We start from the raw sequence: 56,804 nt of genomic DNA, 5'->3' as shown, positions 1-56,804 counted from the left end.
GATCGTGCCCTGGTCGACGTCGTCGATCGATCCGTCGGGAGCCTTGTTCCACGCGGTCGTGCCGTCGTTGATCGATCCCTCGGGGATGTCGATGCGGAAACGGTTCGGGTTCTGCACCATGCCCGCGAGAACGGCGGCCTGTCCGACGTTCAGCTGCGAGGCCGGGACGTTGAAGTAGCGCTTGGCCGCGGCGTCGATGCCGTAGGTGACGCCGCCGAAGTTGGCGATGTTGAGGTAGCCCAGAAGGATCTGGTCCTTCGTGTACTCCTTCTCGAGCTGCACGGCGTAACGCATCTCCTGGAGCTTGCGCTGGTAGCCCGCGGCGCCGTCGGACTGGATCGCTTCGAGGGCGCACTTCTGCAGAGCCTCGTCGCGCGTCATCGCCGGCTGGGTGTCGGTCGCCTCGACGGCCTTCGCGTCGCGCTCGCAACGCTGGACGAGCACGTTCTTCACGTACTGCTGGCTGATCGAGGAACCACCCTGGGTCTCGCCACCGGAGGCGTTGCTGAGCAGGGCTCGCGTCGTTCCGATGAGGTCGACGCCGCCGTGCTGGTAGTAGCGGGGGTCTTCCGACGACAGGATCGCGTCGTACATGACCGGGTTGACCTGGTCGAAGGTGACGGGGGAGCGGTTCTGGTCGAAGAACTTCGCCAGCACCTGGTCGCCCGCCATCAGCGTCGTCGGCTGCATGAGCTCGTCGGGCTTGAGGTAGCTCGGCATCTTGTCGAAGATCGTGATGGCGCTGGATGCAGCGGCGCCGGAGACGGCGATGGCCGGCGTCACGGCGGCGGTGACGAGGAGTCCGGCGACCGCGCTCAGGCCGACGAGGCCGACGATGCCGCCCAGGGCACCGCTAGCCGTTCGTTTGTTCTCGGGCATAGGGTTGATGCTAAGCGACGTTGCTGGGCGATGCCTCGAAGGCGTGCGCTCGCGCGCGCACGAAACCGTCCCCGCGCGTGAGATCACGCGCGCCGACCCACCGCCGGGAGCCTCGAAATGACCACGTGGGAATACCTCACCACGCCGCTGCTGATCCACAACACCGCCGCGATCCTGAACAACTGGGGCAAGCAGGGCTGGGAGCTCGTGCAGGTGGTGACCGGCCCCGAGGGTGGGCTCGTGGCCTACTTCAAGCGTCCCGTCGGCGGCGGGAGCGCCAACGCCGGTCTCGGTGCCGCGGAGGCGGCCGCGCGTCAGTTCGAGGGCCAGCAGTGAGCGTCAGCGAGCGGCTCGCCGCCCTTGGCGTCGAGGTTCCCGCGGTCGTCCCGCCGGTGGCGTCCTACATCCCCGCGAAGCGCCACGGCGACCTCGTCTACACCTCGGGTCAGCTGCCCATGGTGCAGGGTGCCCTTCCCGCGACCGGCAAGGTCGGGGAGTCCGCGGGTCTGGTGACCCCGATGGATGCCAAGGGCTACGCCCGCCAGTGCGCGCTGAACGCCATCGCTGCTGCGGCGGCGCTGGTCGGCGGTGTCGACAACCTGACCGGTGTCCTCAAGCTGACCGGGTTCGTGGCATCCGTCCCCGAATTCACCGGGCAGCCGGGGGTCATCAACGGAGCGAGCGAGTTCCTCGGTGAGGTGTTCGGCGAGACCGGCGCGCACGCGCGGTCGGCCGTCGGCGTGCCGGTGCTGCCGCTGGACAGCCCGGTCGAGGTGGAGGTCGTCTTCACCGTCGCCTGACGGAGCGATCGAGGAGGGGCCGTGGACGCAGACGCCGTCCGCGGCCCCTCGTCGTTCCCGCGGCCGTGCTGGTGGGGAACGACGGCGTCCGTCAGCGTGCGACTCGGCGGATTCTGAACGAGGGAGGAGGACGATCGGCCTCGTGACTCCTCCTCCTCCTCCCGTGCGGCCCGGCTCTTCACTGGTCGACCCTCCCGTGCACCTGCGGCGCTCAGTCGTGGTCGCCGTCGCGACCGTCGTCGGCCTCGTCATGGTCGGACTCCTGCTGCGTCTGACGGAGCTCGACGCGGCCGGATCCGCGGCCGTGCACCATCTCCGCGGAGGGCCGCTCGGCCCGGTGGCGGAGGTGCTCTACCTCGCCCTCAAGCCACTGCCCGCGACGCTCACGATGCTGGCGGCGACGGCGGCGGTCGCGGGCCTCACCCGGTCGTGGCGGCCCGCCGTCGTCTTCTCGGGGACGATCGCGGTGACCTGGGGGTCGGCCGAGGCGGTCAAGCTCGTCGTCGACCGTCCACGACCTGGACTCAGCGAGGCGGCGATGGCGACGATTGGGCGCGCCGCCGACGCCTCCTTCCCGAGCGGTCACGTCGCCTTCACCGCGGCTCTCGTCGCCGCGTGTGCGTGCCTGGCGTGGGGCACACGGTGGCGCTCGCTCGTGATCGTGCTGGGTGCTCTCCTCGTGGCGTGCATGGCCGCCGCCGTCGTGATCGAGGGAGTGCACTACCTCGGCGACGCGGCGGCATCCCTCGTCTGGGTGGCGGGGGTGTTCCCGGCGGTACGCGGGGGGGTGGGCGATGGCCGTCGCGAGGATGGATGCCACGCTGCGGCGCCGACGCTCGCACCGGGTCGTCTGACTCACGGCACGACGGATCTCACCCGCCACCGCCGCGCTGCCACGACGGCGGGAGCGGCCGGGGACGCGGCGTCCCCGGCCGGCGGACGTCACTTCACCTGGGCGCTGATGACGCTCATCACAGCGGTGTCGGCGAGCGTCGTTGTGTCTCCGACCTCGCGTCCTTCCGCGACGTCGCGGAGCAGGCGGCGCATGATCTTGCCCGAGCGGGTCTTCGGCAGCTCCCCGACGATGTAGACGTCGCGCGGGCGCGCGATGGGGCCGATCTGCTCGCCCACCCATCTGCGCAGCTCGTCGCCGAGTCCTTCGACGGGATTCTGCTTCAGGTAGCGGCTCTTGATGATCACGAAGGCGACGACGGCTTGGCCGGTGGTCTCATCGGATGCCCCGACCACGGCCGCCTCGGCGACACCGTCGTGCCCGACCAGGGCCGACTCGATCTCGGCGGTCGAGAGGCGGTGCCCGGAGACGTTCATGACGTCGTCGACGCGACCGAGCAGCCACACGTCGCCGTCGTCGTCCAGGCGGGCGCCGTCGCCGGCGAAGTAGTAGCCCTTGTCGGCGAACTTGTCCCAGTACGTTTCGCGGTAGCGGTCGGGGTCGCCCCAGATGCCGCGGAGCATGCTCGGCCAGGGTTCGGTCACCACGAGCAGACCGCCGCTGCCGTTGCCGACCGGTTCGCCGCCGTCGTCGACCACCGCGATCGAGATCCCGGGCACGGGCACCTGCGCCGAGCCCGGCTTGGTCTCGGTGACCCCCGGCAGGGCCGAGATCATGATCGCGCCCGTCTCGGTCTGCCACCACGTGTCGACGATGGGCGTCTCGTCGGCGCCGATGATCTCGCGGTACCAGACCCACGCCTCGGGGTTGATGGGCTCACCGACGGAGCCGAGCAGGCGCAGCGACGACAGGTCGAACTTCTGCGGCACGTCGCGTCCGATCTTCATGAAGGAGCGGATCGCCGTGGGCGCGGTGTAGAAGACCGTGACGCCGTGGTTCTGGATGAGCTCCCACCAGCGACCCGGGTGCGGGGTGTCCGGGGTGCCCTCGTAGAGGAGCTGCGTCGCGCCGTTGGCGAGCGGGCCGTAGGCGACGTAGGTGTGACCGGTGATCCAGCCGATGTCGGCCGTGCACCAGTAGACGTCGGTCTCGGGGTGCACGTCGTGCACGACGCGGTTCGTGAACGCCGCTTGCGTGAGGTAGCCCCCCGAGGTGTGCAGGATGCCCTTGGGCTTCCCGGTGGTCCCCGAGGTGTAGAGGATGAACAGCGGGTTCTCGGCGGGGAAGGCCTCGGCCTCGTGCTCGCTCGAGGCCTGCGGCACGACGTCGTGCCACCAGATGTCGCGGTCGGCGGTCCATTCCACCTCGTTCTCGCCGCGCTTGACGACCAGGACGTGCTCGACGGTCTCCTGGATGCCGGAGCCGTTGCGGTCGGCGAGGGCCTGGTCGACCGCGGGCTTGAGGGGGGACACCTTGCCCTTGCGCCAGCCGCCGTCTGCGGTGATGACGACCTTCGCTCCGGCGTCGTCGATGCGCGCGCGGAGGCTATCGGCCGAGAACCCGCCGAAGACGACGGAGTGCACGGCGCCGATGCGGGCGACGGCGAGCATCGAGGCGATGGCCTCGGGGATCATCGGCAGGTAGAGCGCGACACGGTCGCCGCGTTCAACGCCGAGGCCGAGGAGGACGTTGGAGAGGCGCTTGACCTCGTCGGTCAGCTCCGCGTAGGTGACGTTGCGCTGGTCGCCGGGCTCGCCTTCCCACCGCAGCGCGATGCGATCTCCGTTGCCGGCTTCGACGTGGCGGTCGAGGCAGTTGTAGGCCACGTTCAGCTCGCCGTCGGCGAACCACTCCGCGAACGGGGGGTTGGACCAATCCAGCACCTGGGTGAAGGGGGTGTGCCAGTGCAGTTCGCGGGCCTGGTCGGCCCAGAAGCCCTCGCGGTCGGCGGCTGCGCGCTCGTACAGACTCCGGTCTGCGACGGCGTTCTCGGCGAAAGCGGCCGACGGGGCGAACCGGCGGGTCTCGTTGAGGAGGTGGTCGATCTGGCTGCTCATCGCGGCGCTCCTTCGCGTTCACGTCACACCGCGTCGATGCGCGGAGTTCTACCCGGGTCACGCTAGCGACCGCTCATTCCGGGGGCCACCTCCGATAGTTGGCATCGCCGTCGCCCGGGAAACAGGTGATATATCGCAATGAATAGGTCGCGAGAGTTGGCCCGGCTCATTCGCGCGCGTACTCTTAGAACGCCCGAACATCGCTTCCGGCACTCGCGTCGGGGGGAGCCCCCCAATTTTCCTCCGGCGCGCGGCGGCATCCCTCGCCCCCCACTGTAGGGATGCCGCCCCCTTCTTTTTCCGGCCGCTCGCACCTTTCCTCCCCAGCGAGGCGAGCCGGCCCGTTGTCCACGGAAGCCCATCCGCGCCCCGCGACGGGGCCCTGCCGATGCCTACCGTCGTGGTCGTGGCATCCTTTCCTTCCCTCGCATCGACCGCCCCGGCCGCGTCCCGGCCGGCGGATCCGGGTCGCGCCGACGACGGGGCCGATGACGATGCCGCGCTGACATTCCTCCGGCCCTTCCTCGACGACCCTCTCGTCACCGACCTCTTCATCAACGGAGAGCACGGGCTCTTCGTCGACCGCGGCGCCGGGATCGAACGGGTGGCGTCCTGGCGGGCGAGTGAAACGGAGGTGCGGCGTCTGGCGGTGCGCCTGATCGCGCGGGGCGGTCGCCATCTCGACGACGCCTCCCCGTGCGTCGACGTGCGGTTGGAGCGGGGCGTGCGCGTGCACGCGGTGCTCGCGCCGGTCGCCACCCGCGGAACGACCATCTCGGTGCGCGTCCCCCGGTGGGACACTCCCGACCTCGCGCTGTTGGAGCGGACCGGGATGCTGTCCGAGGTTCAGCGCGAACGCCTCGAGGACTTCGTGGACCGACGGCAGAACCTGCTCATCACGGGGGCGACGGGTGCGGGTAAGACCACTCTTCTCTCCGCCCTCCTGGCCCGAGTCCCCACCACGCAACGCATCATCACCATCGAGGAGGTGGCCGAGCTGCGTCCCGCGCATCCCCATCACGTCGCGCTCGAGGCGCGCCAGGCGAACATCGAGGGAGCCGGCGGCATCACCCTCGCACGACTCCTCCGCGAGGCGTTGCGCATGCGCCCCGATCGCCTCGTGCTGGGGGAGTGCCGCGGCGAAGAGCTGCGCGAGCTCCTCATGGCGTTGAACACCGGACACGACGGGGGAGCCGGCACGCTCCACGCGAGCGGCCTCGCCGACGTCGCGACGCGCCTGGAGGCGCTGGGTGCGCTCTCCGGAATGGATGCCGTGACCACGGCGCGGCAGGTGGTGAGCGCGGTCGGCGCGGTGGTCCACGTCGACCGATCGGACGGGCCCCGGCGCGTGACCGCGTGGGGGAGGCCGGTCATCCGCAACGGCCGACTCGTCATCCAGCCGGAGGAGTGGTCGTGACGGCCCCGAGAACAGACCCTTACGCGACCGTGGTGCGTCTTGCCGTCCTGCTCGGGGGCGGAGCTTCGCCCGCTCTCGCGTGGCGGCACCTGGCGGAGGGAGGAGACCCCACCGCGGGAGCCGCGGCCCGGGCCGCTGACCGGGGTGAGGACGTCGGCGCCGTGCTGACCGCGGCGGGCGGGGCCTGGGTCGACATCGCGGCCGTCTACAGCGTCGCCGTCGAGACGGGGGCTCCCTTGGCGGAGACGCTCCGTTCCGTGGCGGGCGCTCTGCGCGACGCGGCCGAAGTGGCCTCCGAGGTGCGCGTCGCGCTGGCCGAGCCGCTCGCGACGGCGCGCCTGCTCGGTTGGCTTCCCGCGGCGGGTGTGCCCCTCGGCGCGCTTCTCGGAGCCGATCCCCTCGGCATGCTCCTCGGCGATCCCCTCGGGCGCGTGTGCTTGGTCGGCGGGGTCGCCCTGGTCGCCGGGGCACACGTGTGGTCGAGGAGGCTGGCGCGGTCGGCGCGTCCGTCCGCGAGGGTGCCGGGACTCGAGGCCGAGCTGTGGGCGGTCGCGCTCTCGGCGGGCGCGTCTCCCGAGCGTGCGCGCGCGGTGATCGCCCGCCGTGCGCGCAGCCCCGGCGACTCAGGGGCGCCCGCCATCCACGAGACGCTCGATCTGGCGCTGCGAGCCGGCGTCCCCGCCGCAGAGCTGCTTCGCGCCGACGCCTGGGCGTCCCGGCACCGGGCTCGCACCGAGGGGCGGGAGGCGGCGGCACGCCTGTCGACGCGTCTGCTCCTCCCGCTCGGAGCGTGCACCTTGCCCGCTTTCCTCCTGCTCGCCGTCGCACCGATCGTGCTCGGCCTGCTGCGCTCCGGCGTCCTCCCGTGACCGCTTCATCGATCCCGAACACCCCAACATGAAGGAGACCCCATGTCCGACCTCGATCCTCGCGCCCCGTTCGTCCACGACCCCTCGTCGTTCCCCCTGCTCACCGGCGCCCGCGCGCGCCGAGCGTTCCTCGACGAGCGCGGCGCCGCCACCGCGGAGTACGCCATCGCAACGATGGCGGCCGTGGCCTTCGCCGGGCTGCTGGTCGTCATCATGCGCAGCGACGAGGTGCGCGGCATCCTGACCGACCTCGTGCGCCGCGCGCTCACGGTGCAGTGACGCGGTGGTGTCGGTCGGGCGCCGTCGCGCGCTCGCGGCGGTGCCTTCGGAGAGTGGGTGCCGCCTCGCGCGCGCGGCTAGGCCTCCGGGCCGTTGGCGCGGCCTCGCACTCGCGGCTGGGCGAGTCGGCTGCCACGGCCGCCTCGCGCGTGCGGCTCGGCGACCGGGGCGCGGTCACGGCGGAGTTCGCCGTGACCCTCCCGGCCGTGCTGATCGTCCTGGCGCTGGGAGTGGGGGTGCTCGGCACCGCCGCGACCACGCTGCGTCTGCAGCACGCGGCGACCGAGGGCGCTCGGCTCCTCGGCCGTGGAGACGACGTCGGAGCGTCGGCAGCGCTCGCCGCAGCCGGCGGCTCGATGACCGTGACGCACGACGGTGGTCTCGTGTGCGTGTCGACGTCTGCGACCCGTTCGGTTCCGCTCGCCCTCCCCCTCCCGCCGGCCGCGGCGCGCGCCTGCGCGCTCGACGGTGGCCGCTGATGGCGGGCAGCGTGTCGACCGTCGGTGTGCTGACGGTCGTCGCCGGTATGGCGGTGGCGGTGGCAGCGGTCGGTGGGGCCGCGTTGACGGCGCGGCGGGTGGCCGGCACGGCGGATGCGGCTGCCCTCGCGGCGGCCGATACGGCCAGTGGCGCGGTGAGCGGCTACCCGTGCGACGCGGCGGCGCGGGTGACCGCCGCAGCCGGGTGGGAGCTGACGGAGTGCCATGTCGACGGCCTGATCGCCACGGTCACCGTCGCCGGGGCGTACGGTGGAGTGCCCCTCGATGCGCGCTCGCGAGCCGGACCTCCCGATGTCTCGAGCCCGTGAGACCTCCCGGAACCCGAACAGGGAGGCGTGTGTATGGTGTGCATCGAAGAAAGGACCCCAGTGGCAAACGGAAAGAAGCTCGTCATCGTCGAGTCCCCGACGAAGATGAAGTCGATCCAGGGATACCTCGGCGACGACTACGAGGTGCTCAGCTCGGTCGGTCACATTCGCGACCTCGCGTCGAAGAAGGAGATCCCGGCCGACAAGAAGGCGGCGTACGGCAAGTACTCCATCGACGTCGAGAACGACTTCGACCCCTTCTACGTGGTCAACGACCGCAAGACGAAGACGGTCGCCGAGCTCAAGCGCGCGCTGAAGACCGCCGACGAAGTCCTGCTCGCCACTGATGGTGACCGCGAAGGCGAAGCCATCGCGTGGCACCTGCTCGAGGTCCTCAAGCCCAAGGTCCCCGTCCGCCGCATGATCTTCCACGAGATCACCAAGGACGCCATCCGCGACGCCGCGGAGCACACGCGAGACCTCGATGTCTCGCTCGTCGACGCTCAGGAGACGCGCCGCGTCCTCGACCGTCTCTACGGATGGGACGTCTCGCCGGTGCTCTGGCGCAAGGTCGGTTCCGGACGCGAGGGAACGGCGCTCAGCGCCGGCCGCGTGCAGTCCGCCGCCACGCGCATGGTCGTCGAGCGTGAGCGCGAGCGCATGGCGTTCGTCTCGGCGTCGTACTGGGATGTCGAGGCACTCGCGTCGCAGTCGGGCTCGTCGTTCACCACGCGACTGAACCGTCTCGACGGAGCCCCCATCGCCCGCGGTGGAGACTACGACGACAACGGTCAGCTCAAGAAGGCCGTCGTCGTCCTCGACGAGTCTGCTGCTCGCTCGCTGGCCGACGCGATCACCGCCGCGGGGCGCGCCACGGTGTCGAAGGTCGAGGCGAAGCCGGGCACGCGCAGTCCTCGTGCTCCGTTCACGACCTCGACCATGCAGCAGGAAGCCGGCCGCAAGCTCTCGATGAGCGCGAAGCACGCCATGGGCGTCGCACAGCGTCTGTACGAGAAGGGCTTCATCACCTATATGCGTACCGACTCGGTCGCGCTGTCGGGGCAGGCGATCTCGGCCGCCCGCGCGCAGGCCGTGGCTCTGTACGGCGACAAGGCGGTTCCCGCGAACCCCCGCGTCTACAAGAGCAAGTCGAAGAACGCGCAGGAGGCGCACGAGGCCATCCGCCCCTCGGGCGAGACCTTCCGCACGCCCGCCTCGCTCGCGTCGTCGCTGGACCGCGACGAGCAGAAGCTCTACGACCTCATCTGGAAGCGCACCGTCGCCAGCCAGATGGCGGATGCCAAGTACGAGACGACGACCGTCACCCTCACGGTGCGGGCCGCGGCGCAGGTCGCCGAGTTCACGGCATCCGGAACCGTCTACACCTTCAAGGGCTTCCTCGAGGCGTACGAAGAGGGCGCAGACGAGAAGCGCAACGACGACGACGCCGACCAGTCGCTGCCCGCCGTCGCCGTGGGCGACGAACTGGCGATGAGCGATGTCGAGCCCAAGGGGCACAGCACCTCTCCCAAGCCGCGCTACACCGAGGCGAGCCTGGTGAAGGCGCTGGAGGAGAAGGGCATCGGTCGCCCGTCGACCTTCGCGAGCATCATCGGCGTCATCCTCGATCGCGGCTACGTCACCAAGCGGGGCCAGGCGCTCGTTCCGAGCTGGCTCGCCTTCAGCGTGGTGCGACTGCTCGAAGAGCACTTCGCCGACCTCGTCGACTACGACTTCACGGCGGCGCTCGAAGACGACCTCGACGCGATCGCCCGCGGGGAGCAGCGCCGGACCGAGTGGCTCAAGTCGTTCTACTTCGGTTCGGAGAAGCAGGTCGGCCTTCGCCACATCGTCGACAACCTCGGCGAGATCGACGCGCGCGAGCTCAACTCGACGCGTATCACCGACACGGCCGTGCTGCGGTTCGGCAAGTACGGTCCCTACCTCGAGGTCACCGATCCCGCGGCGGACGCCGATGCCAAGCCGCGGATCGTGAACATCCCCGAGGACCTCGCACCCGACGAGCTCACCCCCGACAAGGCGCGGGAGCTGATCGAGGCGCCGGTCGCCGGCGATCGCGTGCTGGGGGAGAACCCCGAGAACGGCAAGCTCGTCGTCGTCAAGGACGGTCGCTTCGGACCCTACGTGCAGGAGGTCGACGCCGAGGAACCCGAAGAGGTCGACCAGGCCACGGGCGAGGTCGTCGAGGCCCCGAAGAAGCGCGGCGCGAAGAAGGAAGCCGCCCCGAAGCCCCGTACGGCATCGCTCTTCCGGTCGATGTCGGTCGACACGATCGAACTCGACGCGGCTCTGCAGTTGCTCTCCCTCCCGCGCGTCATCGGTGCCGATCCGGCGACCGGCGACGAGATCACCGCTCAGAACGGGCGATTCGGCCCGTACCTGAAGAAGGGCACCGATTCGCGGTCGCTCGACAACGAGCAGCAGATCTTCGACATCACGCTCGAGGAGGCGCTCGCGAAGTACGCCGAGCCGAAGTACGGCGCGCGTCGCGCCTCGAGCGCGCTGAAGGAGTTCGACGCCGACCCGGTGAGCGGCAAGCCCATCAAGCTGAAGGACGGCCGATTCGGCCCCTACGTCACCGACGGCGAGACGAACGCCACCGTTCCCCGCGGTGAGAACGCCATGGAGATCACGTTCGAGCGCGCGGTCGAGCTGATCGCCGACAAGCGGGCCAAGGGCCCGGCGCCCAAGAAGACGACCACCGCGCGGAAGACGGCCACCACGAAGACGGCGGCGAAGACGACCGCCGCCAAGACGACGGCAGCCAAGACGACCGCCACGAAGACGGCGGCGACCAAGGCGACGGCGACGAAGACGGCGGCAGCCAAGACGACCGCCACGAAGACGGCGGCGACCAAGGCGACGGCGACGAAGACGGCGGCGGCCAAGGCGACGGCGACGAAGACGGCTGCGTCCAAGACCACCGCGACCAAGACGGCGACGACACGGACGACGGCCGCCAAGACCGCGGCAGCCAAGACCACCTCGACCACCCGCAAGGCCCCGGCGAAGAACTCGTGACCGGTCTCGAATCCCGGCCGCTGCACGCCCCACGGGCGGCACCGGCCGGGGGTCCGGGGCTCTTCGTCACCTTCGAAGGGGGAGACGGCGCCGGCAAGACCACCCAGGCGTCGATGCTGGAGGAGTGGCTCGCGGCCGACGGTCGCGACGTCGTTCGTACCCGCGAGCCGGGAGGCACCGAGGTGGGCGTGCGGATCCGGGAGATCGTCCTGCACCACCGCGGTCACATCGCCGCTCGCGCGGAAGCGCTGCTGTACGCCGCCGATCGCGCGCATCACGTGGAGACCGTCGTCCAGCCCGCCATCGCCCGTGGTGACGTCGTCATCCAGGATCGGTACCTCGATTCGTCGGTCGCCTACCAGGGAGCGGGCCGCGTACTCGACGCCGACGACGTGCGCGCGCTGTCGCTGTGGGCGACGGGGGGCCTGCTTCCCGACCTGACCGTGCTGCTCGACCTCGACCCGACGGCGGCCCGGCGACGGCTCGATGCCGCCGACAAGCCCTTCGACCGGCTCGAGGCGGAGAAGAGCGACTTCCACGCGCGGGTCCGCGCGGGCTTCCTGGCGCTCGCGCAACGCGAGCCCGAACGCTTCCTCGTGCTCGACGCGACCCAGGCGCCGGAGATCCTGGCCGCGCGGGTGCGGGAAGCGGTCGCCGAACGCCTGCGCTGAGCCGGACGTGCACCGACAGCCGATGCTCAGCGGCGGTGTCGGACCCCGGGATTAGGCTGGAACCCATGTCCGTCGCGCTCGAGCCGTCTCCGCGGGCCGCCGGCGCGGCCCCCTTCCCGTGGGACGCCGTGTGGGGTCAGGACGAGGCCGTCGCGAGCCTGCGCCACGCGGCATCCGACCCGTCCGCCCTCGCCCATGCGTGGCTCATCACCGGTCCGCCCGGTTCGGGGCGATCGACTCTCGCCTACGCGTTCGCGGCGGAGCTCATCGCCGATCCCGGCGACGAGCGGGCGCAGCATCAGGTGCTCGCGCGCACGCACCCCGATCTCACGGCTCTGCGGACGGAACAGGTCGTCATCCGTATCGACGAGGCACGCCGTCTCGTCGAGCGGGCCTCCTTCGCGCCCTCGCTCGGCCGACACCGCGTGATCGTCGTCGAAGACGCCGACCGCATGGCCGAGCGCACGTCGAACGTTCTGCTGAAGGCTCTCGAAGAGCCGCCCGAGAAGACCGTCTGGGTGCTCTGCGCGCCGAGCGACGCCGATCTCCTCCCCACCATCCGTTCGCGCGTCCGGGTCCTGCGGCTCCGCGAGCCTTCCGTGGCCGACGTCGCGGGTCTCATCGTCGAACGCACAGGGGTCACGCCCGACGTCGCCGAAGAATCGGCCCGTCACGCGCAGCGTCACATCGGCATGGCGCAGCGTCTCGCCACCGACGACGACGCCCGGGCGCGCCGCGCCGAGACACTGGCGGCGGTGCTGGCCGTGCGGGGGATCGGCGACGCGGTCGAGGTCGCCGGGCAGATCGTGCGTCTGGCGACCGACGACGCGAAGGCGCTCACCGCCACCCGCGACGAGGAGGAGCGACGGGCGCTGCTCCGCATGCTGGGCGTGGCAGAGGGGGCCGCGGTCCCCCCGTCGGTGCGCGGGCAGGTGAACGCCCTCGAAGACGATCAGAAGCGCCGGGCCACGCGGAGCCTGCGCGACGGGATCGATCGGGTGCTCACCGATCTGCAGTCGCTGTTCCGCGACGTCGTGATGGTGCAGTACGGCCGCGAAGCCGACCTGGTCAACGTCGAGCGCCTCGACGCTCTGCGCGCGCTGGCGACGCAATGGACCCCGGCACGCACCCTCGGGGTCCTCGATCGCATCTCCGTGACGCGCCGCAACCTCGAACAGAACGCGGCACCGCTCCTCGCCCTGGAGAGTCTCATGATCACCGTGGCGAACGGATCCGCGCCGTGAGCGTGCGACGGCGCCTGACCGCCCTGGTCGCGGGCCTCGCGGGCGTCGCGCTGGCGCTCACGGGCTGTCTGTACGCGCAGATACCGCCGATGGCCCCCGACGGAGGCCGCTCCCTCGCACCGCAGACCGAGGGCATCGATTCCGCCCTCCTGCCCTACTACGGGCAGACGCTGACCTGGACCGCATGCGGCAGCGCCGGCTTCGACTGCACCACCGTCACCGCTCCGCGCGATTACTCCGACCCGTCGGCGGGTGACCTGCAACTCGCCGTCATCCGGCATCGCGCGACCTCCGGCGAACCGCTCGGGTCGCTGCTGACCAACCCGGGCGGCCCGGGCGTGAGCGGCGTCGACACCGTCCGGGACTCGTTGTCGCTCGTCGCCGACGAGGCGCTCACGCGGTCCTTCGACGTGATCGGGTTCGACCCCCGGGGCGTCGGCCAGTCGACGGCGGTGTCGTGCTACGACTCCGCCGGGATGGATGCCTACCTGTACGACATCCCGCCGGGAAAGCGCGGCAGCGACGAACGCAACGCGGCCCTCGAGCAGCGGCAGGCGGACTTCGCGAAGGCCTGCGAGGCCGGGAGCGACGGCATCCTGCCCTACATCTCCACGGAGAACGCGGCGCGAGACATGGATCTGCTGCGGGCCGTGCTCGGTGACGAGAAGCTCAGCTATCTCGGTTTCTCGTACGGCTCCCTGCTCGGCGCGACGTATGCCGGGCTGTTCCCGGAACGCGTCGGGCGCATGGTGCTCGACGGAGGCATCGATCCGAGCCTGGCCGGCAGCGACAGCGGGATCGCGCAGGCGGTCGGCTTCGAGAACGCGCTGCGTGCGTTCATGGCCGATTGCCTCCGCGCCTCGGACTGTCCCTTCTCGGGATCGGTCGACGACGCGATGGATGACGTGGCGTCCATGCTCGCCCGCGCCGACTCGCGCCCTCTCAGGGGCGCCGACGGGCGCCTCCTCGGCGCCGACTCGCTGCTCACAGCCATCATCGCCGCGCTCTACAGCGACGAGAACTGGCCCTACCTGCGCGTGGCCCTCGCCGACGTGCAGAACGGCGACGCCTCCGTCGCCTTCCAGCTCGCCGACTTCTACAACGGCCGCGTCGACGGGCAGTACACCGACAACACCATGCAGGCCCTGCGCGCATACAACTGCGTCGACTACCCTCGCGAAGACGATGCCGACGAGGCGTCGCTGCAACAGGAGCTGGAGCAGAAGGCTCCGGTCGTCGCGCCCTACTGGGTCGGTCCCGACGCGTGCGCCTCGTGGCCGGCGCCGCCCACCGGAGAGCCCGGCGCCATCACCGCCCCGGGGTCGCCGCCCATCCTCGTGCTGGGCACCACGGGCGACCCCGCCACGCCCTACGCCGAGGCCCAGGCGCTGGCCGATCAGCTCTCGCAGGGAGTCCTGGTCACCTACGTCGGCGAGGGGCACCTGGCCTACAACAAGGGCAACGACTGCGTGAACGGAGCCGTCGACGACTACCTCATCGACGACACCGTGCCCGCCCCCGACCTGCGCTGCGAGTAGCGCCGCGGCGACGCCGTGCGCCTACTCTTGATCCGTCACATCCCGAGGAGACCCCTATGACCGCGCCCATCGCCGACCTGGCGAGCTACATCGACCACACCCTGCTCAAGCCCGAGGCCACGCGCGCCGACGTCGAGCGCATCATCGCCGAGGGCGCCGAGCTCGGCACCTACAGCGTGTGCCTCTCGCCGTCGTTCCTGCCGGTCGAGCTGCCCGACGGCCTCAAGCTGGCCGTCGTGTGCGGATTCCCCAGCGGAAAGCACCACGCCGAGGTCAAGGCCGCCGAGGCGGCGTTGTCGGTCGCCCAGGGCGCGCACGAGATCGACATGGTTATCGACATCGGCGCCGCCATCGAGGGGCGCTACGAGGTCGTGGAGGCCGAGATCCGCGCCGTCCGCACCGCGGCTCCCGCGCCCACCGTCCTGAAGGTGATCATCGAGTCCGCCGCGCTGTCCGATGAGGCCATCGTGGCCGTGTGCGAGGCTGCGGTCGAGGCGGGTGCCGATTTCGTCAAGACGTCGACGGGCTTCCACCCCGCGGGCGGCGCCACGGTCCACGCGGTGCAGCTGATGAAGCGCACGGTCGGGGACCGCGCCGAGGTGAAGGCGTCCGGGGGAGTGCGGACGCGCGCCGCGGCCGAAGAGATGATCGCCGCGGGGGCCTCTCGCCTCGGGCTGTCGTCGAGCCGCGACATCCTCGCCGATGGCTCCGCGACGGGCGACTACTGACCGCGTACCGCGAGGGCCGCTGAAGCATGTAAGATCGATGATCGTGCACGCGACAGCGCGCACATGCCGCCTTAGCTCAGACGGCAGAGCGATTCACTCGTAATGAATAGGTCAAGGGTTCGATTCCCTTAGGCGGCTCCGAAGGCCCCCACCCGCTTCCACCGGGTGGGGGTCTTTCTTCGTCATCGAGATCTCACCGGTCTGACGGTCATCGCACCGCGCGTCCTCGCTTCCGTCGCCACGCGGCGTCTGGAGGCCCCCAAGGGGCCGGGAAGCTCCCCGGGTGTCCCGATAGGCTGGAGAGCCGTTCCGCGTCCGCGTGACGCGTCGTCAGCCCGCAGGAGTACCCGTGTCGAACGCCCTCGATGCCCTCATCGAGATCTTCACGTGGGTCGGGCTGGGCGGCGGACTGCTCCTGGCCTTCGCGGCGGTGGTCCTGCTGCTGCTCGACGGCACGTGGGCACCGGCGCGGGCCGTCGTCGAATCGGTCGACGGAGGCCGCGTCGTCCGGTGGTTCGACGACCGGGGCGGCGTCAACGAGGCGCCCCTGTCGGCCCACGACGATGCGAAGATCGGCACGGCCGACATGGCCGACATCTTCTACCGCCGCGGGGTGCCGCATCGCATGCGTCTCACGCGGAACTCGCCCGTGGTGCGTTTCGTCTCCCTGCTCGCCGCCGGCGTCCTGGCGCTGGGGGCGGTGGCGTTCGTCGTCTCGATCGTGCTGCTGTTCGCTCGCGGGTGACCCCACTCGGCGCCTGAGCCCGGGCCGTGGTCGGCGCGGGTTGCGTCGCGCCCCCGACCCGCCTCGCGCCCGCCCCACCCGTCCCGACCCGCGTCGCGCTTGACCCGCGTCGCGCCCGACCCGCGCCAGCCCGACCCGCGCCCGCCCCACCCGCCCCGTACCACGCGCATCCGCCCCGGCTCCCGCCCGCCCCACCCGTCCCCGACCCGCGTCGCGCTTGACCCGCGTCGCGTCCGACCCGCGCCCGCCCCACCCGCCCCGCCCGTCCCCGACCCGCGTCGTGTCCGACCCGCGTCGCGCCCGACCCGCGCCCGCCCCACCCGCCCCGTACCACGCGCGCCCGCCCCACCCGCCCAGCACCACGCGCGCCCGCCCCGCCCGACGCGCGTAGGCTCGCCTCATGAGCCGCGCCCTGTTCATCGTCGACGTCCAGAACGACTTCACCGAGCGCGGGGCGCTGGGCGTGCAGGGTGGCGATGAGGTCGCCGCTCGCATCTCGGGCTATCTCGCGGCGCACGCCGACGACTACGCGCTGGTCGTGGCCTCGCGGGACTGGCACCACGGCGACGACGACAACGGCGGGCACTTCTCCTCCACCCCCGACTTCGTCGACACCTGGCCGGTGCATTGCGTCGGCGGCACGTACGGCGCCGACTACGACGAGGTCTTCGACACCACGCGCGTCACGCACCACCTGAAGAAGGGCCAGGGGAAGCCCGCCTACTCTCTCTTCGAGGGGGTCTCCGACGACGGCGAGACCGCCGCGCAGCTCCTCGAGTCCCACGGCATCCGCGACATCGACATCGTCGGCATCGCGACCGACTACTGCGTCCGCGCGTCGACCCTGGATGCGGTGGCGGCGGGCCGCGGTGTGCGCGTGCTCACCGACATGATCGCCGGGGTGCACCCCGATTCGAGCGCCGCAGCACTGCGCGAGATCGAGGCGGCCGGCGCGGTACTGATCCGCTCAGCCGACTGAGTCCTCGAGCGCGACGGGTTCGTCGTCGGAGCGGGGGATCGTCAGTGTCACCGTCGTGCCCTCGCCCGGGGCGCTGGTGATGCGGATCGACCCCCCGTGCTCGGAGACGACGCGCTGCACGCTCGACAGACCGATACCCCGGCCGCCGTCCGTCGCGACCGCGTAGCGCCCCCGGTGGCCCTCCTGCGTGATCGTCGCAAGATCATCGGGGTGGATGCCACGACCGTGGTCGCGCACGCGGACGGCGGCGCCCTCGTCGGTCTCGAACGTGTCGATCTCGATGACGTCGTCGGAGTACTTCGCCGCGTTCTCGAGGACGTTGGCGATCGCACGACGCAGTCCCAGCACGTCGGCGCGGACCGGGACGGCATCCATGATCCCGAACCGGACGCGGCCGAGTTCGCCCGGCAGCACGAGGGAGACGGCACCGCGGGCGACGAGGTCGAGGGTCGCCCGACGCCGACCGCGCTCGGAGGACGAGTCGACGTCGGCCATGAGCGCCTGGGCCATCGCCACGATGTGGTCGCTCGCCTCTCCGGCGAGGCGCAGCAGGCGGTGGTCCGGCGGCAGTTCCTCGCCGATGAGGTCGAGATAGCCGCGAAGTGCGGTGACGGGGGAGAGCAGGTCGTGCGCGAAGGTCCTCTGCAGGGCCGCCTGTTCGTCGGCGGCGCGCTTCTCGCTCGTGAGATCCCGCACGATCTTGACGAACCCGAGCACCTGGCCCTGGTCGCTGCGGATGGCCGAGATCGTCACGCGCGCCCAGAACTCGCTCCCGTCGCTGCGGACGCGCCAGCCCGTGTCCTCGACGTGGCCGTCGCGCTGGGCAGCGGCCAGCAGCTGGTCGGGGAGACCACGCTGCTGCGCCTCCTCGCGGTAGAAGCGCGAGAAGTGCGAGCCCAGGATCTCGTCTTCGCTGTAGCCCTTGATGCGCTCCGCGCCGAGGTTCCAGCCGCGCACGAAACCACCGCTGTCGAGCTTCACGATCGCGAAGAGATCGACCTGCTCGTCCCAGTCGCGGGGGACGGAGCGACGGATGCTCGTCAGAGGGTGGTCGCGCATCGCCCCCGGAGTCGCGGGGAGGGTGGGAGGCTCATCCGGCACGGAGGTCATGCGACGCTGTCGTGGGTCGGGATGCTTGCTGAAGGCATCTTCCGATCATGTCGCCCACCCGCCGTGATGAACAGCGATTGACATCATGACCCGCCCTCGATCTCGGTCACGAAACGGTCACGAGTGTGCGCTGCCATCCGCTCGACCCGTCGGGAGCGATCGGGGCCTGCTCCTGGATCTGCAGGTTGCCGTCCTTGTCGGTCGCGCGCACCGCGATGTAGTGGCTGCCGGCCTCGGCGGCCCACTCGAGACGCCACTGCACCCACGACTGATCGTTGATCGGCGTCGACAGCTGCGTCTCCTGCCAGTCGCCGTTGTCGATCTGGACCTCGACCTTCTGCACCCCGACGGGCTGCGCCCACGCCATTCCCGCGATGACCACGGTGCCGGCGGGCACCGGAGCGCCGATCTTGGGCGTGTCGACGCGCGACGAGAGCTTGATGGGAGCCTGCGCCGCGTAGCCGCGGGGAGTCCAGTACGCCTCGTCCTTGTCGAAACGCGTGACCGTCAGCTTCGTGACCCACTTGGTCGCCGAGACGTAGCCGTACAGGCCCGGCACCACCATGCGCACCGGGAAGCCGTGCTCGAACGGCAGGGGCTCGCCGTTCATGGCGACCGCGAAGATCGCATCGAGATTGTCGTCGGTCAGCGCGCTGAGGGGAGTGGATGCCGTGTACCCGTCGACGCTCTCCGAGAGCACCATGTCGGCGTCCGACTGGACGCCCGCCATGCGCAGCACGTCGCGGATCGGGACGCCCGTCCAGATCGCGTTGCCGACCAGGCTTCCGCCGACCTCGTTCGAGACGCAGGTCAGGGTGACGCCGTACTCGTTCAGGCCCATGTTGACGAGGTCGTCGAAGCTGAGCTCGACCGGGGTGTCGACCATGCCGTCGATCTGCAGGCGCCAGGTCGTGGGGTCGACGTTGGGCACCGTCAGTGCGGTGTCGACGCGGTAGAAGTCGCCGTTGGGGGTGATGATCGGGCTCAGCCCGTCGATCTCCCAGTTCGCGCCCTCGGGCACGGTGACCGTGGTGCGCGGCGCGGGCAGACGCAGGGCCTCGCGAGCGGCGGCGACGGAGGAGGTCGTGGCGTTGAGGATGCGCGATCCCACCCCGACGACGACCGCGCCGACGGCGGTCAGACCGGTGAGCAGGAGGAACTGACGGCGGCTCGTGCGCGCCTTCTCGCCGTCGCGGTCCTCAGCCGCGGCGACCCAGCGCTTCAGTCGCGCGATGGTGAGGATGAGGACGGCGACTCCGCCGATCGTTCCCAGGACCGGGGGCAGCCACGCGAGGGCCCCGGCTCCGGCGCGGGTGATGATCGCCACGGTGGCGAGGACGCCGCCGATGCCGAGCAGCACGGCTCCGACCGGACGGAACCGGTACTGCAGCACACCGGCCACGGCGGCAGCCACGGCGGCGCCGAGTCCGACGCCGACGAGCAGGGCGATCTTGTCGGTCTCGCCGAACAGCGTGATCGCGAGTTCTTTCAGCGGACGCGGCACGATGTCGACGATGAACGAGCCGACGGCCAGAACCGGGCTGGCGGAACGGGCCACCAGTGCGGCGAACAGTTCGGCGATCGCCAGAAGGGTGGCGGCCGACACGATGCCGGCCAGCGCTGCCCAGATCCAAGCGTGCGGTCGGCGCACCTTCGTGGTGTCGGCGGTGCGGGCCGCGGTCTCGGTGGTCATGGCATCCTCATTTCCGGTGCCGCGCACGCGCGACCCTGCCTCATCTCCTGTTCGGAGCGGACGCGGGATCGGATGCCATCGGGCGCGACGCCGTGCGCGCGGGGGCGAGGGCGAAGGCGGCCACCCCGCAGGTGATCAGCACCAGCGCGACGACGAGCCCGGCGGAGAGCGGCTCGCCGAGCAGGGGGACGGCCACCAGAGCGGTCAGCACCGGGCTCAGTGCTCCGGCGGCGGCGGGGATGCTGCTGCCGAGGTTCTTCACCGCGACGACGTAGCAGGCGGTCGACAGCAGTCCCGTCCCGACGCCTTGCACGAGGGCGTAGGCCGCCCAGGCCGGGAAGTCGACATTTCCGTGGAACGCCTGCGACGGCATCGCGCCGGTGGCGGCGAGGGCGAGCGCGGCGAGGAGCGACGCGACGGAGACGACGGCGATGACCCCGACGGGATCGAGCCGCGTCCGCGCGAGACCGATCGTGTACGCCGCCCAGACGAGACCCGCCGCGAGCAGAACGGCGATACCGCCGGCATCCACGACCCCGCCGATGAGGATCGCGCTCGCCGCGACTCCCGCCACGATCGCCGCGAGCGCGATGAGCCGGGTCCGCGACACCGTCGTCCGCCGGTGCAGGAAGAGCAGGATCGTGACGAAGAGGGGGACCGTCCCGGGCACGAGGAGTCCCGTCAGAGCGGCGGAGGTGAGGTGTGCGCCCCACGCGAAGAGGAGGAAGTGCGGGAGCCCGGCGAGCAGGACGAGGGCGATGACCGTCGCCGGCTCCCCGCGCAGTCGGCGCAGCGTCCGAGGGATCCACGGGGCGAGCACGACGGCGGGGACGCCGAAGCGCACGATCGCCGCGTCGCCGATGCCCATCCCGGTCGCCTCGAGCGCTCGGGTCGACAGGGCGAACGACGACCACAGGCAGACGACGGCGGCCACGGCCGCGATCCCGACCACCGTGCGGCGCGACAGGGCCGAGGGGCGGGGCAGGACGAACGTGGTCACACTGCGAGCGTAGGAAGGAGGGCGGCGCAGCGGATTGCGAAGATTGCTCGCTCGACTCGTCGTTTGGCAGAATCTGCCACATGGAAGCCCTCGACGCGATCGATCGCCTCATCCTCGCGGAACTGCAGCGAGATGGTCGTCTCACCAACCAGGACTTGGCCGACAGGGTCGGGCTCTCGCCGTCGCCGTGTCTGCGCCGCGTGCGCCGGCTCGAAGACGCGGGGGTCATCTCGGGGTACCGCGCGGTGGTTTCGCCGAAAGCCGTCGACCTCGAGATCACGGCGTTCGTGCGCCTGCGGTTGGCCTCGCACGAGGGGGCGACGGTGGATGCCGTGGAGCAGCGCCTGCGCGCGATCCCGTCGATCGTGGAGGCCCACCTGCTCGCCGGCGACTGGGACTACCTCGTGCGCATCGTCACACCGACCTTCGAAGCGTACGAACGCCTCCTGCGGGAGCACCTGCGCGCGATCCCCTCCCTCTCCTCGATCGACACCACCTTCGCCTTCGGGGTCACCAAGCCGCTCTCGCCCCTGCCCGTCGACGGTGCGAGCGCGCCCCGTGGGAGCTGACGCCCACCTCGCTACGATGTGACCACCCCGCTCGAGCGTCGCCGGGGCCCCACCGCTCGAGAGGAGCCGCACCGCCGTGGACGACCTCGCGCGCTGGACCGCGGCCCTGACCACGATGGTCGGACTCGGGGTGACGTTGGGTCTGAATCCGGCGCTCTACGCCGCGACGGCCGACGCCCTCGCGCAGAACACCCGGGTCGTGGCGCGCGTAGGCTGGATGGTCGCCGGACTGGCCACCGGGGCGACCGTGCTGTACCTCGCGCTGCAGAGCTTCGACCCGACCGAGTTCGTGGCGGCGGCGGAGCGCGGCACGACCGAGGCGGTGCTCGATCGTCGCGTCGACCTCGCCGCCGGCGCGGTGTTCCTCGCCGGTGCGGTGGCCGTGGGGATCTGGAGACTCCGGAGGCCCGCGCAACCGCCGCATCGCTCGACCGCGTCGTCGCATGCCCATGGGTGGAGCTCGTACGTGCTCGGCGTCAGCTGTTCGATCGTGGGGTTCACCACGTTGCCCATCATGTACATGACCGGTCGCGTGGCCGACGGGGTGAGCGATCACCCCCTCCTGCGGTGGCTCGCGTACGCGGTGTTCCTCGCCGCTCTCGTCGCCCCGTTCGTGCTCCTCGCGACGGCCTGGATGCGATTCCCCACGACGGCCGCGCGCGTGAACGGCGTCTACACGCGGCTGATCGAGAAGGACCACCGCGTGTTGTACGCGGTGGTCCTTCTCGTCGCGGGCGTCGCCTGTGTCATCCTCGGGGTCGTCCCCGGGCGGTGATGCGCGGTCAGCGTGCCCGGCGCTGCTTCGCGAGCTTCGCCACCACGCGACGGCGCACCTTCTGCACCTTGGGGTCGGTCCACACGCGGTAGGCCACGGTCCCCGCGGCCACCGCGCGCCCGATCGCCGTCCGCGCGATCACCGCTCCCGCCAGTCCCACGGCTCCGGTTCCGATCCATCGTGCAACGCCCATGGCGCCTCCTTCAGTCAGCTGGAGACCCAGCCAACGCGATGAAGAGAGGGATGCCGTGCCGCTTGCGCCGCGAGCGGCGGTGTGCTGTCCGCTCAGGCGATGCGCTCGCCGACACCGGCGGCGAAGGGCTCGAGTGCCGAGATCACGTCGTCCGACAGTGCCGTGGTGCTGGCGGTGACCGCGTCGTCGATCTGGGCCGTGCGCGAGGCGCCGATGATCGCGGTGGTGACGACCGGGTCGCGCAGCACCCAGGCGACGGCGAGCTGGGGGATCGAGAGCCCGGCCTCGCGCGCGACGCCGTCGATGCCGCGGATGCGCTCGAGGTAGTCGTCGGTCAGCGCCGAGGCGTCGAGGAACCGGCTGTCGGCGGCCCGGGAATCGGCGGGCACGGTGCCGTCGAGATACTTGGCCGTCAGCAGGCCCTGCGCGAGGGGTGAGAACACCGCGCTGCCCACGGCGAGGCCGCGCAGCGTCGGGAAGAGCTCCGCCTCGGGCGTGCGGTCGAAGAGCGAATACCGCGGCTGGTGGATGAACAGGCGCACGCCCTCGGCCGCGAGGAGCTCGTGCGCGCGTCGGGTGAGGTCGGCGGGGTAGTTCGAGATCCCGGCGTAGAGGGCCTTGCCGCTGCGCACGATGTCGGCGAGGGCGTGCACGGTCTCTTCGATCGGGGTGTCGGGGTCGACGCGGTGCGAGTAGAACACGTCGACGTAGTCGGTGCGCATGCGCGTGAGGCTCTGCTCGAGGGAGCGCATGAGGTACTTGCGCGAGCCGCCGTCGCCGTACGGCCCCGGCCACATGTCGTAGCCCGCCTTCGTCGACAGGAACAACTCGTCGCGGTAGCGCCGGAGGTCGCTGTCGAGCACCGTGCCGAACGTGCTCTCGGCGGCACCGTAGGGCGGGCCGTAGTTGTTGGCGAGATCGATGTGCACGATGCCGCGGTCGACCGCGTGACGCAGGATCTCGCGCTGGACGTCGAGCGTGCGCCCGCTGCCGAAGTTCTGCCACAGCCCGAGTGAGATGCGGGGAAGGGGGATGCCACTGGCCCCGGCGCGCTGGAAGGGCACGTCGTCGTAGCGGGTCGGCGCGGCTTCGAAGGGGGAGACGAGGCGGGGGTCATCGGCGGCGATGGGCATGGGACTGCTGCTCCTCGGAACGGGGAAGGGATCGTTCCGACTCTGCCACGTCATCCGCATTCTCGAAGGGAATCGGCCCGCGTGGGGCGGTCGGTCAGGGGCCGGGATGCGGTCGCGGCCCCTGACCGAGTCCTCAGTCCGCGAGCTCCTCGCGCAGCAGCGCCGCTCCGGCGGTCAGCGCGCTGACCTTGTCGAAGGCGACACGACGCGGCAGCGGCGCCATGCCGCAGTTGGAGCTGGGGATGAGCTTGTCGGCATCGACGAACTGCAGGGCGCGGCGGAGGGTGTCGGCGACTTCCTCGGGCGTCTCGATGCGCTCGCTGGCGACGTCGAGGGCGCCGAGCATGACCTTCTTGCCGCGGACCAGCTCGACGAGGTCGATCGGCACGTTCGAGTGGTGGCTCTCGAGCGAGACGATGTCGATGCTCGAGCGCTGCAGCAGGGGGAACGACTCCTCGTACTGGCGCCACTCCGAGCCCAGGGTGGCCTTCCAGTCGGTGTTGGCCTTGATGCCGTAGCCGTAGCAGATGTGCACGGCGGTCTCGGCGCGGAGGCCCTCCGCGGCGCGCTCGAGGGCGGCGATGCCCCAGTCCTTCATCTCGTCGAAGAAGACGTTGAACGCGGGCTCGTCGAACTGGATGATGTCGACGCCCGCGGCCTCGAGCTCGCGCGCCTCGTCGTTCAGGATGGTCGCGAACTCCCACGCGAGCTTCTCGCGGCTGCCGTAGTAGCGGTCGGACAGGGTGTCGATCATCGTCATGGGACCGGGCAGCGCCCACTTGATCGGCCGGTCGGTCTGCGCGCGCAGGAACGCGGCATCCTCGATGAACACCGGACCACGTCGGCTGACGGCGCCCACGACGGTCGGCACGCTCGCGTCGTAGCGGTTGCGGATGCGCACCGTCTCGCGGTTCTCGAAGTCGACGCCGTCGAGGTTCTCGATGAAGGTGGTCACGAAGTGCTGACGCGTCTGCTCGCCGTCGCTGATGATGTCCAGGCCACGGCGTTCCTGCTCCTGCACCGCGGAGCGCAGCGCGTCGTGCTTGCCCTCGACGAGCACGTCGCCCTCGAGCTCCCACGGCGACCACAGCACCTCGGGCTTGGCGAGCCACGCGGGCTTGGGGAGGCTGCCGACGGTCGAGGTGGGCAGGAGCGTCGTCACGGGGCTGGTTCCTTCGAAGGTCATCGGACGGGTGCCGCGTAGTCGGCGGCCCACGCGTCGAGGATGTGGCGGTGGGGCTTCACGAAGTGCTCCTCGGCGTAGCGGCCCTGCGTCACGGCGAGCTGGCTGCGCTCCTCGCGGTCGTAGTCGATGCCGGTGCGCACGAAGTCGGGCTCGTCGAGGGTGGGGCGGTACACCTCGCCCGCCGGGCTGACGGCGTTGTAGATCTCGGGGCGGTAGATCTTCTGGAACGTCTCCATCGTGGCGATCGTCCCGGCCAGCTGCAGGTCGGAGTACTCGGAGGTGAGGTCGTCGCGGAAATAGAAGGCGAGAGGGGCGACGCTGCCGCGCGGCATGAAGTACCGCACCTGCAGGCCCATGCGTCCGAAGTAGTCGTCGGTCAGCGAGAAGGAGTCCTGCGCGTATTCGACGCCGAGCACGGGGTGCACGACGCCCGTGCGCCGGTAGGTGCGGCTCGTCGACACGCTGATGCAGATCACGGGCGCCTGCGCGAAGCGCTCGCGGTAGGCGTCGGAGTCGAGGAAGTGCTGGAAGATCTTCCCGTGCAGGATGCCGAAGTCCTCCGGCACCGTGAACCCGGTGCCGCCGGCGTTCGCGGCGGGCAGCACGACGCTGAAGTCGTAGTCGCGCAGGTACGAGGAGAAGTTGTTGCCCACGATGCCGCGGTGGCGCTCGCCGGTGCGCGTGTCGACGATGCTCACGTCGAGCACTTCGATGACGGGGAACTCCTCGTCATCCGCCCCGTCTCCGAAGCGCAGGTGAACCGAGACGATGTCGAGCTCGACGCGGTACCGGTCGGCATCTCCCGGCACGAGTTCGTTCAGTCGGTGGTTCATCATCGACAGGGCGTTGCGCAGGTTCTGCTGACGGCCCGCGCCGCGCGCCAGGTTGGCGAAGTTCGTCGTCACGCGCGAGGCCTCGGCCGGGGCGTAGTCCTCGTCGAAACGGGTGGTGGTGATGCTGAACGTGATGTCGTTCGCCATGACGGGCCAATCGGGTGCGGGGGCCGGGTGGGCCCGCGGTTGGTGGTGTTCTCCATCGTGCGCCGAGGGCTCGGTCATCGGGTAATTCCCGCCGACTATGCAGTGCTATAGCTTTGAGCTATGGCTAAGCGGTCGAGCGGGATCACGCTCCAGCAACTGCAGTACTTCATCGAGGTCGCCGCCGAGGGCTCGATCTCCGCCGCCGCCGATCTGCTCTACGTCGCGCAGCCCACCATGTCGGCCGCCATGAAAGACCTCGAGACCCGGGTCGGCCGCGACCTGCTCACCCGCTCGGCCCGGGGGATCACGCTCACCAACGACGGCGTGGAGTTCCTCGGCTACGCCCGCCAGGTGGTGGAGCAGGCCGAGCTCCTCGAGCAGCGCTACCTCGGCCGCCCGCCCTCGCGGCGCCTGCTGGGCGTCTCGGCCCAGCACTACTCGTTCGTCGTCGACGCGTTCGTGCGCATGGTGAAGGCGACGGATGCCGCGGAGTACGAGTTCTCGCTCCGCGAGACGCGCACGTTCGACATCATCGAAGACGTCCGGACCCTCCGCAGCGAGCTTGGCATCCTGTTCCGCAACGACTTCAACCGCAACGTGCTCGACAAGCTGTTGCGCGATTCGGGGCTGGCCTTCCACCCGCTGTTCGTCGCGGAGCCGCACATCTTCGTCTCGCGCCGGAACCCCCTGGCATCCCGCCCGCGGGCGACGCTCGACGACCTCGTCGACCTTCCGCGCCTCACCTTCGACCAGGGCGCGAACAACTCCTTCTACTTCGCCGAGGAGATCCTCTCGACGCTGTCGAGCCGCCAGGAGATCCGCGTCTCCGACCGCGCGACCATCTTCAACCTCATGATCGGCCTCGACGGCTACACGATCTCGACGGGCATCATCAGCGACGACCTCGACCCCGAGATCGTCGCCGTGCCGCTCGAGGTCGACGAGCAGATCGAGATCGGCTGGATCGACCGCACCGCCATACCCCTCACCGAGCAGGCGCAGCGCTACCTCGGAGAGGTGCGCGCGGTGGTCGCGGAGTTCGGGGTCGAGCTCCTCGACGAGGGATGACGGATGCCGCGGCCCCGCCGCATGCCGTCGCGGTGATGCACCGTGCGGCACACTGACCCGCATGCACGGGGGAGCACGACGCGGTATCGGTTCGGTGGCCATCGGCCTTTCTGCTTTGCTGGCGACGGGGTGCGGGGTGATGCCCTCGCCGGAGGCGGAGCTGCAGGACGCGCTCGCGCGCTCGGTGGACAGGGCGCAGGACACGTTCTGGCCGTACCGCGCCGACATCGTCTCCGACCCTGAGGCCGCGATCGCCCGGATCGGATTCGTCTCCGACGTGCGACCCGCGTATGCCGATCCCGCCGTCGTCCCGGCCGGGGGGTCGTTGAAGCTGCTCGGCCTCGCGGCATCCGATGACGGCACGTCGCTGATCCTCGCGACCTCCGCGGGGGTCGAGACGGGCGGCGGCCTCTTCTACGACCAGCGCAGCGCGGCGGTCTGCTTCGAGCTGCGCTTCCCGGCCGGCGAGCGGAAGATCCACACCTTCGCCTCCGACTGCACCGACGGGCAGGGGCACGGCCTCGCCGACGTCGCCGAGGTCATCGACTACACGCGCTACGGGGAGCCGCGGTCGATCGACGGCCTCGACGTGCGGCGCACCGTGACCACCGAGGACTATCCGTCAATGCCGTGCCAGTGCGCCAGCGGTGGGACGTGCGACTGCCCGGGTGGGTGAGGCGGTCGGTGCGGCCGCTCTCGCGGAAGATGTGGTCACGGTAGGAGCGAGCTTCTCGGCTCCGTTTCGGGCTCTCGTCGTGATGGCGCGAGCCCATCGTCGTCCGGTGCGAGTCGTGCGGGCCCACGGACGCGGATGTTGTCGCTCCGCCTGGGGCCAGCGCGTCAGTGTCAGGATGGGGCATGGCATTCGGGATGGCCCGCGACGTGTTGCGCCCAACGGACTCCTCGCGCGCGGATCGGGTGACGTACGTCGAGCTGTTCTTCGACCTGATGTTCGTTCTCGCGCTGACGCAATTGTCCGCTTACCTATACGAGAACCAGACTCCGCTCGGCGGTTTCGAGGGCATCATCATGGTGTGCGCACTGTGGTGGGCGTGGGTGTCGACCACCTGGGTGACCAACTGGCTCGACCCCGTGAAGCTTCCCGTGCGCGGAGCGGTCGTCGCGCTGGGTTTCGTCGCGCTCGTGATGAGCGTCTCGATCGCGGAGGCATTCGGTGATCGAGCGTGGGCGTTCGCGCTGTCGTACGTCGTCCTGCAGGTCGGGCGCACGGGGTTCATCGTGTGGGCGACGGTTCGTCACGACCGGCGGGTGGCGCACGATTTCGCTCTGATCCTCGGATGGACCGTCGTCGGCGGCGCCCTCTGGATCGTCGGTGCCGTGCTGCCGCATGCGTGGCAGCTGCCGTTGTGGACGGCGGCTCTCGCCCTCGAACTGCTCGGCACGATTCTGGGGTACCCGATACCGGGTCGAGGGAAGGTGCGGCTGCAATCGTGGGATCTGTCCGGTCCTCACATCGCCGAACGGACGGCGCTCTTCGTCCTCATCGCCGTCGGCGAGGGGCTCCTCGTCACCGGCCTCGCGTTCGTCGAGAAGGAATCATCCGCGTCGTCGGTCGCGGCGCTGGTGACGGCGTTCGTCGCTGCCGCGGCCGCGTGGTGGATCTACTTCGATCACGGCGAGCGCGTCGGTGCGGAGGCGATCGAGGCGTCGGACGAACCGGGCCGACTCGCTCGCACGGCGTACACCTGGGTGCACCTTCCGATCATCGCCGGGATCGTGTTGATGAGCGTGGGCGACAAGGAGATGCTCTCGCATCCCGACCAGCGAAGTGTCGCCGCGACCATCGTCATCGTCGGCGCGCCAATCCTCTTCCTCGCCGGCACCGCGCTCTTCCGGCGCACGCTCGAAAGACGGTGGTCGCGAGCTCAGCTGGTCGGCCTCGTCGGTCTGGCCGTGCTTGCGGCGATGGCTTTCTTCCTCCCGTTCTTCGACGCGCTCCGGCTGTCGATCGCGGCCGCGGTCCTTCTCGTCGGTGTTGCCGCGGGGGAGACCGTCGAGCGGGTGCGTCGCGGGCGCAAGGCGGGGGGATGACTCTCCTCCCGTCAATCGATCGCTGCTGACGAGGAGCGCCCGCATGCTGGAAGCAGAACCGCCCATGGCAACAGGGTGGCGCGAAGTGCTCGGAGGTCGGGACTCCCGCGGAGATCGCTGAGGCGGATATCCGAGGAACGTTGACGTGGTGGGCCCGGAGGGGCTCGAACCCTCGACCCGCGGATTAAAAGTCCGATGCTCTGCCAACTGAGCTACAGGCCCTGATGACTCCAGCCTACCGGGACGCCCGAGCCCGACGTGCTCATCGACGCGAGCGGGCGACGATCCAGAACAGGTAGGCGCCGCCGACGACCCCGGTGAGCAGTCCCACCGGGATCTGCAGCGGCGCGAGCGCCCGCTGCGCGACGACGTCGGCGATCACGAGGACGGTCGCGCCGGTCAGGGCCGACCCGAGCAGGGGGATGCCGCTCGTGCCGAAGAGCCGTCGGGCGAGCTGGGGCGCGGCGAGGGCGATGAAGCCGATCGGGCCCGACACCGCGGTCGCCGTTCCGGTCAGCAGCGCCGCGACGACGAGCAGCACCAGGCGCACCCGCGGCGTGCGCACCCCCAGCGAACGGGCGGTGTCGTCGCCGAGTTCGAGCGCACGGAGGTCGCGGCGACGCAGCACGAGAACGAGACTCAGGATGCCGATCGACGCGATGAGCAGGACGACGTCATCCATCGAGGTGGCGGCGAGGCTGCCGTGCAGCCATTGGTCGGCGTTGCGGGCGATCTCGATCGGCGCGCGCGTGAGCAGGTAGTCGTTCACCGCGGCCAGCAGCATCGACAGGGCGATGCCCGCGAGGATCGTGCGCTCGCGCGAGACGCCGACGCTGCGCGCGATGAGCATGACGACCGCGACCGTGAGCAGTCCGCCCATCCACGCGCCCGCGGCGGGCGACGCCGTGGGCGCCACGACGATGAGTCCGACGAGGGCTCCGGTGGCCGAGCCGGCGGTGAAGCCGACGATGTCGGGACTCGCGAGCGGATTGCGGGCGAGAGTCTGGAAGACGGCGCCGGCCAGTCCCAACGCTGTTCCGATCAGCAGGGCGGCGAGCACGCGCGGCACCCGCAGCCCCAGCACGACGACGCTCGTGCGTGCGTCCGCACCGCCCGAGAAGACGGATGCCACGTCGCCCAGCGATGCCTGGAACGATCCGGTCGTCACGCCCACGACGGCGGCGCCGAGGGCGACGACGACGATCGCCGCCGTGACCGCGGCGTACCGACGTCGTCGCGCGACGGCCGCGGCGGCGGTCATGAGGCCCTCCGGATGACGAGCCACAGCAGCAGGGGAGCGCCCAGGAACGCGGCGACGATTCCCGCCTCGATCTCGCCCGGGGGAGCGATGACCCGCCCGATGACATCGCTCGCGACGGTGAGGGCCGCCCCGGTCGCCGCGGCGAGGGGGAGGCATCCGCGGACGTCGATGGCCCCGAGCCCGCGCACGAGATGGGCGACGAGCAGTCCGATGAAGGCCAGGGGTCCGGCTGCGGAGGTGGCCGTCGCGCACAGCAGTGTGATCGCCGCACCCGCGCCGATCACCACGAACGCGGGGGACACCCCGAGAGCGCGCGCCAGGTCGGCACCGAGACGCAGCTGATCGAGACCGCGCGAGACGATGATCGCGATCGCGACGCCCACGAGCGCGAACGGCAGCAGCTGCAGGGCGACATCGGGGTCGCGCCGCTCGAACGACCCGACCGCCCAGAAGCGGAACGACTCGAAGGTGTCGTCGTCGACGAGCGTGATGATGCGCACGACCGCTCCGAGGCACGCGCTCAGCGCCACTCCCGCCAGCACGAGACCCACGGTGTCGCCGCGCCGACCGGCCCGGGCCGCGGCCGTCACCAGCACCGCCGCGCCCGCAGCGCCCGCGAACGCGAACCAGACGTAGCCGCTCGCCGTTCCCACGCCGAAGAAGGCGATCGCGGTGACCACTCCCACCGCAGCCCCCGCGTTGACCCCCAGCAGTCCCGGGTCGGCGAGCGGGTTGCGGGTCACGGCCTGCATGAGCACTCCGGCGACGCCGAGGCACGCGCCGGTCAGCAGCGCCGTGAGGGTGCGCGGCGCGCGCAGCTCGTGCACGATGACGCCCACGGCATCCCGTCGGTCGGAGAAGAGGGCGGCGATGACGTCGCCCGGGGCGAGAGGGCGGGATCCGATCGCGAGACTCGCGACCGCCAGCAGTGCCACTGCCCCGAGCATGGCCAGGGTGACGACGATCGTGCGCGCGCGGGTGCGGCGACGCCGCGCGAGGACGTGTTGTGCGACGACCGACGGCGGGGCGGCGGCGGTCACGTCGGGCACACAGGTAAGGATAACCTAACCGTGTGACCGTCTTTCGTTCTTCGTCCGTGACCGACCGTTTCCGTCCCCGTCACCTGCTCGGTGGCCTCGCCGCGGCGACCCTGCTGACCCTCGTGGGGTGCGCGGGGACCGCCGCCCCCGCCGTGTCCGTCGACTCCGAGGCAGGGTCGACCGGTGACTGGGTCGTGGCGCGCGACCTCGAACCCGGGATGGGCTCGAGCGAGGGCGACGGGGTCTTCCCCCGCGAGGTGACCCACTTCGCCGGCGTGACCGAGATCGCCGCGGCGCCCACGCGCATCGCCGTGGTCTCCACCGGTCAACTCGACGCGCTGCTCACCCTCGGCCAGGTGCCCGCCGCCGCGACCCGTGCCGAGAACAGCGGCCTCGTGCCGGCGTACCTCAGCGAGGCCTTCCCTCAGGATGCCGCGGCCCTCGATGCCATGACCGACATCGGCCAGCGGACGGAGCCCGACCTCGAGGCCATCGCGCAGACGGCCCCCGATCTCATCCTCATCAACGCCACCCGCGGTGCCGAGCTCTACGACGCCCTGTCGGCGATCGCGCCGACGGTCGTCACCAAGGGCAACGGTGTGAACTGGAAGAGCGACTTCCTGCTCATCGCCGATGCTCTCGGCGACGAGGGGGCGGCCCTCGGCATCCTGGATTCCCTCCAAGGCGAGAGCGCGGCGTTCGCGGCCGGACGAGAGGAAGGAGCGACGACCGTGTCGTTCCTGCAGTCGACCGGTGACCGGACGCGCATCATGGGCGTGCCGTCATTCACCGGCGGTCTCGCGCAGGACCTCGGCCTCGGCCGCCCGTCGTCGCAGCAGTTCGATGAGACGTCGCAGGAGATCAGCGCGGAGCAGATCGACCTCGCCGACGCCGACCACGTGTTCTACGCGGGCACGGGCGAGGGGGTCGCCTTCATCGAGGGTGCTCCGCTGTGGTCCACGCTCGCATCGGTCGCCGACGGGAAGGCCGTGGCGGTCGACTACGACCCGTGGTTCCTGAACGCCGGGCCGACCGCTGCTCGCCTCGTGCAGGACGAGATCATCCGCGAGGTCGGCGCCGACTGAGCCGCAGACGAAAGCGAGCGCCGAACCCCCTCGCCTGGGGTCCGGCGCTCGCCGTCAGGTCCGATCAGACATCGATCGGTCGGTAGCGCGATTGCTCACGCTCCGAGGACTTACATCGGGGGCATCAGCACCGAGTCGATGAGGTACACGGTCGCGTTGGCGGTCTGGACGCCACCGCAGATGACGTTGGTCGAGCCGTTGACCGTGATGGCGTCACCCGAGCCGGCGACGGTGACGTCCTGGCCCTCGACGGTGGTGTGCGTGCCGTCGATCTCGTCGGGGGTCAGCTGGCCCTGGACCACGTGGTACGTGAGGATCTTGGTCAGCAGGTCGCTGTCGGTCTTCAGCGTGTCGATGGTCGCCGAGTCGATCTTGGCGAAGGCGTCGTCGACCGGAGCGAAGACGGTGAACTCGCCGCCGTTGAGCGTGTCGACCAGGTTCACGTTGGGGTTCAGCTGGCCGCTGACCGCCGCGGTGAGCGTGGTGAGCAGCGGGTTGTTCGAGGCGGCGACGGCGACCGGGTCAGCGGCCATGCCCTCGACCGAACCAGAGCCCGAGGGAACGGCGGCGGCGTAGTCGGCGCAACCGGGGCCCACGAGGTTGGCGGCGGGGTCCATCATCGACGACGACGCCGACGCGGAGGGCGACGCGGCCATCGAGGGGGCCATCGAGCTGCTGTCCTCGGCGGTGCCACCCGAGGTGGTGCCACCCGAGCAGGCGGTGAGAGCGAAGGCGGAACCCAGAACGAGGGCGAGACCGGCGACGACAGGCTTCTTGTTGGTGAGCATGACATTCCTCCGAAATCGTTCGGATCGCGTCTGCGACCCGGCAGGGACACCCCGGTGCGAGGGGCGGTTCGCCGTGGAGCGGCTTACACAGGGTCTTCGGGACCCCCCGGGGATCGGATTGCGAAATGTTGCGATGGCGGGCGAAATGGCATCCCGTGTGCCACGGAAAAGCCAGGTCAGCGCGAATTAAATATTCTTGAGAATGTTTTTGCCCACGGCCCCATAGCGTCCTCGCGTACGCTGTCGCGCCACTCCCTAGCTCAACCGCGACGCGCGCGCACGTGCGAGGGACTCTCGGCGTCGGTAGGCAATGATGGATGCCATGGTGATCGACGGCTACGACCTCCCCGACGACGGGGCGGGCGCTGCCGACCAGATCGGTACTCTTCTGCTGCGCGTCGCCGATGGCGATCGCTCCGCGTTCGCCGCGGTCTACGACGCCCTCTCCGCTCGCGCGTTCGGACTCATCCTCCGCGTCCTCGTCGACCGCGCCCAGAGCGAGGAAGTCCTCCAAGAGGTTTTTCTCGAGGTGTGGCAATCCGCCGCACGGTTCACTCCGAACAGAGGTCAGGGAAGATCGTGGGTGCTCACGATCGCGCATCGGCGAGCGGTGGACCGGGTTCGGTCGTCGCAGTCGAGCACGGATCGGGATGTACGCGCGGGATTCCGCGATATGGACGTCGCCTACGACGACGTCTCCGAGAGAGTAGAACTGAAAATGGAAGGGCGGCGCGTCGTCGATGCATTGGCGACGCTTCCCGACGCCCAGAAGGAAGCCCTCACGCTCGCCTACTTCGGTGGATACAGCCAGAGTGAGATCGCAACCCTCGTCGGGGCGCCGCTGGGTACGGTCAAGACCAGGATGCGCGACGGTCTGTCGCGACTGAGGATGGAAATGGGGGTGGACAAGTGAACGAGAGGGATTTCGCCGACCTCGCCGTCGGACACGCATTGCATGCGTTGTCGGAGGCAGATGAACGCGCGTACCAGGAGGCACTGGCGGGCAATCCGCACTGGGACCACCACGTTCGCGACGCGAGCGACATCGTCGCCGCGATCAGCGCTTCCGTCGAGCCCGTCGAGCCTCCTCCGTCCGTGCGCGCATCCCTGTTCGCGCGCATTTCGGAGCTCCCGCAGGACTCAGCCTCACCCGCGATGTCGGGGGATGACCTCTCGCCGCGCCTCGACGACGAAGACTTCGCCGCCCTGGGTGCCGCCTCTGTCGAGCCCGAGCGCGAGACCGTCGCCGTCGGCCCGTCCGCGGCATCCGGGTGGGGACCGCGTCGATGGTTCACGCTCGCAGCTTCGTTCGCGGCCGTCCTCGTGCTCGGTTTCGGTGCCGTGACGGTCAGCCAGATCTTCGCGCCGCCGGCCGCCGTCGTGGCGCTGCAGCAGATCGAAGACGCCCCCGACGCGCAGTCGGCGACCGCGACGATGGCCGATGGCACCGTGGCGACCGCGCACTGGTCTCCGTCGACGGGTCAGAGCGTGCTCGTCACCGACGGCATGCCCGCTCCCGAGCAGGGCAAGACCTACGAACTCTGGTTCGTCCGCGATCAGACGCCGATCGCCGCGGGAACCTTCAAGCCGGATGCCGACGGCAAGGCGACAGCGGTCCTGCAGGGCGAGATGCACAGCGGTGACGTGATCGCCGTGACCATCGAGCCCGACGGCGGCTCGCCCGACGGCACACCGAGCACGGCGCCCGTCGTCACGGTCGCGACGGCCTGACCCGCGGTCGTCGGACGGTCGCCTCGCGCCGTCCGGCCCGCCCCTCGCGGGGCACGCTCTAGCCTGGAACGATGAGCGATTCACCCCGCGAATTCCACAAGCCGGTCCGGCGACCCGCCGAGCTCTTCGACCGCCTGTTCTCGGCGGAGGACCCCGCCGAGGTGTCGCGCGTCGCCCACAGCACGGCTCAGGCCCTGCTGTCACGGGTTCGCGCGGATCCGAGCGTCGATGTGGTGGAGCGCCTCGTCGCGTTCACCGATGATCACGGCATCGACGACATCGCGGAGCTCTGGTCGCGGTCGCCCGCTCGGTCGCTCCCGGGTGCGCTGTGGCGCCTGTACCTGCTGCAGCTGATGATCCACGACGACGCCGCGACGGCGGCGCTGCTCTATGAGCGTGGACGGGTGGAGATGGCCACCGTCGACGCGGTCGTCGCGGGCGCGCCCGCCCCGGCCGGACCGGAGGAGCTCGTGCAGCTCATCGACACCATTCTGCGCGGTCTCTTCGAGGGCGACTTCGCGGTCGCTCTCGACCGCGCTGCCGCGTTCTGCCGCGTCCAGGCCGCCGGTTCGACGCATCTCGCCGACGATTACGAGAACACGGAGTCCGAGCGCGCGACGGCGCTCACCACCCGCGCGCTGCGCCTCGCGACCTACGCCGACGACCTCTCGGCCTCCGCGTCGCTCTGGCGCCGCGACGCCCTCACTTGAGCCGTCGCACCCTGCGCCAGCGGCCCTCTCCCTGGTGAGCGTCCATCACACGCCGCGTCCGCGCGAGCTCCGCCGGCGTGTCCTGGACACTCGCGCCGGGGCAGGGTGCGGTGGATCACGCCGTGCGCGTGAGGGGAGGGGAGGGGAGCGGCTGGGCGGGACGGTGTCACGCGAATGCCCCGCGTCGGCGATGGATGCCGGAAAAGAAAAGTGCCGGGCCGCAGAACGCCTCTCGGCGCAAGGCCGCTCATAGCGGCAGAAGATGGAGCCCGGGGTTACTGCGGCCCGGCTAGAAAAGTGTAACAAGGCCGCCCCCGAGACATTCCCTCCGCGGCCCCCGTTGACAAGGCCCGGGCGTGTCGGCACCTCCGTCTAGGCTCGCAGCATGGCTTGGCGTTTCGCTCTCATGATCGACCCCGTGGCATCCGACGACGAGGTCGGCGACGTCGCGAGCACGCTCCGCCCGATCGATCCGACCGCCCCGGCCCTGCAGCTCGGCGATCTGAGCGCGCAGCGCGGCGACGGCGTGTTCGAGTCGATCGGGGTCGTCGACGGGCACCCCCACGAGGTCGGCCCGCACCTCGAACGTCTCGCTCACTCGGCGTCGCTCTGCGATCTGCCGGCACCCGACCTCGCGCAGTGGCGCGCCGCGGTCGAGCGCGTCTGCGCCGAGGCGGGACCGGGGGAGAGCGTCATCAAGCTCATCCTGAGCCGCGGCGTCGAGGGTGGCCCGACGCCGACCGCCTGGGTCACTCTCGCGACCGCCCCCGACAACGCCGCGGCGCGACGCGACGGCGTCCGCGTCGTGACCCTGGATCGCGGGTACCCGCTCGACGTCCCGGCCCGCGCGCCGTGGCTCCTCCTCGGCGCGAAGACGCTCTCGTACGCCGTGAACATGGCGGCGATCCGAGAAGCGAAGCGCCGGGGAGCCGATGACGCGGTGTTCGTCACGACCGACGGGTTCGTGCTCGAAGCGCCCACGGCATCCGTGCTCCTGCGCATCGACGGCCGGTTCGTCACTCCCGCGCCGAGCGCCGGCATCCTGCACGGTACGACGCAGCTCAGCGTGTTCGCGCACCTCGAGCAGCGTGGCCTCGCGACCGCGTACGAGAACGTTCCCGTTGCCGACCTTGAGCGGGCGGATGCCGCCTGGCTTCTGTCGAGCGTGCGCCTCGCGGCCCCGATCTCCGCCGTCGACGGCCGCCCCCTCTCCGTCGACCACGCCCTGACCGATGAGCTGAACGGCTTCCTGCTCGGTCGCCGCGGCTGACCCGAGACCGCCGAGGGACGAAGAAGGCCCCCGCCGGAGCGGGGGCCTTGCATTCGCATCGAGGACTGCTTACCCGAAGCGTCCCGAGACGTAGTCCTCGGTGGCCTGCACAGTCGGCGCCGTGAAGATCGTCGAGGTGTCGTTGTACTCGATGAGCTTGCCCGGCTTGCCGGTGCCCGCGATGTTGAAGAACGCCGTCTTGTCGCTGACGCGCGACGCCTGCTGCATGTTGTGCGTGACGATGACGATCGTGTACTCGTTCTTGAGCTCGGAGATCAGCTCCTCGATCGCGAACGTCGAGATCGGGTCGAGGGCCGAGCACGGCTCGTCCATCAGCAGCACGTCGGGAGACACCGCGATGGCGCGCGCGATGCACAGACGCTGCTGCTGACCACCCGACAGGCCGCCGCCGGGCTTGTCGAGGCGGTCCTTGACCTCGTTCCAGAGGTTGGCGCCCTGCAGCGACTTCTCGACGAGGGCGTCGCCGTCGCTCTTCGACAGGCGCTTGTTGTTCAGGCGCGCGCCGGCGAGCACGTTCTCACGGATCGACATCGTGGGGAACGGGTTCGGGCGCTGGAAGACCATGCCCACGTGACGACGCACGAGCACGGGGTCGACGCCCGGACCGTAGAGGTCGTCGCCGTCGATGAGCACGCGGCCCTTGACGTGGCCGCCGGGGATGACCTCGTGCATGCGGTTCAGGGTCCGCAGGAACGTGGACTTGCCGCAGCCGGAGGGGCCGATGAAGGCGGTGACGGAGCGAGGCTCGATGTCGATCGAGACGCCCTCGACCGCGAGGAAATCGCTGTAGTAGACGTTGAGGTCCTGGACCTCGATGCTCTTGGACACGAAAGGTGCCTTTCTGGGCTCAGCGCGCCTTGGGCGCGAACACCGCCGCCACGATACGGGCGATCAGGTTGAAGATGACGACGAGGACGACCAGGAGGAAGGCGGCTCCCCAGGCCTGGGCCTGGGAGGCGTCGATGTCCTGCCCGGGGAAGCTGTACGCGGTGTACGCCATGACGGGGAGGGTCTGCATCGGGCCTTCGAACGGATTGGCGTTGAAGTTGTCGGTGAAGCTCGCCGCGATGAAGATCGGCGCGGTCTCACCCACGACGCGGGCCACTGCGAGCACGACGCCGGTGATGATGCCCGAGGCCGCCGTGCGCAGCACGACCTTGATGATGGTCGCGGAGCGCGGCACGCCCAGGGCGAGGGAGGCCTCACGCAGGTCGGCCGGCACGAGGCGCAGCATCTCCTCGGTGGAGCGGATGACGATCGGGATCATCAGCACCGACAGGGCGATGGATGCCGAGAACCCGCTGAACGCCTTCGGGCCCACGATGAGGCTGAACAGCGAGAACGCGAACAGACCGGCGACGATCGAGGGGATGCCCGTCATGACGTCGACGAGGAAGGTGATGGCCCGACGCAGCGGGTTGTTCGGCTGGGCGTACTCGACCAGGTAGACCGCGGCCAGGATGCCGATCGGCACCGAGATGAGGGCGGCGATCCCCGTGATGATGAGCGTTCCGGTGATCGCCTGCCAAGCGCCGGCGGTCGCGACGACCTCGAGGGTGTCGGGGTCGAACGCCGTGCCGCCGACCTGGGTGATGAACTGCAGGTTCACCACGGCGAGGCCCTTGGACACGACCGTCCAGAGCGTCGAGATCAGCGGGGCGACGGCGAGCAGGAACGCCGCGGTCACGAGTCCGCGCACGACGCGGTCGACGGCCTTGCGTCGGTTCTCGACGATGCTCGAACCGACGCCGATGGCGATCAGGTAGAGCACCGCCGTGAGGATGAGCCATGCCGCGAGATTGAACCCGCCGAACAGCAGCTGCAGGCCCGCGACGACGATCGCGACGCCCACGAGCACCATCGGCTCGATGAAACGGGGCAGCTGACCGCTGGTGAGAGCCAGCGGCGCGGAGGGAGCCGTGACGGTCATGAGCGCTTGCCCTTCTTGCGACCCTTGGCGCCGGGGCCCGTCGCGCCGATGATGTAGCGGGCGAACATGTTGACCGCCAGCGAGATGACGAAGAGCATGAGGCCCGTGCCGATGAGCGCGGAGCGCTGCAGGTCGGTCGCGATGGGGAAGTTCAGCGCGATGTTGGCCGCGATGGTCTGCGAGTTGTACCCGTCGGTCAGCAGCAGCACCGAGTAGATGAGGCTCGGGGAGATGATCAGGGCGATCGCCATGGTCTCACCGAGCGCGCGACCGAGCCCGAGCAGCGTGGCCGAGACCATGCCGCTGCGGGCGTAGGGGAACACAGAGAGGCGGATCATCTCCCAGCGCGTGGCGCCCAGGGCGAGTGCGGCCTCTTCGTGCAGGCGCGGGGTCTGCAGGAAGATCTCGCGGGTGATCGAGGTGACGATCGGAAGGATCATCACCGCGAGCACGACGCCACCGGTGAGCATCGTCGAGCCGGTCGACGACACGGGCCCCTGGAAGAGCGGGATCCACCCGAGGTACTGGTTGAGGAACTCCCCGACGGGCAGGAGCAGCGGGCGCATGACGATGATGCCCCACAGGCCGAACACGATCGAGGGCACCGCGGCGAGCAGGTCGACCACGTACCCGAGGGCGCCGGCGACGCGGCGGGGCGCGTAGTGCGAGATGAAGAGCGCGATGCCGATGGCCACCGGGGTCCCGATGATCATGGCGATGAACGCCGCCCACACGCTGCCGAACAGCAACGGGCCGACGTACTCCCAGAAGTTCGACCACTGGCCGTTCTGGTAGCCGGCGAGGTCTCCCTCGCTCCAGTTGGCCGTGATCGCGGGGAGGCCGCGGATGATCAGGAAGATCGCGACACCCGCGAGGATGATCATGATCGACACCGCTGCCGTGGTCGACAGACCGAGGAAGACGGAGTCACCGAGTCGGCGCTTGCCCACGATGCTCGTACGGGCCGGGGTCGAGGCGTTCGGATCGGTCGGTTCGGTCGGGGCGGTCTCGGTGTCGGAGACGGTGTCAGTCACGGGGGACCTCACGCTCGGCACGGGTCATGGGTGCTCCTCGGTCGGGTGGTCTCTGAGGATTCGGCTCAGCGGAGCGTTCGATCGGGTCGACCGTTCCGATCAGCCCGGCCCGACCCGCACGCGAGGTGCGGGCCGGGCCGAAACCGAAGAGATGTTTACTTGATGGCGGCGAGCGTCTCGGCGGCCGCCTCGAGCACCGAGTCGGGCAGCGGGGCGGAGCCGGCGTTCTTCGCGGCGACCTGCTGGCCGAGGGTGCTGGTGACGAAGCCGAGGTACGACTTCACGAGCTCGGCCTGCGTGGCGTCCTTGAACGTCGAGCAGGTGATCGCGTACGACACGAGCGGGATCGGGTAGGAGTCGGCGGTCAGCTTCGAGTAGTCGAACTTCTTCGACAGGTCGCCCTCGACACCGTTGCTGGCGTCGACCGCGGCGGCCTCGAAGGTCGCGGTGACGGCCTCGGCGCTGTAGGGGACAGCGGTGCCGTCGGTGACGATCGCGGCGGCGTTCAGGTCGCCGATGGCCGAGTGGTCGGCGTAGCCGATGGTGCCGGAGCCGGCCTTGACGGCCTCGACGACGCCCGAGCCGCCCTTCTGCTTCGAGACGTTGCCCTCGATCGGCCAGTCCTTGCCGGCGGGGGAGGTCCACACCGACGACTGGGTCGCGGCGAGGTAGTTCGTGAAGTTCTGGGTCGTGCCCGAGCCGTCCGAACGCGCGACCGTGGTGATGGCGCCGGCGGGGAGCGCGGTGCCGTTGTCGGCGGTGATGGCCGGGTCGGACCAGTCGGTGATCTGGAGCGCGAAGATCTTGGCGATGGTCTCGCCCGAGAGCTTGAGGTCGGTCACGCCGGGGATGTTGAAGATGATCGCGACGCCGTCGAGGTAGACGGGGATGTTGACGCCGCCCTCGGTGCACAGAGCCTCGGACTGCGCGGTCTGGTCGGCGTTGAGGGGGGCGTCGGAGCCGGCGAAGTCGTACGCGCCGCTCAGGAAGTTGGTGACGCCACCGCCGGAGCCCTGCGACTTGTCGTAGTTGATCGTGACGCCCTTGGCCTGCGCGTTGTAGGCGCTGGTCCACGCGGCCTGCGCGTTGGACTGGGCGCTGGAGCCGCCCGCCGTGATCGTGCCCGAGAGGTTCGGGTCGATGCTGAACGCCACGTCGGACGAGGTGGGCGATGCCGAGGAGCCCGCGGCGTCGCCGGAGCCCGAGGTGCCGGCGCAGCCGGCGAGAGTCAGGGAGGCCACGGCGGCCAGGGTGCCCAGCTGGGCGAGTCGGGAGAGCTTCACGGTGTGAATCCTTCGCATGTTTGGGAACGGAACCCGGTGCAGGGTTCGTCGGGAACGGTAAACAGCGACTCTTAAGAGTGTGCGTTGCGTGGGTGAACGGAAGGTGAACCGGGGTGGCCCGTACGGGGTGTTTCCCGGGGCCTTGTACTGTTCACCCCCGTGACGACCTCTGCCTCCGCCGCCCAGGCTCCGCTCGATCGAACGGATGCCGCGGCCCCCGCGCGCACGCTCATCGATCTGCTGTCGGCGGTGGCCGCGCGGCATCCGGAAGCATCGGCGATCGACGACGGCTCCGGCGCCCTCAGCTATCGAGAGTTGCTGGCCCGTGTCTGGCGGACGGCGGCGGCCCTGCACGACGCGGGAGTGCGACGCGGCGACCGGGTGGGTGTGCGCATGCCCTCGGGGTCGAAGGAGCTGTACGTGTCGATCCTCGCCGTGATGGCCGCGGGAGCGGCTTACGTGCCCGTCGACGCCGACGATCCCGACGAGCGGGCGCGGCTGGTCTTCGGCGAGGCGGGCGTGCGCGGCATCATCGCGGGCGACGGGGAGTTCGTCTCGGACGAGAACGCGGGCGACCTCGTGCGGTTGTACGACGGAGCGGCGCCGCACCCCAGTACCAGCGCCGTGCCGATCGTCGCACCGCCCACCGTCGACGACGACGCGTGGATCATCTTCACGTCGGGCTCCACGGGGGTGCCCAAGGGCGTCGCGGTCACGCACCGCTCGGCGGCGGCGTTCGTCGAGGCCGAGGGGCGCATCTTCGTGCAGGACGAGCCTCTCGGCCCCGGCGATCGCGTGCTCGCCGGCCTCTCCGTCGCCTTCGACGCGTCGTGCGAGGAGATGTGGCTCGCCTGGGGGCACGGCGCGTGCCTCGTCCCCGCCCCTCGCTCCCTCGTGCGCTCCGGCGAGGACCTGGCGCCATGGCTGCTCCGGCAGGGGATCACGGTCGTGTCGACCGTCCCCACCCTGGCCGCGATGTGGCCGGCCGACTCGATCGAGAACGTGCGTCTGCTGATCTTCGGCGGCGAGGCCTGCCCGCCGGAGCTCGCCGCCCGCCTCGTCGCCGAGGGTCGCGAGGTCTGGAACACCTACGGCCCCACCGAGGCGACCGTGGTGGCGTGCGCTGCCCCGCTGGACGGATCGCTCCCGGTGCGCATCGGCCTACCCCTCGACGGGTGGGCGCTCGCCGTGGTCGACGGCGAGGGTCAGCCGGTGGCCGAGGGCGAGGTGGGGGAGCTCATCATCGGCGGCGTGGGGCTCGCGCGCTACCTCGACCCGGCGAAGGATGCCGAGAAGTACGCGCCGCTGCCCACCCTCGGCTGGGAGCGGGCGTACCGCTCGGGCGACCTCGTTCGCTTCGAGTCGGAAGGACTGGTGTTCCAGGGTCGCGCCGACGACCAGGTGAAGGTCGGGGGCCGCCGCATCGAGCTCGGCGAGGTCGAGTCCGCCCTCCAGGATCTCCCGCAGGTGAGCGCGGCGACCGTCGCGGTGCGCACGACCGAAGCTGGCGTGCCGGTGCTCGTGGGGTACCTCGTGATGGAGGAGGACCGCGAGCTCGACCGGTCGGCCGCCCGTGCGCTTCTGGCCGAGCGCCTGCCGGCGGCGACGATCCCGCTGCTCGGCGTCGTCGAGGCGCTCCCCGTGCGCACGTCGGGGAAGGTCGATCGCGCGGCGCTGCCGTGGCCGCTCCCGGGGGTGGAGGCTCCGGCCGCCACCGACTTCTCGGTCGACGAGTCCTGGCTCGCCGAGCAGTGGCAGGCCGTGCTGGGACTGCCGGTCACCGATCGCAAGGCCGACTTCTTCGATCTCGGCGGCGGATCCCTCGCCGCCGCCCAGCTCGTCTCGCGCATCCGTGCGCGCGTTCCCGAGTTCTCGGTCGCCGACATCTACGACGTGCCGCGTCTGGGCGCGATGGCCAAGGCGCTGGGGCCGCAGCTGGTCGACGAGACGCCGGCATCCTTCCACCGGGCCGTCCCCACGCCGCGCGCGACGCAATGGGTGCAGACGGTCCTGGGCGCTCCGCTGTTCATCCTCTCCGGCATCCGCTGGCTCCTGTACCTGCTCACCGCCTCCGCGATTCTTCGGCTGCTGCCCGGCTTCGACGTGCTGCCGAGCGTTGCGTGGCCCGCGCTGGTGATCGGACTGCTGGTGTTCGCGACGCCCTTCGGGCGCATGGCGATCGCCGTGGCATCCGCTCGTCTCCTGCTCGCGGGTGTGCGGGCGGGCGACTACCCGCGCGGTGGCTGGGTGCACATCCGTCTCTGGCTGGCCGAGCAGATCTCCGATCAGGTGGATGCCGTGGGCCTGGCCGGAGCGCCGTGGGTGTCGTACTACGCCCGCGCCCTCGGCGCCCGCATCGGCCGCGACGTCGACCTCCACGCCCTGCCACCCGTGACGGGACTGCTCGTGGTCGGAGACGGCGCCTCGATCGAGCCGGAGGTGGATCTCACCGGGTACTGGATCGACGGCGATCTCGTGCGCATCGGCGAGGTGCGCATCGGTGCGGAGGCGACGGTGGGGGCGCGCTCCACCCTCGCGCCGGGAACGCGCATCGGGCGACGCGCCGAGATCGCCCCGGGTTCGGCCGTGTTTGGACGCGTCAAGGCGGACCAGTCGTGGGCCGGTTCCCCCGCCGTCCGTGTCGGCGGCACCGCGAAGGACTGGCCGACCGAGCGCCCGGCGATGCCGACCCGCTGGCTGTGGGCCTACGCCGCCTCGGCGATGCTGCTCGCGATCCTGCCGCTGGCCGCTTTCACCGTCGGCGGGCTCGTCCTCGCGCAGGGCATCCGCGGGTCGGCGACCCTCGGCGCGGCCGCGGGGGCGGCGTTCGCGTGGCTCGTGCCCGCCGTCGCGGTCACCGGGCTGGTGTTCGCGGCCTCCGTGGTGCTGCTCGTGCGCGTGTTCTCGCTCGGCCTGGTCGAGGGAACGCATCCCGTGCGCAGTCGCATCGCCTGGCAGGCGTGGACCATCGAGCGCCTCCTGGATGCCGCCCGCACGATCCTCTTCCCGCTGTATTCGTCGCTGTTCACCCCCGTCTGGCTGCGGATGCTGGGCGCGCGCGTCGGTCGCGACGTCGAGGCGTCCACCGTCCTGCTCATCCCCTCGATGGCCCGCATCGAGGACGGGGCGTTCCTCGCCGACGACACGATGGTCGCCTCGTACGAACTGCGCGCGGGATGGATGCGGCTCGGGCCCGTGCGCATCGGCAAGCGCGCCTTCCTCGGCAACTCCGGGATGGCGGCTCCGGGCCACCGCGTGCCGCGCGACGGGCTCGTCGCCGTGCTGTCGGCCGCGCCCCGGAAGGCGAAGGCCGGGTCGTCGTGGCTCGGTTCGCCCGCGGTGCGCCTTCGACGCCTGTCGGCGGAGGGCGACGAGTCGCGCACGTACCGGCCGACCGCGGGGCTGCGGCTGGCCCGCACCCTGTGGGAGCTGTGCCGTTTCGTCCCCGTCGTCGTGACGTGCGGGATCGGCCTCGGCGTGATCTTCGCGCTCGCCGCGCTGTGGGAGGGCCTCGGGCCGGTGTGGACCCTGCTGCTGTCGGGCGTCGTGATGCTCGCCGCCGGCGCCGTCGCGGCGGGCGTCTCCACCGCCGCGAAGTGGGCGATCGTCGGCGTCATCCGGGCGGGGGAGCAGCCGCTGTGGTCGAGCTTCGTCTGGCGCACCGAGGTCTCGGACACCTTCACCGAGATGGTCGCGGCGCCGTGGTTCGCCCGCGCGGCGGCCGGTACCCCGGCCCTCGCGGTCTGGCTGCGGAGCCTCGGCGCGCGCATCGGCCGGGGCGTCTGGTGCGACAGCTACTGGCTGCCGGAGCCGGATCTGGTGACGCTCGGCGACGCGTCGACGGTGAATCGGGGATGCGTCGTGCAGACGCACCTTTTCCATGATCGAATCATGAGCATGGACACCGTCGAGCTCGAGCCCGGGGCCACACTCGGGCCCCACAGCGTCGTGCTGCCCGCCTCGACCCTGGGTGCGCATGCGACCGTCGGTCCCGCCTCGCTGGTCATGCGCGGCGAGACCGTCCCCGTCGGCTCGCGGTGGAGCGGCAACCCCATCGGCCCCTGGCGTGCGGTGAAGGTGCGCGCCTACCAGTCGACGACGTGAGCGGCGCCGACCCGTACGCCCCGCAGAGCGGAGACACCTCGTACGACGTCGAGTCGTACGACCTGGCGCTGAGCTATCGCGTGCGCACCAACCGCCTCGAAGGGGTCGCGACGGTCTCGGGCATCGCGCGAGAAGCACTCTCGTCGTTCGCCCTCGACCTCGTCGGCCTGCGGACGAATCGCGTCCGGGTGGACGGCGCACCCGTGCGGTTCTCCGCGGGCCCGCGCGTGCTGCGCGTCACCCCCGGCCGCACGATCGCCGCGGGGGAGCGTTTCGCGGTGGAGGTGACCTACGGGGGCGCCCCGGCGCCCCGACGCTCCCGGTGGGGCACGGTGGGCTGGGAGGAGCTCACCGACGGCGCCCTGGTCGCGGGGCAGCCGATCGGGGCCCCCACGTGGTTCCCCTGCAACGACCGGCCCGACGCCCGCGCACGCATGCGGATGGAGATCACCGTCGACGACGGCTACACGGTCGCGGCCACCGGTGCGGCGGGAGCGACCACGCGCCGCGGCGGGCGGGTGACGACGACCTTCGTCTCCGGCGTTCCCACGGCGACCTACCTCGCGGCGGTGCACGTCGGCCGGTACCGAACGCGTCCGCTCGTCGGCAGCGGTGACGGCGTCGTCCCGCCCGTGACCGTCACGGCCCCGCCCGCGTTGACGGCGGCCGCCGATCGCGCGTTCGCGACGGTGCCCGAGATGCTGCGGCTGTTCGACCGTCTGTTCGGCCCCTACCCCCAGGAGGCGTGCAGCCTCGTCGTGACGGCCGACGAACTGGAGATCCCGCTCGAGGCGCAGGGGCTCGCCGTCTTCGGCATGAACCACCTCGTCCCCGCCGCACAGCGGCTCGTCGCGCACGAACTCGCCCACCAGTGGTTCGGCAACAGTGTCGGGCTCGCGCGCTGGAGCGACATCTGGCTCAACGAGGGCTTCGCCTGCTACGCGGAGTGGCTGTGGTCGGAAGAGTCCGGCGGCGCCGACGTCGAGACCTGCGTCGCCGAGAACCACGCCGGCCTGGCCGCCCAGCCCCACGACCTGCTGCTGGTCGGCCCCGGCCCCGACGACATGTTCGACGACCGGGTCTACAAGCGCGGCGCAATCGCCCTGCACGCCGTGCGACGCACCCTCGGCGACACCGCGTTCTTCGATCTGCTCCGCGCCTGGACGGCCGAGAACCGCCACAGCCTGGTGACGACCGACGACTTCCGTCGCGCGGTCGAGGGGGCCGGGGGAGCGGATGCCGCGGCCGTGCTGTCGCGATGGATCGATCACGAGGCGCTTCCCCCGCGTCCCTGAGCGGACCGCGCGCGACGGGCTCAGCCGAGGGCGACGGCCGCGACGAGGCCGTCGGGTGCGTCGAGGTCCCAGCCGCGCCACACGATGGACGAGGGCGCATCGTCGGGGGTCTGCGGCCGGATGACCGCGTTCCATGGGGAACCGGGACCGCTCACCTCGACGCGCGCCGGGTCGACCGCGAGTCCCCGGCCGTCCGCTTTCAGCACCGCCTCGACGCGGGCCCAGTCGATCCCCGTCGCCGTGGCGTCCGCGAGGACCCGCTCCAGTCCGCGCGCCCCACCGGGAGCCGTGTCGACACCGAGTCGCGTACGCTCCCGCGTCATCGCGACGACCGCCCACCCCGGCGCGTACGACACCGAGACCGCGGCATCCGCCCCCTCCACGTGCACGCGACCGTGATCACCGCCGCAGGTCGGGCACCGCGAGACGAAGCGCGCCTCGGGCACGAGCTGGGCCAGCAGGCGTCGCGACACCGCTCGCCGCGCCGTGCCCGCGGGCACCTCGCCCCAGGCGACGACGACCCCCGTGGGGAGCGTCACACCTGCGGCTCGTGGGTCTCGATCGCCACGATGCCCGCGCCCGGGTGCTCGACGGGCACGTGCACCACGGAGAACGCCGCCGGCTCCAACGCCGAGGCGCTGCCCAGGTACGACCCGCTCATCGTTCCCGTGGCGAGGGCGAGCTCGTGCAGGATGTCGGGGAGCACGGGGCCGTGGCTGGCGAGGACGACCGGTTTGCGCGACCGCACCCGCTGACCGATGACCGACCGCGCGTCGGCGCGCCCCTCCTCCCAGGCGTCCTGGCTGATCGACGGGGAGAACTGCACGCGTTGGCCGATCGCCTGGGCGATGGGCGTCGCGGTGCGGACGCACCTCTCGGCGGGGCTCGAGATGACCCGTCGCACGCCGAACGCGAGAAGCGGCCCCACGATCGCCTGGGACTGTCGACGACCGCGCGGGGTGAGAGGCCGCGCGTCGTCGGCGCCCTCCCAGTCGTCGCGCGAGCGTGCTTTGGCGTGGCGGAGGACGACGATGGGGAAGGTGGGCAGAGCGCGTTCGTCGACCAGACGCTGGAACTCGTCGAGGATCTCGACGTCGACGGGGTAGCTCAGATTCTTGCGCGCCTTCTTCAGGCTCATCCACTCGATCGCCGCGACCTCCTTGTTCGGCACGAAGCTGGAGGTGCGCACGGCCACGTCGGTGGCTTCGGCCGCCCAGTAGTGCACGATCTTGGTCCGGCCGTTCGGCATCCGGTATCTCGACACCCCCACGGGCACGCCGAGGGCCACGCGGATGCCGGTCTCTTCCCGGATCTCGCGGACCGCGGTCTCGGCGAGGGTCTCACCGGGGTCGACCTTGCCCTTGGGCAGCGTCAGATCGCGGTACTTGGTGCGGTGGATGAGGAGCACGCGGAGCTTGCCCTCGACCATGCGCCACACGACACCGCCCGCGGCGTAGACGGCGGTCTCGGTCACCGGGCCGTCCGTGCGCGTCGCTTGCGCTGCACGAGCGCCATGGTGTGCTCCTGCAGGTCGACCAGGGGCGCTCCGTCGGCGTCGACGCTGCGACGCGTCCACTCGCCTTCCGATCCCAGGTGCCACGAACTGGTGCCGTCGTCCATGGCCAGGTCGAACAGCGTCGTGAGTTCGCGCAGCTGGTTCTCGTCGATCACGCGCACGAGCGCCTCGACGCGACGGTCGAGATTGCGGTGCATCATGTCGGCGCTGCCGATGAAGATCTGCGGGTCGCCGTCGTTCGCGAAGGAGAAGATGCGCGAGTGCTCCAGGTAGCGGCCGAGGATCGACCGCACCGTGATGTTCTCGCTCATCCCGGGCACGCCCGGCTTGATCGAGCAGATGCCGCGCACCCACACCTCCACGCGCACACCGGCCTGGCTCGCCCGGTAGAGCGCGTCGATGATCTGCTCGTCGACCATCGAGTTGACCTTGATGCGCACGCCCGACGGCTTGCCGGCGAGGGCGTTCTGGCGTTCCTTCTCGATGTGTCGCAGCAGGCCCTTGCGCAGGTGGAGGGGGGCGACGAGCAGGCGCTTGAACTTCTTCTCGATCGCGTAGCCGCTGAGCTCGTTGAACAGGCGGGTGAGATCGCGCCCGACCTGGTCGTCGACCGTGAACAGGCCGAAGTCCTCGTAGATGCGGCTCGTCTTGGGGTTGTAGTTGCCGGTGCCGACGTGGCTGTAGTGGCGCAGGCGCCCCTCTTCTTCGCGGATGACGAGGGCGAGCTTGCAGTGGGTCTTCAGACCCACGAGACCGTAGACGACGTGCACGCCGGCCTTCTCAAGCTTGCGGGCCCAGACGATGTTGTTCGCCTCGTCGAAGCGCGCCTTCACCTCGACGAGCGCGAGCACCTGCTTGCCGGCCTCGGCGGCGTCGATCAGGGCCTGCACGATGGGGCTGTCGCCCGAGGTGCGGTAGAGCGTCTGCTTGATGGCGAGCACGTGGGGGTCGCGCGCCGCCTGCTCGAGGAAGGCCTGCACGCTCGTCGCGAACGACTCGTAGGGGTGGTGCACGAGCACGTCGCCCTTGCGGATCGCCCGGAAGAGATCGGCGCGCCCGTTCTGCTCGGGCGGCTGGAACGCCAGGGCGGTCTTGGGCACGTGCGGCGGGTAGTGCAGGTCGGGGCGGTCGATGCGGGAGAGGTCGAACAGGCCGCGCAGATCGAGCGAGCCGGGCAGGCGGTAGACCTCCTGCTCGGTGATGTCGAGCTCGCTCAGCAGCAGCGCCCGGGTCACGTCATCCATGTCTTCGGTGATCTCGAGGCGGATCGGCGGACCGAACCGGCGACGCAGCAGCTCGGCCTCGAGGGCCTGGATGAGGTTCTCGGTCTCGTCCTCCTCGATCGTCATGTCCTCGTTGCGGGTGAGGCGGAACGCGTGGTGGTCGAGCACCTCCATCCCCGGGAACAGGTCGCCGAGGTGGTTGGAGATGAGCTCCTCGAGGGGCAGGTAGCGCACGCCCGGGCCGTCGCCGGCGACCTCGACGAAGCGGGGGAGCATCGGCGGCACCTTGAGGCGCGCGAACTCCTGCCGCCCGGTGCGGGCGTTGCGGATGCGGATGGCCAGGTTGAGCGAGAGTCCCGAGATGTAGGGGAAGGGGTGCGCCGGGTCGACCGCGAGGGGCATGAGCACTGGGAAGACGTTGCGCTGGAAGTACTCGGTCAGACGCGCGGCGGTGTCGTCGTCGAGCGAATCCCAGGTGACGACCTCGATGCCGGCCTCGGCGAGGGCGGGGCGCACCTTCTCGGTCCACGCGGCGGCGTGGCGCAGCTGCAGGCGGTGGGCCTCGTCGGAGATGTCGGTGAGGACGTCGAGCGGGGCGCGGCCGACGTTGGTGGGGACGGCGAGACCGGTGACGATGCGGCGCTTGAGGCCGGCGACGCGCACCATGAAGAACTCGTCGAGGTTGCTGGCGAAGATGGCCAGGAAGTTCGCGCGCTCCAAGACCGGGACGGTCGGGTCTTCGGCCAGTTCGAGCACGCGCTGATTGAACGCCAGCCAGCTCAGCTCGCGGTCGAGGTACCGGTGGTCGGGAAGCTGATCGTCTTCGGCCTCGACGGCCTCGTCGAAGTCGTCGTCGTCGGCGTCGCCGAGTCCGGCATCCAGCGCGTCGTGTTCCATCATCCCCACATCATGGCAGGGGTCGGTGACACGGGAGTGAACGGGCGGTTCCGCGCGTCTCAGGCGGGGGCGGATGCCGCTGCGGGCGCGTCGTCCTCGTAGACGTTGAAGCGGTAGCCCACGTTGCGCACGGTGCCGATGAGCTGCTCGAGATCGCCCAGCTTGGCGCGCAGTCGTCGCACGTGCACGTCGACCGTGCGGGTGCCGCCGAAGTAGTCGTAGCCCCACACCTCGCTGAGCAGCTGCTCGCGAGTGAAGACGCGCGAGGGGTGCGTGGCGAAGAAGTGCAGGAGCTGGAACTCCTTGTAGGTGAGGTCGAGCGGTTTGCCGTGCACCTTCGCCGAGTACGACGATTCGTCGATCGTGATGCCGGAGGTCTGGATGCGGGTGGACACCTGATCGACCGTTCGGCGCCCCATGGCGAGGCGGATCCGCGCGTCGATCTCGGCCGGGCCGGCGCCGACGAGCACGACGTCGTCGATGCCCCAGTCGGTGGACACGGCCGTGAGCCCGCCCTCGGTGACGATCAGGACCAGCGGGGCCTCGACGCCGGTGGTCGACATGATCTTGCACAGCGACTTCGCACCGACCAGGTCGAAGCGGGCGTCGATGAAGATGACGTCGGCGCTGGGGGCGTTGATCAGCTGCGCCGCTTCGGCGGGGATCTGGCGCACGCGGTGGCTCAGCAATTCGAGCGCGGGCAACGCCGCACCGCCGCCGGGGGCGGAGCTGAGAACGAGAAGCTGAGCCAAGTTGGACCTCCCCGCGCGGCCTGCCGCGCACCCGATCATCTTAGGGTGACGCGCCCCGGCGCACCGTCACCGGCGCTTCGCGTGCACCGACGAGGCCTCCTGGGCGATGATGGGGGCATGTCCACTCCCGACCTCGCTCCGCGGCGCACCTTCGGCGGGATCGTCGCCGTCTGGGTGCTCGCCGCCCTGGCCGGCGTCGCGATCGGCCTCTTCGCCCCGGCGGAGTGGCGCGCCCAGTGGATCAGCGTCGCCCTGGGCGGTTGCATCATCGCCGCGTTCGCCGTGCAGCTCTGGTACGGCCGCTCGCAGGCCTTCATCCAGCGGATGGCGCTCAGCAGTCTCGGCGCGCTCGTCGTGCTCGGCGTCATCACGGCCGGTTTCGCGCTGGCCGAGCTCGCCGCCCTCTAAGATCGAAGCATGGACCTCCTCGCGCTCGAACTGTTCTTCGTGGGACTTCTCGGCCTCGCCTCGCTGGCGATCGCGTTCGTGTCGGGAACGGTCATCTGGAACCTCTATCGCGGCCAGCGCTGAGCGCTCTCGTGATCGAGATCCCGACCGACCTCCCGGCCGACCTCGTCCCCCTGTCGTGGCTCGTCGGCGTCTGGGAGGGCACCGGCGTCATCGACTACGAGGCCGACGGTCGCGCCTTCTCGGGTGAGTTCGCGCATCGCGTGAGCTTCAGCCACGACGGAGGCGCCTTCCTCAACTACTCGGCCGACGCCTGGTTGCTCGACGGCGACGAGCGCCGTCCCCTGGTCTCCGAGATCGGATACTGGCGTCTGGCGCGACCCGCGACCGACGCCGACGCCGGTCCGGCACTGCTCCCGGCGACCGCCGCGGCCGTCGAGCGCACCGCCGACGACGTGGAGTCCCTGCGCAACGCCGACGGCGGATTCGACATCGAGGTGAGCCTTGCGCACGCCGACGGCGTCCTCGAGCTGTATGTCGGGCAGGTGAAGGGCCCGCGCATCGACCTCGCGACCGACGCGGTCGTGCGCACCGCCGGCGCGAAGCCGTACGCGGCCGCTACGCGGCTCTACGGTCTCGTCGACAACCACCTCCTCTGGGCGTGGGACATCGCCGCCCTCGGCCGCGAGCTCGGCTCGCACGCCTCGGCCCGTCTCGCGCGGGCGGAGTGAGATGAGCGCGCTCACCGACGTCCCCGGTGCCGTCGTCGACGAGCGGGGCCTGCGCCATGTCGGCTCGCCCGTGGCCGAGCAGCGGAGGCTGGCATCCGGTCGGGCCCTCGCACCCCTCGGCGAGCGTCGCGTCATCTCTGTGGGCGGCGAGGATCGACGGAGCTGGCTCGACTCGCTGTCGTCTCAGGCGCTCACCCACCTCGCTCCCGGCGTGTCGACCGAGCTGCTCATCCTCGACCCGCAGGGTCGCGTCGAGCACGCCGCGGCGGTGGTCGACGACGGCGAGACCACGTGGCTCCTCGTGGACGCGTCCGACGCCGAGGCCCTCGCGACGTGGCTGAACCGGATGCGTTTCCGTCTGCGGGTGGAGGTGCGCGACCGCTCCGACGACCTGTTCGTCGTGGGAGGCACGCGTGCAGCCGTCGCGGCGCTGACGACGGTCGCCCCGGCGTGGGTGGATCCCTGGCCCGAGGTCTCGCCCGGGGGGTGGGCCTACGCCCGGGTCGAGCCGCACCCCGGCGCCGAGCGCGACTGGGCGGAGGTGATCGTGGATGCCGCGGAACACGCGCGTCTGATCGATGCCGCCGTCCGTGGCGAGGTCGCTCTGGCCGGTCTCGACGCCGTCGAGGCGCTGCGCGTCGCGGCGTGGCGTCCCCGCGTGGGCGTCGACGCCGACGAGCGGCTCCTGCCGCACGAGATGGACTGGCTGCGCACGGCCGTGCACCTGTCGAAAGGCTGCTACCGCGGGCAGGAGACGGTGGCCAAGGTGCACAACCTCGGTCACCCGCCGCGCCGCGTGGTCGCCCTGCAGCTCGACGGCAGCGACAACATCCTGCCCGCCCGGGGCGACGAAGTGCGCGCCGGCGATACGGTCATTGGAACCATCACGTCGGTGGCCGTCCACCACGAGGAGGGGCCGATCGCCCTCGCCCTCGTCAAGCGCACCGCTCCCGAGGACGTACCCCTCGTCGTCATGACCGCCGACGGTCCGCTCGCCGCGTCCGCCGAGACGGTCGTCCCGGCCGATGCCGGAGCGACCGCCGCGGTTCCGCGACTGCCGCGCCTGGGCCGCCGCCGCGCGGCGGAATGAGCGGCGACGAGTCGTCGACGACCGTCGGGGTCGTCGTCCCTCGTTCGCGCTGGCGGTCGACGCTGTCGCGTCGGCTGAATCGCGTGCGCGAGTCGGTGCCCGCGATCGCGCAGATCGTGGTGGCGGCGACCGCCGCGTTCGCCTTCGCGCACGTCGTCCTCGGCCATCCCGTCCCGCTGCTCGCCGCGACCGTGACGGTGTCGAGTCTCGGCCTCGTGCGCGACGCGCGCCCGTGGCGGGTGGCCGAGACCGTCGTGGGCATGCTCGTCGGCATCGCCATCGCGGAGGTCGTGCTGCTGGTCGCGGGCAGCGGGTGGTGGCAGATCGCCCTGGCGATGACGCTGACCCTGGTCGTCGCGCGATTCCTCTCCCCGCAGCCGGGTTTCGCCCTGGCGGCCGTCGTGCAGTCGCTGATCGCTCTCGTGCTCGTGACGGGAGCGCCCTTCCTGCGATTGGTCGACGGGGCGATCGGCGGTGTCGCGGCCCTGATCGTCACTGCGCTGATCCCGCGCACGCTGCGGCGCACCGAGCTGCGCGACGCCGACGAGCTCTTCGACGCGCTCGACGCGGCGATGGCGACGATCGTCCGCGCGCTGCGCCGAGGCGACCGCGCGCGGGCCGAGCGCGGCCTCGAGCGCGCGCGCTCCCTGCAGACCTACGTCGACGCGTGGTCCGGGTCGCTCGAGTCGGGCCGCGAGGTGGCGCGCATCTCGCCGTTCCTCCGCCGCCAGCGCACCGAGCTGCAACGCCACGCTCGCGTGCGGGAAGCGCTGGATCTCGCGACGCGCAACCTGCGGGTCGTCGCCCGCCGTGCCGCCTACCTGTGCGCCGACGGGCAGCCCCGGCCCGTTCCCGCCGATCTGCTCGCCGAGCTCGCCCGCGCCGCGGGGCTCGTGCGTGAGGGCCTCGACGACATCTCGCTCGAACCCGCCGCTCGCGAGACGCTCTCTGCCCTCACGCGTCGCCTCGACCCCGCGAGGCTGCTCCCCGAGGGCGGGGTCGGCGAGCTCAACCTGATCGCCGCGATGCGACCGCTCGCCGTCGATCTGCTCGTCGCGGCGGGGATGCCCTCGGCCGAGGCGCGTGCGCTCCTGCCGCGCATCTAGCGTCGGCGTCCCCGCGCGGCTCCGGCCCATGGCCGACCGCCAGGTTTCGGCGGTCTGCCCGCGGATCGCCGGAGGGCTGCACGGATCAGCCGGGAGCGACGGCCTCCCACGCCACCCCGACCTCGCCCAGGCGCCACCTGTCCGTCCGCACGAGCGGCCAGCCCGCGTCGGCGAGGGCGGCCATCGCCGTGCGCCAGCGGTGGGTCGGGCCGAAGGGAGCCACCGCCGCCGCGCGCGTCCATTCCCGATCCAGGGATGCCACGAACTCGTGCACCCGCTCGCCGGCGACGTTGCGGTGGATGAGCGCCTTCGGCAGTCGCTCCGCCGCGATGGCGGGGGAGTCCAGGTGACTCAGGCTGAGGGACACCGTGAGGCTGCGGGGGACGGCATCCGCTCCCACCTCCGCCCAGGTGGCGATGCGTCCGATCTCGTCGCACGTGCCCTCGACGAGGATGCCGTCGGGCTGCAGGCGGTCGCACATGCGCGCCCAGGCGTCGGCGACGTCGGCCTCGTCGTACTGCCGCAGCACGTTCATCGCGCGGATCACGGCGGGGCGGCGTCCGCCCGCCACGGGGACCTCGAAGCCCCCACGGGCGAAGGCGACGCCGTCGACCCCTGCGGCCTGCTCGCGTGCGCGGGCGACCCGGTCGGGGTCGATCTCGAGACCGAGGACGGTGGCATCCGCTCGTTGCCGCCTCAGACGGGCGAGGAGCTCGAGGGGCGTCACCGCGCTGGCCCCGAACCCGAGGTCGACGACGAGGGGGTCGTCGGTGCGGCGGAGGACGGGGTGGCGGGCTATCCAACGGTCGACGCGTCGCAGGCGATTGGTCCCCGTGGTGCCGCGCGTGGGGCGTCCGACGGGCGAGGGTGTCACTCGGACATGATGCCAGCAACCACTCGCGGAGCGCGGGTCCCGCGTCGATAGCATGGAGTCATGCCTCACACGCTGATCCTCCTCCGCCACGGGCAGAGCGAGTGGAACAAGACCAACCAGTTCACCGGCTGGGTCGACGTGCGACTCACCGACCAGGGCAAGGCCGAGGCCCAGCGCGGCGGTGAGCTGCTGGCCGAGTCCGGCGTGCTGCCCGACGTGCTGCACACCTCGGTGCTCAGCCGCGCGATCCAGACGGCCAACATCGCCCTCGACGCGGCCGACCGCCTGTGGATCCCGGTGAAGCGCTCGTGGCGCCTCAACGAGCGCCACTACGGCGCGCTGCAGGGCAAGGACAAGGCGCAGACCCTCGAAGAGTTCGGCAACGAGCAGTTCATGCTCTGGCGCCGGTCGTTCGACGTGCCGCCGCCCCCGCTGCCCGCCGACGACCAGTACAGCCAGGTCGGCGACCCGCGCTACGTGGGGATCGACGGCGAGGTGCCCGACACCGAGTCGCTCGCCATCGTCATCGACCGCATGCTGCCCTACTGGCACTCCGACATCGTGCCCGACCTGCAGGCCGGAAAGACCGTGCTCGTGACCGCGCACGGCAACTCGCTGCGCGGCCTCGTGAAGCACCTCGAGGGCATCAGCGACGCCGACATCGCCGAGCTGAACATCCCGACCGGCATCCCGCTCGTCTACCGTCTCGACGACGACATGAAGCCCCTCGGCCCCGGCGAGTACCTCGACCCCGAGGCCGCTGCCGCCGGTGCGGCCGCCGTCGCCGCGCAGGGCAACAAGCACTGACGCCGACACGACGAAGGGGTGGATGCCACGGCATCCACCCCTTCGTCGTGTGCGCGGTCAGATGACCGGGCTGGGCTCCTGCTCGGTCTCGTCGTCGGCGCCGGCCCAGTCGCCGGTGGCCAGGTACACGACCTTCTTGGCGACCGACACCGCGTGGTCGGCGAAGCGCTCGTGGTAGCGGCTGGCGAGGGTGGCGTCGACCGTGGCCGTGGCCTCGCCCTTCCAGGACTCGCCGAGGACCTTCTCGAACACGCTGATGTGCAGTTCGTCGATGTCGTCGTCGGTGTCGCGGATCGACTCGGCGATGCGGAGATCCTGCGTGCGGAGCAGCTCGGCGAGCTTGCGCGCGACCTCGACGTCGAGTTCGCCCATGCGGGTGAACGTCGTGCGCAGGCCCTTGGGGATGGCGCGCTCGGGGAAACGCGAGCGCGCGAGCTGGGCGATGTGCTCGGCCATGTCGCCCATGCGCTCGAGCGATGCGCTCACCCGCAGTGCGGTGACCACGATGCGCAGGTCGCGGGCGACGGGCTGCTGGCGGGCCAGGATCTCGATGGCCAGCTCGTCGAGCTCGACGGCCTTCTCGTCGATGACCGCATCGGCCTCGATGACCTCTTCGGCGAGGGAGACGTCGCTCGTGCCGAAGGCGCGCGTGGCGCGGTCGATGGCGACCGTCACGAGGTCGGCGATCTCGACCAGGCGGCTCTGGACGTCCTCGAGGGACTGGTGGAATACTTCGCGCATCGCGGGTACCTTCCTCGTCGGCGGCACGGCACATGGGTGTCCCGCAACCCTCGGGGATTCTTCCCAGCGAAGGTTAACGAGTGGTGCTGTGACAGTGAATAGTAGCTGCTGCCCGACGCCGGGCGGGGGTGAACGGCGGGTGACGTCGCATCCGCCCCTCTACGCTGTGGATATGGAACAACCGCAGCTCTCGCTGCTCGCGCTCCTGGCAGGCCTTCTCATCGGGGCCGCGGTGGTCGGCCTCATCGCCGGAGCCATCCGCGCTCGCAACCGCACTCTGGCTCAGACCTCCACCGAGGTGCCGGAGGGCGTGGAGGCCATGCTGGATGCGATGGACGACCCCGCCTTCGTGTGCGACACCTCGTCGACCGTGCTGGCGCTCTCGCCGGCGGCGGAGGTCTTCGGAGTCCACGCGGGCGAGGTGATCGCCAGCGAAGAG

The 56,804-nt window shown here is 70.8% G+C and carries 54 protein-coding genes, 2 tRNA genes and 1 pseudogene (2 of these 57 cut by a window edge); 34 read left to right on the top strand and 23 right to left on the bottom strand.

Annotated features, from left to right (window positions below):
- On the bottom strand, nt 1-879 hold the 5' portion of the coding sequence (locus Q0818_RS08400; protein WP_298873515.1) for a transglycosylase domain-containing protein. 1,821 nt of this gene lie to the left of the window's left edge; only the first 879 of its 2,700 coding nucleotides appear in the window; the start codon lies at nt 877-879; its stop codon lies beyond the left edge, outside the window.
- 117 nt (nt 880-996) lie between these two features.
- Between Q0818_RS08400 and Q0818_RS08395 the strand changes: the two genes are divergently transcribed.
- From Q0818_RS08395 to Q0818_RS08385, 3 genes and pseudogenes are all read left to right on the top strand, one after another.
- Nucleotides 997-1,215: a hypothetical protein gene (locus Q0818_RS08395; protein ID WP_108317699.1), complete on the top strand. Its 219-nt coding sequence runs from the start codon at nt 997-999 to the stop codon at nt 1,213-1,215.
- Nucleotides 1,212-1,679: a RidA family protein gene (locus tag Q0818_RS08390; RefSeq protein WP_298873513.1), complete on the top strand. Its 468-nt coding sequence runs from the start codon at nt 1,212-1,214 to the stop codon at nt 1,677-1,679. The genes Q0818_RS08395 and Q0818_RS08390 overlap by 4 nt, the downstream gene beginning before the upstream one ends.
- A gap of 250 nt (nt 1,680-1,929) precedes the next feature.
- A pseudogene (locus Q0818_RS08385) lies at nt 1,930-2,436 on the top strand (phosphatase PAP2 family protein); the annotation flags it as partial.
- A 185-nt stretch (nt 2,437-2,621) separates the two neighbouring features.
- Here Q0818_RS08385 and acs read toward each other — a convergent pair.
- On the bottom strand, nt 2,622-4,589 hold the full coding sequence (gene acs, locus Q0818_RS08380; protein ID WP_298873511.1) for an acetate--CoA ligase: 1,968 nt from the start codon (nt 4,587-4,589) through the stop codon (nt 2,622-2,624).
- Nucleotides 4,590-4,995: 406 nt separating this feature from the next.
- On the opposite strand from acs, the gene Q0818_RS08375 reads away from it, so the two are divergent.
- The 13 genes from Q0818_RS08375 to Q0818_RS08315 all read left to right on the top strand — a co-directional run bounded on the left by Q0818_RS08375 (nt 4,996) and on the right by Q0818_RS08315 (nt 16,909).
- The gene (locus Q0818_RS08375) at nt 4,996-6,006 is read left to right on the top strand and encodes a TadA family conjugal transfer-associated ATPase (protein ID WP_366943132.1); all 1,011 of its coding nucleotides are present in this window, start codon (nt 4,996-4,998) and stop codon (nt 6,004-6,006) included.
- Nucleotides 6,007-6,038: 32 nt separating this feature from the next.
- Entirely contained in the window at nt 6,039-6,875 is an 837-nt protein-coding gene (locus Q0818_RS08370; RefSeq protein ID WP_298873509.1) for a type II secretion system F family protein, read from the top strand.
- A 42-nt stretch (nt 6,876-6,917) separates the two neighbouring features.
- On the top strand, nt 6,918-7,154 hold the full coding sequence (locus Q0818_RS08365; protein ID WP_298873507.1) for a DUF4244 domain-containing protein: 237 nt from the start codon (nt 6,918-6,920) through the stop codon (nt 7,152-7,154).
- A 149-nt stretch (nt 7,155-7,303) separates the two neighbouring features.
- Nucleotides 7,304-7,633: a TadE family protein gene (locus Q0818_RS08360; RefSeq protein ID WP_366943131.1), complete on the top strand. Its 330-nt coding sequence runs from the start codon at nt 7,304-7,306 to the stop codon at nt 7,631-7,633.
- The gene (locus Q0818_RS08355) at nt 7,633-7,962 is read left to right on the top strand and encodes an Rv3654c family TadE-like protein (RefSeq protein WP_298873504.1); all 330 of its coding nucleotides are present in this window, start codon (nt 7,633-7,635) and stop codon (nt 7,960-7,962) included. Before Q0818_RS08360 ends, Q0818_RS08355 begins: the two co-directional genes overlap by 1 nt.
- A gap of 60 nt (nt 7,963-8,022) precedes the next feature.
- Complete coding sequence (gene topA, locus Q0818_RS08350) at nt 8,023-11,004, top strand: type I DNA topoisomerase (protein ID WP_298873502.1); 2,982 nt, start codon at nt 8,023-8,025, stop codon at nt 11,002-11,004.
- Nucleotides 11,001-11,675: a dTMP kinase gene (gene tmk, locus Q0818_RS08345; RefSeq protein WP_298873500.1), complete on the top strand. Its 675-nt coding sequence runs from the start codon at nt 11,001-11,003 to the stop codon at nt 11,673-11,675. Before topA ends, tmk begins: the two co-directional genes overlap by 4 nt.
- Nucleotides 11,676-11,740: 65 nt before the next feature.
- Complete coding sequence (locus Q0818_RS08340) at nt 11,741-12,919, top strand: DNA polymerase III subunit delta' (protein ID WP_298873498.1); 1,179 nt, start codon at nt 11,741-11,743, stop codon at nt 12,917-12,919.
- On the top strand, nt 12,916-14,457 hold the full coding sequence (locus tag Q0818_RS08335) for an alpha/beta hydrolase (RefSeq protein ID WP_298873497.1): 1,542 nt from the start codon (nt 12,916-12,918) through the stop codon (nt 14,455-14,457). The genes Q0818_RS08340 and Q0818_RS08335 overlap by 4 nt, the downstream gene beginning before the upstream one ends.
- Before the next feature lie 56 nt (nt 14,458-14,513).
- On the top strand, nt 14,514-15,185 hold the full coding sequence (deoC, locus tag Q0818_RS08330; RefSeq protein WP_298873496.1) for a deoxyribose-phosphate aldolase: 672 nt from the start codon (nt 14,514-14,516) through the stop codon (nt 15,183-15,185).
- Between the two features lie 65 nt (nt 15,186-15,250).
- Nucleotides 15,251-15,323, top strand: a tRNA-Thr gene (locus Q0818_RS08325).
- 211 nt (nt 15,324-15,534) lie between these two features.
- A complete protein-coding gene (locus tag Q0818_RS08320; protein ID WP_298873495.1) occupies nt 15,535-15,930 on the top strand; it encodes a hypothetical protein in 396 nt (131 codons plus the stop codon).
- A 400-nt stretch (nt 15,931-16,330) separates the two neighbouring features.
- The gene (locus Q0818_RS08315; protein WP_298873494.1) at nt 16,331-16,909 is read left to right on the top strand and encodes an isochorismatase family protein; all 579 of its coding nucleotides are present in this window, start codon (nt 16,331-16,333) and stop codon (nt 16,907-16,909) included.
- Here the strand turns inward: Q0818_RS08315 and Q0818_RS08310 are convergent.
- The 3 genes from Q0818_RS08310 to Q0818_RS08300 all read right to left on the bottom strand — a co-directional run bounded on the left by Q0818_RS08310 (nt 16,898) and on the right by Q0818_RS08300 (nt 20,712).
- Nucleotides 16,898-18,010, bottom strand: a complete 1,113-nt coding sequence (locus tag Q0818_RS08310) for a PAS domain-containing sensor histidine kinase (RefSeq protein WP_298873493.1) — start codon at nt 18,008-18,010, stop codon at nt 16,898-16,900. The two genes, Q0818_RS08315 and Q0818_RS08310, sit on opposite strands and share 12 nt — an antisense overlap.
- A gap of 115 nt (nt 18,011-18,125) precedes the next feature.
- Complete coding sequence (locus tag Q0818_RS08305) at nt 18,126-19,712, bottom strand: molybdopterin-dependent oxidoreductase (protein WP_298873492.1); 1,587 nt, start codon at nt 19,710-19,712, stop codon at nt 18,126-18,128.
- A 40-nt stretch (nt 19,713-19,752) separates the two neighbouring features.
- The gene (locus Q0818_RS08300) at nt 19,753-20,712 is read right to left on the bottom strand and encodes a DMT family transporter (RefSeq protein WP_298873491.1); all 960 of its coding nucleotides are present in this window, start codon (nt 20,710-20,712) and stop codon (nt 19,753-19,755) included.
- An 80-nt stretch (nt 20,713-20,792) separates the two neighbouring features.
- On the opposite strand from Q0818_RS08300, the gene Q0818_RS08295 reads away from it, so the two are divergent.
- Nucleotides 20,793-21,281: an Lrp/AsnC family transcriptional regulator gene (locus Q0818_RS08295; RefSeq protein WP_298873490.1), complete on the top strand. Its 489-nt coding sequence runs from the start codon at nt 20,793-20,795 to the stop codon at nt 21,279-21,281.
- A 76-nt stretch (nt 21,282-21,357) separates the two neighbouring features.
- Entirely contained in the window at nt 21,358-22,056 is a 699-nt protein-coding gene (locus Q0818_RS08290; RefSeq protein ID WP_298873489.1) for a hypothetical protein, read from the top strand.
- Between the two features lie 7 nt (nt 22,057-22,063).
- Here the strand turns inward: Q0818_RS08290 and Q0818_RS08285 are convergent, their stop codons facing one another.
- The 4 genes from Q0818_RS08285 to Q0818_RS08270 form a co-directional block, all read right to left on the bottom strand.
- The gene (locus Q0818_RS08285; protein WP_136586667.1) at nt 22,064-22,249 is read right to left on the bottom strand and encodes a hypothetical protein; all 186 of its coding nucleotides are present in this window, start codon (nt 22,247-22,249) and stop codon (nt 22,064-22,066) included.
- 92 nt (nt 22,250-22,341) lie between these two features.
- Nucleotides 22,342-23,382, bottom strand: a complete 1,041-nt coding sequence (locus Q0818_RS08280; protein WP_298873488.1) for an aldo/keto reductase — start codon at nt 23,380-23,382, stop codon at nt 22,342-22,344.
- A 133-nt stretch (nt 23,383-23,515) separates the two neighbouring features.
- A complete protein-coding gene (locus Q0818_RS08275; protein WP_298873487.1) occupies nt 23,516-24,544 on the bottom strand; it encodes a methionine synthase in 1,029 nt (342 codons plus the stop codon).
- Between the two features lie 20 nt (nt 24,545-24,564).
- The gene (locus Q0818_RS08270; protein WP_298873486.1) at nt 24,565-25,548 is read right to left on the bottom strand and encodes a putative oxygenase MesX; all 984 of its coding nucleotides are present in this window, start codon (nt 25,546-25,548) and stop codon (nt 24,565-24,567) included.
- Between the two features lie 120 nt (nt 25,549-25,668).
- On the opposite strand from Q0818_RS08270, the gene Q0818_RS08265 reads away from it, so the two are divergent.
- The 3 genes from Q0818_RS08265 (at nt 25,669) to Q0818_RS08255 (ending at nt 28,668) form a co-directional block, all read left to right on the top strand.
- A complete protein-coding gene (locus Q0818_RS08265; RefSeq protein ID WP_298873485.1) occupies nt 25,669-26,616 on the top strand; it encodes a LysR family transcriptional regulator in 948 nt (315 codons plus the stop codon).
- Nucleotides 26,617-26,677: 61 nt separating this feature from the next.
- A complete protein-coding gene (locus tag Q0818_RS08260; protein WP_298873483.1) occupies nt 26,678-27,292 on the top strand; it encodes a hypothetical protein in 615 nt (204 codons plus the stop codon).
- Between the two features lie 182 nt (nt 27,293-27,474).
- Nucleotides 27,475-28,668, top strand: a complete 1,194-nt coding sequence (locus Q0818_RS08255; protein ID WP_298873481.1) for a low temperature requirement protein A — start codon at nt 27,475-27,477, stop codon at nt 28,666-28,668.
- Between the two features lie 146 nt (nt 28,669-28,814).
- Here the strand turns inward: Q0818_RS08255 and Q0818_RS08250 are convergent.
- The 3 genes from Q0818_RS08250 to Q0818_RS08240 all read right to left on the bottom strand — a co-directional run bounded on the left by Q0818_RS08250 (nt 28,815) and on the right by Q0818_RS08240 (nt 30,978).
- Nucleotides 28,815-28,890: transfer RNA gene (locus tag Q0818_RS08250), tRNA-Lys, on the bottom strand.
- A 40-nt stretch (nt 28,891-28,930) separates the two neighbouring features.
- Nucleotides 28,931-29,929: an iron chelate uptake ABC transporter family permease subunit gene (locus Q0818_RS08245; RefSeq protein ID WP_298873479.1), complete on the bottom strand. Its 999-nt coding sequence runs from the start codon at nt 29,927-29,929 to the stop codon at nt 28,931-28,933.
- Nucleotides 29,926-30,978, bottom strand: a complete 1,053-nt coding sequence (locus Q0818_RS08240; protein ID WP_298873477.1) for an iron chelate uptake ABC transporter family permease subunit — start codon at nt 30,976-30,978, stop codon at nt 29,926-29,928. Before Q0818_RS08240 ends, Q0818_RS08245 begins: the two co-directional genes overlap by 4 nt.
- A gap of 47 nt (nt 30,979-31,025) precedes the next feature.
- Here Q0818_RS08240 and Q0818_RS08235 point away from each other — a divergent pair, with 47 nt between their 5' ends.
- Nucleotides 31,026-32,054: an iron-siderophore ABC transporter substrate-binding protein gene (locus Q0818_RS08235; RefSeq protein ID WP_298873475.1), complete on the top strand. Its 1,029-nt coding sequence runs from the start codon at nt 31,026-31,028 to the stop codon at nt 32,052-32,054.
- A gap of 110 nt (nt 32,055-32,164) precedes the next feature.
- Here the strand turns inward: Q0818_RS08235 and Q0818_RS08230 are convergent, their stop codons facing one another.
- Nucleotides 32,165-32,842, bottom strand: coding sequence for a fasciclin domain-containing protein (locus Q0818_RS08230; RefSeq protein WP_298873473.1), 678 nt, complete (start codon nt 32,840-32,842; stop codon nt 32,165-32,167).
- A gap of 310 nt (nt 32,843-33,152) precedes the next feature.
- Here Q0818_RS08230 and sigK point away from each other — a divergent pair, with 310 nt between their 5' ends.
- From sigK to Q0818_RS08210, 4 genes are all read left to right on the top strand, one after another.
- Complete coding sequence (gene sigK / locus Q0818_RS08225) at nt 33,153-33,755, top strand: ECF RNA polymerase sigma factor SigK (protein WP_298873472.1); 603 nt, start codon at nt 33,153-33,155, stop codon at nt 33,753-33,755.
- Complete coding sequence (locus Q0818_RS08220) at nt 33,752-34,573, top strand: anti-sigma factor (protein WP_298873471.1); 822 nt, start codon at nt 33,752-33,754, stop codon at nt 34,571-34,573. Before sigK ends, Q0818_RS08220 begins: the two co-directional genes overlap by 4 nt.
- Nucleotides 34,574-34,644: 71 nt before the next feature.
- Nucleotides 34,645-35,283: a DNA-directed RNA polymerase subunit beta gene (locus Q0818_RS08215; RefSeq protein WP_298873470.1), complete on the top strand. Its 639-nt coding sequence runs from the start codon at nt 34,645-34,647 to the stop codon at nt 35,281-35,283.
- Between the two features lie 385 nt (nt 35,284-35,668).
- Entirely contained in the window at nt 35,669-36,553 is an 885-nt protein-coding gene (locus tag Q0818_RS08210) for an aminodeoxychorismate lyase (RefSeq protein ID WP_298873469.1), read from the top strand.
- Nucleotides 36,554-36,622: 69 nt separating this feature from the next.
- On the opposite strand, the gene pstB is transcribed toward Q0818_RS08210, so the two are convergent.
- From pstB to Q0818_RS08190, 4 genes are all read right to left on the bottom strand, one after another.
- Nucleotides 36,623-37,402 (bottom strand): phosphate ABC transporter ATP-binding protein PstB, encoded by a 780-nt coding sequence (gene pstB, locus Q0818_RS08205; RefSeq protein WP_264631205.1) that lies wholly within the window; start codon nt 37,400-37,402, stop codon nt 36,623-36,625.
- A gap of 19 nt (nt 37,403-37,421) precedes the next feature.
- Complete coding sequence (gene pstA, locus Q0818_RS08200) at nt 37,422-38,504, bottom strand: phosphate ABC transporter permease PstA (RefSeq protein ID WP_298873465.1); 1,083 nt, start codon at nt 38,502-38,504, stop codon at nt 37,422-37,424.
- The gene (pstC, locus tag Q0818_RS08195) at nt 38,501-39,457 is read right to left on the bottom strand and encodes a phosphate ABC transporter permease subunit PstC (protein ID WP_298874221.1); all 957 of its coding nucleotides are present in this window, start codon (nt 39,455-39,457) and stop codon (nt 38,501-38,503) included. Before pstC ends, pstA begins: the two co-directional genes overlap by 4 nt.
- A gap of 236 nt (nt 39,458-39,693) precedes the next feature.
- Nucleotides 39,694-40,821, bottom strand: coding sequence for a phosphate ABC transporter substrate-binding protein PstS (locus Q0818_RS08190; protein ID WP_298873463.1), 1,128 nt, complete (start codon nt 40,819-40,821; stop codon nt 39,694-39,696).
- A gap of 159 nt (nt 40,822-40,980) precedes the next feature.
- On the opposite strand from Q0818_RS08190, the gene Q0818_RS08185 reads away from it, so the two are divergent.
- Nucleotides 40,981-44,925 (top strand): Pls/PosA family non-ribosomal peptide synthetase, encoded by a 3,945-nt coding sequence (locus Q0818_RS08185; protein ID WP_298873461.1) that lies wholly within the window; start codon nt 40,981-40,983, stop codon nt 44,923-44,925.
- A complete protein-coding gene (locus Q0818_RS08180; protein WP_298873459.1) occupies nt 44,922-46,220 on the top strand; it encodes a M1 family metallopeptidase in 1,299 nt (432 codons plus the stop codon). Before Q0818_RS08185 ends, Q0818_RS08180 begins: the two co-directional genes overlap by 4 nt.
- A 20-nt stretch (nt 46,221-46,240) precedes the next feature.
- On the opposite strand, the gene Q0818_RS08175 is transcribed toward Q0818_RS08180, so the two are convergent.
- From Q0818_RS08175 to Q0818_RS08160, 4 genes are read right to left on the bottom strand one after another with little or no spacing between them, the layout of a single operon-like run.
- Nucleotides 46,241-46,759: a hypothetical protein gene (locus Q0818_RS08175; protein ID WP_298873457.1), complete on the bottom strand. Its 519-nt coding sequence runs from the start codon at nt 46,757-46,759 to the stop codon at nt 46,241-46,243.
- Nucleotides 46,756-47,694, bottom strand: a complete 939-nt coding sequence (locus Q0818_RS08170) for an NUDIX domain-containing protein (RefSeq protein ID WP_298873455.1) — start codon at nt 47,692-47,694, stop codon at nt 46,756-46,758. The genes Q0818_RS08175 and Q0818_RS08170 overlap by 4 nt, the downstream gene beginning before the upstream one ends.
- The gene (locus Q0818_RS08165) at nt 47,691-49,859 is read right to left on the bottom strand and encodes an RNA degradosome polyphosphate kinase (RefSeq protein ID WP_298873453.1); all 2,169 of its coding nucleotides are present in this window, start codon (nt 49,857-49,859) and stop codon (nt 47,691-47,693) included. Before Q0818_RS08165 ends, Q0818_RS08170 begins: the two co-directional genes overlap by 4 nt.
- Before the next feature lie 56 nt (nt 49,860-49,915).
- Nucleotides 49,916-50,608: a response regulator transcription factor gene (locus Q0818_RS08160; RefSeq protein ID WP_076676835.1), complete on the bottom strand. Its 693-nt coding sequence runs from the start codon at nt 50,606-50,608 to the stop codon at nt 49,916-49,918.
- Nucleotides 50,609-50,725: 117 nt separating this feature from the next.
- Here Q0818_RS08160 and Q0818_RS08155 point away from each other — a divergent pair, with 117 nt between their 5' ends.
- The 4 genes from Q0818_RS08155 (at nt 50,726) to Q0818_RS08140 (ending at nt 53,943) form a co-directional block, all read left to right on the top strand.
- Complete coding sequence (locus Q0818_RS08155) at nt 50,726-51,016, top strand: hypothetical protein (protein WP_298873450.1); 291 nt, start codon at nt 50,726-50,728, stop codon at nt 51,014-51,016.
- A 131-nt stretch (nt 51,017-51,147) separates the two neighbouring features.
- Complete coding sequence (locus Q0818_RS08150; protein WP_298873448.1) at nt 51,148-51,747, top strand: FABP family protein; 600 nt, start codon at nt 51,148-51,150, stop codon at nt 51,745-51,747.
- 1 nt (nt 51,748) lies between these two features.
- Entirely contained in the window at nt 51,749-52,837 is a 1,089-nt protein-coding gene (locus Q0818_RS08145) for a folate-binding protein (protein ID WP_298873446.1), read from the top strand.
- Complete coding sequence (locus Q0818_RS08140; RefSeq protein WP_298873444.1) at nt 52,834-53,943, top strand: FUSC family protein; 1,110 nt, start codon at nt 52,834-52,836, stop codon at nt 53,941-53,943. Before Q0818_RS08145 ends, Q0818_RS08140 begins: the two co-directional genes overlap by 4 nt.
- Before the next feature lie 85 nt (nt 53,944-54,028).
- On the opposite strand, the gene Q0818_RS08135 is transcribed toward Q0818_RS08140, so the two are convergent.
- Nucleotides 54,029-54,817, bottom strand: a complete 789-nt coding sequence (locus tag Q0818_RS08135; protein WP_298873442.1) for a class I SAM-dependent methyltransferase — start codon at nt 54,815-54,817, stop codon at nt 54,029-54,031.
- 60 nt (nt 54,818-54,877) lie between these two features.
- Between Q0818_RS08135 and Q0818_RS08130 the strand changes: the two genes are divergently transcribed.
- A complete protein-coding gene (locus Q0818_RS08130) occupies nt 54,878-55,624 on the top strand; it encodes a phosphoglyceromutase (protein ID WP_298873440.1) in 747 nt (248 codons plus the stop codon).
- 57 nt (nt 55,625-55,681) lie between these two features.
- On the opposite strand, the gene phoU is transcribed toward Q0818_RS08130, so the two are convergent.
- Nucleotides 55,682-56,365, bottom strand: a complete 684-nt coding sequence (phoU, locus tag Q0818_RS08125; RefSeq protein ID WP_298873438.1) for a phosphate signaling complex protein PhoU — start codon at nt 56,363-56,365, stop codon at nt 55,682-55,684.
- Nucleotides 56,366-56,537: 172 nt separating this feature from the next.
- Between phoU and Q0818_RS08120 the strand changes: the two genes are divergently transcribed.
- Nucleotides 56,538-56,804: the start of an ATP-binding protein gene (locus tag Q0818_RS08120; RefSeq protein WP_298873434.1), read on the top strand. Its footprint extends 948 nt past the window's final position; 267 of the gene's 1,215 nt are visible here — the first part of the coding sequence; the start codon lies at nt 56,538-56,540; the stop codon falls past the right edge of the window.

It is taken from the genome of uncultured Microbacterium sp. (assembly GCF_947489255.1).
In the GTDB taxonomy this organism is placed as follows: domain Bacteria; phylum Actinomycetota; class Actinomycetes; order Actinomycetales; family Microbacteriaceae; genus Microbacterium; species Microbacterium phycohabitans.
This window is presented reverse-complemented; position numbering and strand designations above follow the sequence as displayed.

Excerpts from the sequence above, each read along its gene's own strand:
- Q0818_RS08155 (WP_298873450.1), top strand. The coding sequence starts at position 50,726 with ATGTCCACTCCCGACCTCGCTCCGCGGCGCACCTTCGGCGGGATCGTC.
- sigK (WP_298873472.1), top strand. The coding sequence starts at position 33,153 with ATGATGGATGCCATGGTGATCGACGGCTACGACCTCCCCGACGACGGG.
- Q0818_RS08295 (WP_298873490.1), top strand. The coding sequence starts at position 20,793 with ATGGAAGCCCTCGACGCGATCGATCGCCTCATCCTCGCGGAACTGCAG.
- Q0818_RS08130 (WP_298873440.1), top strand. The coding sequence starts at position 54,878 with ATGCCTCACACGCTGATCCTCCTCCGCCACGGGCAGAGCGAGTGGAAC.
- Q0818_RS08355 (WP_298873504.1), top strand. The coding sequence starts at position 7,633 with ATGGCGGGCAGCGTGTCGACCGTCGGTGTGCTGACGGTCGTCGCCGGT.
- Q0818_RS08230 (WP_298873473.1), bottom strand. The coding sequence starts at position 32,842 with ATGCTCACCAACAAGAAGCCTGTCGTCGCCGGTCTCGCCCTCGTTCTG.
- Q0818_RS08260 (WP_298873483.1), top strand. The coding sequence starts at position 26,678 with ATGCACGGGGGAGCACGACGCGGTATCGGTTCGGTGGCCATCGGCCTT.
- Q0818_RS08255 (WP_298873481.1), top strand. The coding sequence starts at position 27,475 with ATGGCATTCGGGATGGCCCGCGACGTGTTGCGCCCAACGGACTCCTCG.
- acs (WP_298873511.1), bottom strand. The coding sequence starts at position 4,589 with ATGAGCAGCCAGATCGACCACCTCCTCAACGAGACCCGCCGGTTCGCC.
- Q0818_RS08145 (WP_298873446.1), top strand. The coding sequence starts at position 51,749 with ATGAGCGCGCTCACCGACGTCCCCGGTGCCGTCGTCGACGAGCGGGGC.
- Q0818_RS08340 (WP_298873498.1), top strand. The coding sequence starts at position 11,741 with ATGTCCGTCGCGCTCGAGCCGTCTCCGCGGGCCGCCGGCGCGGCCCCC.
- Q0818_RS08210 (WP_298873469.1), top strand. The coding sequence starts at position 35,669 with ATGGCTTGGCGTTTCGCTCTCATGATCGACCCCGTGGCATCCGACGAC.
- Q0818_RS08365 (WP_298873507.1), top strand. The coding sequence starts at position 6,918 with ATGTCCGACCTCGATCCTCGCGCCCCGTTCGTCCACGACCCCTCGTCG.
- Q0818_RS08315 (WP_298873494.1), top strand. The coding sequence starts at position 16,331 with ATGAGCCGCGCCCTGTTCATCGTCGACGTCCAGAACGACTTCACCGAG.
- Q0818_RS08140 (WP_298873444.1), top strand. The coding sequence starts at position 52,834 with ATGAGCGGCGACGAGTCGTCGACGACCGTCGGGGTCGTCGTCCCTCGT.
- Q0818_RS08165 (WP_298873453.1), bottom strand. The coding sequence starts at position 49,859 with ATGATGGAACACGACGCGCTGGATGCCGGACTCGGCGACGCCGACGAC.
- Q0818_RS08280 (WP_298873488.1), bottom strand. The coding sequence starts at position 23,382 with ATGCCCATCGCCGCCGATGACCCCCGCCTCGTCTCCCCCTTCGAAGCC.
- Q0818_RS08285 (WP_136586667.1), bottom strand. The coding sequence starts at position 22,249 with ATGGGCGTTGCACGATGGATCGGAACCGGAGCCGTGGGACTGGCGGGA.
- Q0818_RS08265 (WP_298873485.1), top strand. The coding sequence starts at position 25,669 with ATGGCTAAGCGGTCGAGCGGGATCACGCTCCAGCAACTGCAGTACTTC.
- deoC (WP_298873496.1), top strand. The coding sequence starts at position 14,514 with ATGACCGCGCCCATCGCCGACCTGGCGAGCTACATCGACCACACCCTG.
- Q0818_RS08305 (WP_298873492.1), bottom strand. The coding sequence starts at position 19,712 with ATGACCACCGAGACCGCGGCCCGCACCGCCGACACCACGAAGGTGCGC.
- Q0818_RS08215 (WP_298873470.1), top strand. The coding sequence starts at position 34,645 with ATGAGCGATTCACCCCGCGAATTCCACAAGCCGGTCCGGCGACCCGCC.
- Q0818_RS08245 (WP_298873479.1), bottom strand. The coding sequence starts at position 29,929 with ATGACCGCCGCCGCGGCCGTCGCGCGACGACGTCGGTACGCCGCGGTC.
- Q0818_RS08395 (WP_108317699.1), top strand. The coding sequence starts at position 997 with ATGACCACGTGGGAATACCTCACCACGCCGCTGCTGATCCACAACACC.
- phoU (WP_298873438.1), bottom strand. The coding sequence starts at position 56,365 with ATGCGCGAAGTATTCCACCAGTCCCTCGAGGACGTCCAGAGCCGCCTG.
- Q0818_RS08270 (WP_298873486.1), bottom strand. The coding sequence starts at position 25,548 with ATGGCGAACGACATCACGTTCAGCATCACCACCACCCGTTTCGACGAG.
- pstA (WP_298873465.1), bottom strand. The coding sequence starts at position 38,504 with ATGACCGTCACGGCTCCCTCCGCGCCGCTGGCTCTCACCAGCGGTCAG.